Raw genomic sequence first — 54,324 nt, forward strand, 5'->3', positions numbered from 1 at the left:
ACCAGATGAGCGACTTCAAGCATTTTTACCTTGTCCAGCTCAAGAGCATTCAGCAGGGCACTCACCTGCGTATGACGCGCGCCCCGGTAAACTTCGGTCCGCTTCCTGAAGATGAACTTCGGGGACTTTTGAGTCGCTGCGCCGCGATCGAGTAGCACTGCAGTCCAGCAGAAGCGTTCGAGGCTTCACCACTCAGGGAGCGCCAGCGCAAGCGACCAGTGTACGGGCTGCCACCCATTTGTCAGCGGGCGAATGACAGGCGGCATAATCCGGCTGTCGCCAAACAGGAGCAGCCATGAACACAGCCGGACGTCTTCTTTCGATCTATACCCGGCTCATCGGCACCGCACGAGCTAACGATCTGCCAATGATTAAGGTATGGGCTGAAGTCTTTGAGCTTCCGACTGATAGTCCGTCCCTGGACGATGAAGTCGTAACTTGCCTGCAGGCAATGAGAGCGGAAATGGAACTTCTGCAGACAAGCTTGCTCGCGATGGGGGCGCCGGAGGAACTTTTTGAAGTGGCGATGAGGCGTTTTCGTAACACCGCCTCACCCGTGTACTTGAACCAGTCATGGGGCGGTCTCAAGGATGAGGTTTCGAGGTCGGAAAACGCTTTGACCTTTAACTGGGCGAACTGGGCACTTCGTGACGAAGACGAAAACGACCTGGCCGCGGACGAACTGGCGGCTCTGCGAAGCGAACTCGACTCACTGGAGAAGAGTTTGCAGGAAACGGAGATGGCCCCCTACCTGCGCGCCTTCGTGCAACGGCAGGTAGATGCGATACGTGCAGCGCTCCGAGTCTACCGCGTTCGGGGAGTGAAGCCGATCGAACAGGCGTTGCGGACAGTTGCAGGCGCATACGGCCTAGAAAGGTCGCGCCTTGAAGCTGAGCTTGCAAGAGCAGCCGAGCCAGCAAGAACCTTACTCGATCGTACGACCGCCTTGGTCAAAAACGTTGCTGAAGCGGCGGATGCGATCGACAAGATCAGGAATGGCGGCGAGACTGTTTACGCCCTCGCAACAAACGTCGCTCCGTTCCTTCTCACGGCGGCCGCCGCGATGCCATAGCGTCCGTCCTTACCTGTGTGTAAAAATGTGTGTAGCGGACGTGCAGCGTGCGCAAAAAAAACAGTATAATCAGAAAGATAGACGAAGTTATAGCCTATCAGGACATCATGAACATGCCGGTTTGAGGAAGTTCGGCGAAGTCCATGGACATCCAAGGCCGGCCTATGTGCGGAATGCACGCCGAAAACAGCCGGGCACGACGCGAAGATCGTGCCGCGGCCTCGCGGACGTAACAGTCGTCACAGGCTCGTCCTTACTTTTGCGTGGTTCCTTTAAGTTGGGTCTGGACGATTTGGTCCAGTGCGGACGAAGTGCTCTTGGCCGTACAGGTCGCATTCCCACCTGTCGCCTGCTGCGTGAGCACCGCGGCTTCGATCCCGCACACGGTCGCGGCAACGCTCACGGGCGCCTGGACGGTCACGGGAATCTGGCTCACGTCGACGTTGATATTCTTGGCGATGTTGTTCGCCACATTTCGCAACTCGACATTGACCACGCCCGACTGCTGTGCAGAAACGACAGGCGTGAGGCTCAACAGCGCGGCAGAACCGAGCGCGACAAACAGTGCTCTTGCTTTCATTTCGAACTCCTCGTGGTACCGGAAAATCGCCGACATCACGCGCTCCGTAAGCCCGCAAGGCCTGGGAGCGGCTTTATCGACAGCCGCTGAGGAGTCTTCAGCGATGAAACATTTGCATGCAGCGCCGGAGATCCCCTCAGCTCAGGTTCCCAGCCAGCAATTATTTCGCCCGGCCTTAATGCGCAACGGACCGCCGGTTGCCGGTCCGAGCCGATTCAGGCCGAACAGAACATCATGAACATGCCGGTTCAAGTCTTTTCACGGCTGTTCAAAAACATCCCTAAGCGCCTTTGAGCACAGTGACCAGGCTCGGCTTGAGAAGCTTGCGAAAGCCTTTGTCGAATGTCGCCACATGCAGGTGGTGGTAATGCGCGGCTGCGGCAATCCAGGCGTCGGGTATCGCGTTACCCGTCAGGGCATGCCGTGTGCACAAGGCAGTGAAGTGCCTCCATTCGCCTCCCAGCGACACCATGCTGACACCGGGAGCAGCAAGCACGGCATCGAGAAAGGCTTGGGCATCCTGCAGCGGAGTCGGCATCACGAACACCCGTGGGTGGGTCACCAAGCGCAAAAAGCCGGCTGCCACCATCGGGAGGAGGGCGAGCGCGGTGCCGGTTTCGCTGTCGGCGATGGCCTGCTCCAGCCAGGCGAGGGCCGGCGCGTGATGGGGATGGTCTTGTCGTGATGCGGCGACGAGGATGTTTACGTCGGGTGTCACTGCAGCCCATCCTCGTCGTCGAGGGCATCGAGGATGGCCTGGTGACTGCGGGCGTCCTTGATGTTCGGCTGGAGTCCGCCTTGGCCGGCAAACACCGGCAAGCGGACGCGGCTCGGCCCGGTGGGCGGGCGGTCTGCAACGCGTAAGCGGGCGGCCAAGCCTTCCTCGATCAATCGGGTCAGACTGGTGTGCTCGCGCGCCGCCAGTTGCTTGGCCTGCTTGAGGAGGTTGTCGTCAATGTCGAGTGTAGTTCTCATGGCTAAATCTCTAGTGCAGATTTCTGCATAGAGTATCAGTATTCAGTGGCCCAGTTCTATGTCCAGTTCGACGCCGCGTAGTTCAGCTTGCCGCCCACCGGGTCAGCACCCTCCATCCTGCGCGTGCCGCTCGCGTTCCAGCTTGAAGAGGTAGCGCTGCAGGCGCGCCATGACGCTGTTCGACAGGCCGACGAACTGGCAGCCGGCGCGGCGCGCCCGGGCGCCGTTCGGCTGCTTGATGTCGAACAGGTTGCGCACCGTCAGCCGGACCGGCAGGGATTCGCCTTCCGGCAGGACCAAGGCGCAGTGGTTGAAGTCCATTCCGGGTTCGAAGTGCAGCTCTTGCGGGGGCACGAGGATCGCGAGCCCGCCGCCGCTGATGTCGAGTACCCGCACCGAAACCACCTTCTTGCGTCCGTCCGGCTGGTTTTGCGTGATCGTGCAGACCGGTGGCGCCGATCGCGGCGCGGCGAGCCGAAAAAACTCGCGGCGCTGCAGGCGAAGGACGGTCGTCGGCAGGTTCGCACGCAGCGCAGCCTGGCCGTCGTGGCGGACCGCTTCGACCGCGGAGAGCGAAAACTGCACGCGGACGTTGTCGAGCCGGGTCATGCAGATCAGCTCCGGGGCGGCCGCGACGCGCTGGTTGATGCCGGCCTCGGGCGCTGCATCGAGGACGACCGCCGTGCCGTTCCCGTCCAGGGCGAGCATGACTGTGATGAACGACGTGCGCTCGTCGAGATGGCCGGTGATCAGCGCGCGCTTTTCGGTCAGCGCATGGAGCAGCTGGACAATTTCGCGCGGATCGCGCACCGCGAAGCGCGAGAAGGCCTCGGGGTTCAACGGGCGGGGGCGGGTCGCGCTTTCGTTCGGGTCGCTCATGCAGAATGTGTCGAATCGAAAGCGGCTCTTATAGCACGGACGGGAGCCGGCCGGTTTCCCCCGGACGTGCCGCGGTGGTCGCGCGCTGCTCGATACCGTACAGCCACGCCAGCAGCTCGGCGATCGCGACGTAGAGTTCGGGCGGGATGCGCGCGTCGAGGTCGACCTGCATCAGCAGGCCGACGAGCTCGGGCGATTCATGCACGAACACGCCCGCTTCGCGCGCATGTTCGATGATCTCGCGCGCGATCAGGCCGCGCCCCTTGGCGACGACGCGCGGCGCGGCGTCATGGGCGCCATAGGTCAGCGCGACCGCTTCCTGGTGTGACAGGTGCGTTGGCAGCTGCGGCGGCGCGTCCGGCACGTCATCCTTCGCCATCGCGACGCTCCGCGACAAAGCCGGTGAGCGGCAGGTTCGCCGCGGTCAGCGCATTGTCGAGCCGGGCGCGCGCAGCGTCGAGCGCCGCCACCGTGCCGGGATCGTCGGCAAGCAAGCGCAACGCGACCCCGGCCGGCGACACGGTGAGCCGCGCCTCCATGCCGCCGAGCCGCGGCAGCGTCAGGCGCAGCGTGGTGTTCCAGTTTTCCGCGACCCCGTCGCCCTCGCCCTCGCCGTCGCCGCGCGGGTCCTCGATTTCCCATTCGACGTTCTGGCCCGGCCACACCTGGCCATGCCAGACGTAGTTCTGCGTCGCCATCGCGTCGAGCTGCTGGTGCACGACCGGCATCAGCCGCTCGGGTATCGCGGCAGGGCGGGCCGGGTTCGGTAACACGGCGGCGGCTTCCGGGAGGTCCGGCGGTTCTGCACTCCCGGTGGCGGCAGCGGCGGCAATCTCCGGCACATGTCGGCCCTGTGGCTCCTGCCGCAGCGCCGCGGTGTCGATCTTGCCGCCGAGCCACTGCAGCTGGTGCGATTCGTAGAACAGGCCGCTTTGCGCCAAGGCCTGCCGCAACGCCGGGGCGAGCGTCGCGGCGCCGTTCGTCGGCGGCGCGTCGAGCAGCGGCTTGCCGCCAGCGAGCGCGGCTGGCGTGGATTCAGGCTGACCGGTCAGCAGGAAGCCGATCAGCCGCCCGGTCGCGCTGAGCGTCGGGCGGGCGGCGGCGTCGGCGCCAGACTGGGCGGGCGCCGCGTGCGCCAGCTGCGCAAACACCGTTTTCGACGTGTTCTGCGTCGCAACCAGTTCAAGCGTGTCGCCGGATTTCGCCGCATGGTTCAGCGCCAGCGTGTAGTGCTTGCCGGCGACGATCGCCTGGAATGTCCCGTCCGGCAGCGCGCGTTCCAGCGTCGCGGTGAATCGCTGGCCCGGCACGATCTCCGGTAGCCGCGCCTGGATTTCGCGCACTCGCGCCGGCCCGCTGACCGGCGGCTCGCTGTCGAAAAAACTCGCTTCGGTGAGCATGCGCAGCCGGACGGCGAGATCGGACGGAATCATCGGGGTCGCTCCTGGGGCGTGAAACCGTCCGCGGAAAGCGCCGCGGCCTTACGGGCCGAAGGCGCCGTAGGCGCTGCGCACCGCGCGGTCGCGCTGCGCACCGCCGAGCAGCTTGCGTGTGCTGGCGAGCCACGGCTCGACGTGGTGGCGGATCTCCTCGTCGTTGCGCAGCATCGCGGTGATCAGCGCCGCCTTGCGCGCCGCGTCCGCTTCGCTCTGGTCGGCAGCCTGGCGACCGTCCGGTTCGATGCGCATCAGTTCGGCCCGGATGTCCGCCATCTCGTGCTCCAGCGCAACGAGTTGGTCCCAGTCGTTGGCCTGCGCGGCCTCGACCATGCCGGCCGACAGAATGCTCATCGATTCGAACAGCGCAAGCGTGCTCACGATACCGCTCAGGCCGCGACCGTTTCCGGCGCCCGCGCGCCCGCTTCCGCCCCCGGAGCGATGCCTTCCCACGCTTCGCGCAAGGTGTGCAACAGGCCGCTGACTTCGTCGAGCGCGGCGCGGCTGTTGTTCAGGTTCGCGTGGAGCAGGCGCTCGCCCATGTAGTCGTACAGCGCCGCGAGGCGGTCGGCGAGTTCGCCGCCGGCTTTCGCGTCGAGGCTCGCTTTCAGGCCGTTGAGGATGATGTCGATCGCTTTCGACACGGCCTGCCCTTTGGCAGGGATGTCCTTGCCGTCCATCGCCGCGGCGGCAGCGGCGATCGACAGGATCGCGCCGTCGAACAGCATCATGATCAGCTTGTGCGGATCGGCCGTCAGTACGCCGGTTTCGACCCCGACTCTTGCATAGGTGTTGGCGCCGCTTCTGGGTGATGCAAACATCATGTTCTCCCCTATGTGTTCTTTGGCAGGTTGGCGAGTTGTTGCGCAAGGAAATTGCTGGTGGTCGTCATGCTCGCGACCAGGGTATCCAGCGCCGCGAACTGATCGCGATAGCGCTGTTCGACGCTGACCAGGCGCGTATTCATGGCATCGCGGCGGGTGCCGATGTCCTTGATGGTCTGGTTGAAGCTGTTGGTGCGGTCGGCAAGCTGGCCAACCGGGCTGAGTATCTTGCCGGCCAGCACGTCCACCTGCCACGCATACCCCTTGATGCTGCCCGTGCTCGTAAAGAGCTTGCCCAGATCCTTCGCCGGGTCGGCCAGCGCCTTGCCGAACTTGGTTTCGTCGATCGCGAGCGAGCCATCCTTCTGGAAACTGATGCCCACATCCGACAGCATCGTCATGCCTGCCGGCGCGCCCGAGAGCGGGGTGGAAAACAGGCCGCGCAACTGGCTTTGGATCGAGCGCACGGTACTGTCGCCGGCCAGCACCGCGGCTTTTCCCGTGCTCGCGTCGTAGGCGGTGGCGTCCCGGATGGCCTTGTTGGTGTCGTTGTAGGCTTTGACGAAACCCTCGACGGCGGCTTTCACGTTGCTGGTGTCGCGCGTCAGGGTGATTTTCGTCGTCGTGTCGGCCGGCATCGTCTTCGACAGGTTCAGCGTCACGCCCTGGATCGCGTCGGTGATCGTGTTGCTTTGTTTGGTGATCGTGACGTTATCCACCTTGATGACGGCATCCTTGGCCGTGACGTTCTCGTTGAGCTTCGTCGCGCCGGGGGCCGCCGATGAGGGGTCGTAGTTCAGTTGCGCGAGGTCGCCGGTCGCGTCCGCGACGCTGATCTGCATCGCGTTGCGCGCGCCGGAGTCGGTGGAAGTCAGCGACAGGCGAAAACCGTTGGTCGAGCCATCGTTGATGATTGACGCCGAAACGCCGGCATTCGCGGCGTTGATCGCATCGCGTATGCCCGCCAGCGTGTTGTTGCCGGAACCAATGACGATGGTTTTGGCGTCGGGCTTGTCCGGGTTGGCCGTGAAACCGGGCGTCGTCGCCGGAGCCTCGGGCGGGGTGTAGGTGCCGAAGTTGATCGTGATCGTGCCGGTGCCCACGACCGTGTTCGTGCCGGCGTAGCCTTCGGTGCCGCTTCCCGCCGACGCGGACATCATCAGCTTCTGCGACTGGGCAAGGCTTTTGACTTCGACCTCGTAACTTCCGGCAACCGCCGTCGACCCGGCGCTGGCCGACAGCGTCGTCGCGTCGGCAACACTGGCCTTCATCGGCGAAAACTTGTCCGGCGTGCTGAGCGCCTTGGCGGCGGTCTGCAGCGACGCGAGCGAGCTTTTGAGGCTGCCGAACGAAGACAGTTTTGCCTGGTAGCTGGCTTCCTTCTTGTCGAGCAGGGTGATCGGCGCGCGCTCGAACGCCATCAACTGACTCACCAGCGTCTTGACATCCAGACCCGAGCCCACGCCGGGAGATGAGATTGACATGCGCTAACTCCTGGTTGGGTTCGGCAGGACGGTGAAGCCCAGCCTGCTGCGAGCCGGCTCGGCCGCCGACATCAGACCTTGTTCCTGACCAGCAGACCCTGCAGCTTGTCCAGCGCTTTCGATATCTCCATCACTTCCTCGGTCGGAATCTGGCGCAGCACGGTCTGGGTTTCGGTATCGATGAGCTTCACCACGGTGATGCCGGTCTCGTCATCGATCGAAAAACGCAGATCCTGGGCCGCCGGCGAGACGACGTGTTCGATTTTCCTGACCGCCTCGCGCACTTCGTCGAGGGCGGGGAGGGCATCGCTCGGCTGGACCGCTTTGATGCCGGTGAGGAGCGGGGCCTGGGATTCCGCGACGGGCGCGACCGGGCGCGCATTGACCGGTGCCACGGGCGCCGCGGCGGCTGCATTCGCCGCGGCGCCAATCTGCTCTACTGCCATGATCGACTCCGTCTGTGAAAAGGCGCGCGCGGTGCAGGGTCGCACCGCGCCGGAACTTCAGATTATTTCACCAGCGGAATTAACCACGCAGCAGCGACAGCACGCCGTTCGGCAGTCCGTTGGCCTGCGCCAGCATCGCGGTGCCGGCCTGTTGCAGGATCTGCCCACGGGTCAGGTTGGCGGTTTCCGTCGCAAAGTCCGCGTCGCGGATCCGGCTGCGCGATGCGGTCATGTTTTCCGACGTCGTCTGCAGATTGGAGACGACGGCGGAGAAGCGGTTTTGCACCGCACCCATGCTCGACCGCGCCGAGTTCACCGATTTCAGCGCGTTGTCGATCGAAGTCAGCGCCTTGTTCGCGCCTTCGACGGTCGAGATGTCCAGATTGTCGAGCGAATCGCCGCTGCGGCCGGCGCCGTAGGTGCCGACCTTCAGGTTGAGCGCAGTTGTACCCGCCGAGTTCGTCCCTCCTTCGATGGTGAAGGCCTTGGTCGACGACAGGGTAAGAGTACTGGTAGCGATCTTCTCCGAACCTGTAGCTAGTAAAACGTCAGCGTGGAGACCCGTGCTGCCAGTAGTCAGAGTTCCAGTCTGTGACATGATGATGTTTCGCCCATCTGCTGCTGCTAGGGTGACGCCTTTGGTGTCGTCGTTGGTATCGGTGGCGATCACACCCGTTTGTCCACTTTTCGCATTGATTGCATCGACAACAGCTTTCCGGCTTGCTGCGGCATCCGTAGTGGTCGCGATAGTGTCTGTGGTGACCCCATTAATAGTCAATGTGCCGCTAAAAGCAGCAGCAGTCATAGAGGCACCTTCCACCACTGTCGCATTGACGGTGGCTGTCACGCCCGTTTGACTGGAAAGCGCATTGATGGCGGCTGCTTTGGCAATGCCGCTGCTAGCTTTGTTGGCAGAAGATGCAGTATCGGATGCGGCGACTGACGAACCAATCAGCGCGCCGTTAATCGTGAAATCGCCAGCGGCGAAAGTTGTTAATGAGGCGGCTACAGCGGGGGCTGCCGAGGTTGTGGAGGCATAAGCGGTCTGTGCGCTGTAAGTGCCGACTTGCAGACCTGCGTCCTTGATGCCGCCCGTGCCGGCCGCGCCGGTCATGTTCGAGGTGATCGCGATCGCCTTGTCGGAGTTGAGGGTGATCGAGCCGGAATAAGTGGCTTCGCCGGCGAGGCCGGTCGTCGCGGTATCCAGGGTTGCGTCAAAATCAATATCAATGTTGCGGCCATCTGCCGCAATCAGCTTGACGCCACCGTTAGCCGACCCGCTATCCACCGCGGTGACACCGGTTTGTTGCGATGACGCATTGATCGCGGCAACCACCGAGGCCCGGCTGGTGGCGGCATCGCCTGTCGTGGAGATTGAGATGGCGACGCCGTTAATCGTCACGGCGCCACTTTCTGCCGATGCCGTCATTGCAGAGCCGCCGACTTCCGTCGCATTGACGGTGGCGGTGACCCCCGTTTCGGCTGACTTGGCATTGACCGCGGCCGCCTTGGCGATCGAGCTGCGTTCGGCCTCAGCCGTGGATGCCGTGTCGGCCGAAGCGAGCGATGGGCCGATCATGACGCCGTTGAGGGAGAAAGCGCCTTCCTTGAGCGCGGTGGTGCCGGCATTCTGTGCGGTGGTGATCGCGGCGGCGTCGCTGCTGCCGAGCTTGCTGGTGCGGGCGCTGGCGACCGAGAAGGAAATGGTCTCGCCGGCGTTGGCGCCGACCTGAAACTGCTGGTTGTCCAGCGAACCATCGAGCAAAGCACGGCCGTTGAACTTGGTCTGGGTCGCGACGCGGTCGATTTCGGCGAGCAGTTGCTCGGTTTCTTCCTGCATCGAGGCGCGGTCGGCGTCGGTGTTGCTGCCGTTGGCGGACTGGACCGCCAGTTCGCGAATGCGCTGCAGGCTGTCGGAGATCGAGCTCAACGCGCCTTCGACCGTCTGCGACATCGAAATCCCGTCGTTGGAGTTGCGCGTCGCCTGGTTCAGGCCGCTGATCTGCGAGCTCATCCGCTCGGAAATCGCCAGGCCTGCCGCGTCGTCCTTCGCGCTGTTGATGCGCAAGCCGGAAGACAGGCGCTGCAGTGACGTGGTGAGTGATGCCTGCGACTTGGTAAGGTTGTTCTGCGAATTCAGCGACGCGATGTTGGTGTTGATCATCTGGGCCATGATGAGACTCCTAAGAATGGACTTCGGTTATCCCGGCGTCGTGCCCTGATTGCATCAATGTCGGGGCGGTTCGTGTGCCGTTGAAGCCATTAACGGAGGGCCGCTGTGAAACTTTAGGAGATTTGGAGGCGGTTGCGCCTTCCCGGTCGGGGGCGTCCGGGGAGCGTGGATGGGGGTGAAGTGAGGTGTCCTGTCTACCGTGGACGCTCCCGATTCCAGCGGGGGCGGCCTGTCTGCTGAATTGTTCAGCAAACACGGCCGGCGCCAGATAGGGCGGTCATGCATTCAACAGAGTGGTCGACTGACCCTGCGCTGTAAGCAAGGCAACCGCCTTCTTGTCGAAGGAAACAAATATTTCCCCGCCCAGCCAGTTCCCTTCATGGGCAATTACACCGTCGGCGAAGTCGCCGCCGGCCTCGAGGGTTGATAGTCCCGCCTCGGCGGCGGGGCGATTGACCACGAGATTCCTGATGTCGAGCAGCACCCGCACGGCAGTGGCTATGTCGGCCGACGCAAGGTCATAGACCTTGCGAAGCACCCATACGAACTCGCACAGCACAGGTAGCGCCACCGCGATGACATCCGCCTCTTTCAGGACCTTTTCCGCTGCCCGCGCCTGCTTCTCGTCATCTCGAACAACGCTGCGTATCAGCACGTTCGTGTCGACGGTGATCTTCATTCCCGTCCAGCCCAACCGCTCGCCGCCGCCTCGTTCATTTCTTCGATGGTGGCCACTTTCCTGGTCTTGCCCGCGAGCAGCCCGATAAAGCTGTCGATGGTTCCCCCTGGCCGGGCTGCTTTGACCTCGATCCGACCGCCTGGCAGTTCGCTGACCTCGATCTTCTGGCCCGGCTCGACCCCAAGATGTTTCAACAGGTCTTTCCGCAAGGTGACTTGCCCTTTCGCGGTTACGGTCAATGTCGTCATGGCGAATCCTCTTGTTTGTGCGCACTTAATGTAAGGCAAAAAAGCCTTACATTCAAGCAGTCTCGCCTGACTGCTTCTGGCAAGCGCTGCTGACGGCAGCTCAGATGGGTTTCGGCAGCAGCCCAAAACGGGGAACGGGAAGTCGGCGCAGCAACGCGCGCTCGCCCTTGATCAGCCCTTCCGCCAAGCCTTCCAGACGCCCGCGGCGGTCAACGCTGGTGACGTATCCCCATGTTGCGTCCTGAGGCGGATCAGTTCTCGACGAAGACATCGTCGAGCGTGCGCGCATCGAGCACGCGCTCGGCCCACACTTCGAGCTGATCGGTCGTCGCACGGGCAAGGCGCTCGGTGACAGGTTTCGGCAGCGGCCCGAAGCGGCGTGCGAGCAGGCGGCCGAGCAGCGCGCTTCCGCCCTCGGCGCGGCCTTTCTCACGACCTTCCTCACGACCTTCCTCCAGCCCTTCCCGCTTGCCGCGTTCGAGGGCGAGGCGTTCGACGCTGGTGACGTATTTCACTTTGCGTTCTCCTTCAATGGTTTCGATATCGTGCCACAGTTTGGTTTCGAGCTCTTTGGGCAGGCGCATCATCCAGTCGAGCACGGCGAAGAGTTCGAGGATGCGCCGCTTGTTCCAGTCGCGCTCGTAGAGCAGCCGGACGAGGCGGCGCTTGGCCTCGAAGCGGTTTTGCGGGTCGTGGCGCGTGCGGGCGGTGTAGAGGTGGGCGGCGGTGACGAGGGCGAAAGGGTTGGGGTCGGCGAGCAGCGCGTCGGCGCGAGAATCGAAATCGGTGAGCTTGGCGACGGGGAAGTCGAGCGCGTGGCGGCAGCCGAAGAGCTCGAAGCCGTAGTGCGCCGGGCGCCAGTGCGGATCGTCGTCGGCAAGGACCGCGAGGCTCGCGACGGGGCGGTCGTAGCGGTCGAAGATGCGGTAATTGTAGACGAACATGCGCTTTTCGAAACCGCTGTCGCGGCGGCCCTGGATCTCGATGTGGATATAGACCCAATCCTCGCGGCCGTCCTGGCTGTGCACGCGCACCAGCTTGTCGACATGGCGGCGGCCGAGTTCGGCGTCGCGTACGACCTGGCGTAGTTCCTGGTCGAGAAAGTGGTGGCCGCGCGACCAGTCGATGCGGCGGTAGGCGTCGGGGAAGTAGAACGCGATGAATTCTGGAAAGGCGTGTTCGAGGGCGCTTTTCCACGGATTGTCGTAGTCGTCGGCGGGGGCGGCCATCGCAGGGCTCGGGGGAGGGAGCCGGATATGTTAATGGCAAAATCTACGAGCTTGCGGATATCACTGTTTCACGTGACGGCGACCCGTGCCGTGACGAGACCGTTTGTGTCCTGCCACGGCGAGCCCAGCGAGTATTCGATTTGAAGGGGCGACCAATCACGGCTGGCGAGCCCATATCGACGTCCTCAGGGCCGAGGACGGGCACCATGGTCACCGAGTGGTGCTGCCGCGTTGGCAGGTGAGCCGTGACACCAGTCTATAGGCGTACTCGGAAAGTAGCTTTTAAGCTACAATAATATTTATGATCGAAATTCTCCGGTATCAGCGCGCAGACAGCCGCGAGCCGTTCTCCGAGTGGCTCAGTGCCTTGCGCGACAAGGTAGCCCAAGCCCGTATTCGCGTTCGTTTGCGCCAGGTGCAGGCGGGCAACTTTGGCGACTGCGAACCGGTCGGGGAAGGTGTGATCGAGTTGCGCGTGCATGTCGGCGCCGGGTATCGAGTGTACTGCGGCCGGCACGGCAAAGCAGTCGTGCTTCTGCTGTGTGGCGGCGACAAGAGTAGCCAGGCGGCAGACATCAAGCGCGCAAAGGAGCTGTGGTCGGAATGGAAACGGAGGCAAGCATGAGCAAACTCAAAGGCACGGTGTCGCACCACGAGGCGGAAGTCGCAGAACTGCGCGCTGACCGGGAACTGGCAGTGGAATATCTGAAAGCGGCGATGGAATCGCTCGACGATCCCGACGACCGCTCCGCGGGACTGCTTGCGCTGCGGACCGTCGCTGAATCCTATGGCGGTCTGGGCGCGGTGGCAGCGGAAGCCGGCATTAGTCGCGAATCGCTGTATCGCGCGCTCTCACCCAAGGGCAACCCAACGCTCAAGACGCTGGTGGCTGTCCTCAAGACAGTTGGCCTGCGTCTTTCCGTAGAACCGGAAAACCGTGTGCGTGTCTGACGCTGGTCCGCGCCTCGAGCACGCGTTCGGCGTCGCCCACGACCCTGGCGCAGATTCTTACTCTCCCTCACCCCAGCGACGTATCCAGCACCATCATCAGCACAAAACCCAGCATGAGTCCCGTAGTGGCGAAAGCCTCGTGGCCCTGGCGATGCGATTCCGGGATGATCTCGTGGCTGATCACGAACAGCATCGCGCCGGCGGCGGCGGCGAGGCCCCACGGGAGCAGGTCCGCCGACACTCCGATGACCGCTGCGCCGAGCACCGCGAAAAGCGGCTCGACGAGGCCCGAGGCGATGCCGAGCATCGCGGAGAATGCGCGCGTGCAGCCTACCCGGCGCAGCGCAAGCGCGACGACGAGGCCTTCGGGCACGTCCTGGATCGAAATGCCGGTCGCGAGGGCTTGGGCAGCCAGCGCATCCGGCCCGGCAAAAGCGACGCCGATTGCCAGGCCTTCCGGGAGGTTGTGCAGTGAAATGGCCAGCACGAACAACCACGCACGCCGGATGGCATGGACGCGAGGCCCCTCGACGCCTTTGAGGAAATGTTCGTGAGGCGTCAGGCGGTCGATCACGAGCAGGACCAGGCCGCCCAGCAGGACGGCCGAGCCCACCATCAGCCCGGCATCCCAGGCGCTGGCGCCTAGCGCGCGCGCCGCGTGCAGCGCCGGGATCACGAGCGAAAACGCGCACGCGGCGAGCATGACGCCTGCACCGAACCCGAGCATCGCGTCATTGGCGCGCTGGGAAAACTGCTGCGACAGCATGACCGGCAGCGTGCCGAGCGCCGTCGCGCCGGCTGCCATCAGTCCCCCCATTAGGGCGGCGGCAATGGGCGGGTCGTAGGCAGCGAGCTGGGCATGCATGTCGACGATGAGCAGGTACGCGCCGCCCAGAACGATCAGCAGCCCGATGCCGTGACGCAGCGTCATCCGGAGCGGCACTCCGCTTTTCGCAACGTCCAGCACTGCGGGCTGCGGACCGGGGGTGTTCACGGCTTGGACTTCGATCCGCGCCCGGATGACCCGGTTGAGCCCGGCTTGGGAGCAGGGGACGAAGTTTTGGCCGCATCGCCGCCTGGGCCTGACGCCGGGTCCATGCCCAGTTCGGCACCGGTGCAGGGGTCGCTCTGCGGGTCGGAACGCGTCCGGATCGCCAGCTGATCGATCGCGGCTTTTTCAGTTTTCATCAACCCGACTTCGGCCATCCCGGAGCCGCCGTCCACCGCCGGTTGTGCTTCGCGGTAGTCGAAGCCGGGCTCGCTGTTCCACGGGCCTCGCTCGCCGGCTTCGCCATCGGACATGTTGTAGTAAACGCTGGCGAATTCCTTCATGCCGGGTAGCTTGCCGGGCGGGAAGCTCGGCTGCATCGAGTACAGCGCTTTCTCGAACGAGCGCTGGTGCGAGATTTCCCGCGTCATCAGGAAGCCCAGCGCCTCTTTTACGCCCGGGTCGTCGGTGCAGTTGATCAGCCTTTCGTAGATGATCTTTGCGCGCGCTTCGGCGGCGATGTTCGAGCGCAGGTCCGCGGCCGGATCCCCGATCGTGTCGATATAGGCGGCGCTCCACGGCACGCCGCCGGAATTGGTCAAGGGCGGGCCGCCGCCGTAAAGCAGCTGGGTCACATGCGAGTCGTTACCGGCGCCGCTGATGTTCTTGTACAGCTCCGCCTCGGCTTCCATTGCTTCGGAGAGGCGTCCCTTCGCACCTTTGTTCAGCATCGCCACGATCGTTCCGATGACTTCGAGGTGGCTCAGCTCCTCGGTCGCGATGTCGATCAGCATGTCCTTGCGGCCGGGGTCGTCTTCGGCCAGGTACTGCGTGAAATAGCGACACGCTGCGGCAAGTTCGCCTTGCGGGCCGCCGAACTGTTCGAGCATGAGGTTCGCGAGCCCGGAATTGGTTTCCGATACCCGCACCGTGTATTGCAGTCGCTTGTTATGAGTAAACATGCCTGTTCCTTTGAAAATTGGGGGCCGAGGTCCGGCGCCCAAGCTCAGGCAAGGTGCATTCCCTGGCTGCGGCGACCGCGCGAAGCGCGCTACACGGGAGTCGCTCCAGGGATGCAGTTGCGTATCGGAACGCGAACGTCACCGCCTTCACGGCGGAAAATACAGCGGCAAATTCGTCGCTGTGGCGTGCGAGGGGGCCTGCAGACAAACACTGCGTGGGCTGCACGCGCAGAGGTCCAGCAAAGGGCGAGGCGAGGTTCGCCACGCCGTGACGTCCCTGAATTTCCTCATTGCAAACGAAAGACTTACCGCCGCACCGAAAGATTTACATGGGCCGGCAGTTGGGGCGGGAGTGGTCACCCGGTTCCAGCTTCGGAATTGCAGGATCGGCGCGGCAAGATGGTTTCGCTTTGAGATGGGACGGGGGTTTTGATACAAATCAATTGAGAACGATTGGCGTTTCGGTAGAGTGACTGCAACGCTTTGCAACATACGGTCAGCCAGCAGGACGCGAGCCAGCACCGTTTCCAACCGGGTTCCTCCATGCCGACTTTCCGTCCGGGCGTCCTGTACGCCGCGCTCGCCTGCGCTTTTTCTTCCGTTTCTTCCCACGCCGATGAAGCGGCGCACCTCTCCGCAGTGACCGTGACGGCCAAAGGCTACGCTTCGGCGAACGCCGAAACACCGGCGTCGGTGACGGCGCTCGAGCGCGAGCAGTGGCTCGACCGCGGCGCGGACAATGTCGGCGAAGCGTTGCGCGGCCAACCTGGCCTGGCGGTCGCGAGCGACGGCGCGCAGGGGCAGAATCCCGTGATCCGCGGGCTGAAGAAGGAAAGCGTCGTCCTTCTCGTCGACGGGATGCGGCTCAATTCCGCGCAGCCCGCCGGCGCAATCGCATCCTTCATGTCGCTGGGGCTCGCCGAGCGCATCGAAGTCGTGCGCGGATCGGCTTCGGTGCTGTACGGGACCGGCGCGCTCGGCGGTGCGATCAACGTCCTCCTCCCGCAGGCGCGCTTCGAAGCCGGAGTGCAGATGCGCGCGGGCGCCGAGTTCGAAACCGCGAACGAGGGCGTGCGCGGCACCGCAGTGATGAATGCGTCGGAGGGCGATCACGCGCTGATGCTCGGCGCGTCGCTCGCGCGCATCGGCGACTACCGTGCCCCTGACGGCGAAGTCGACCACACCGATTACGACTCGGACAGTTTCATCGCGCAGTACCGCTTTCGCCTCGATGATTCCCAGCAGTTGCGGCTGTCGCTGCAGCAGCACGAGGACCGCGACGTGTCGTACCCGGGTTCGATCAAGCCGCATCCGCATCCGCAGATCCGCAGCTCGATCATCCACTCGCCGTCGCAGACGCGCGAGCTCGTCGAAGTCGGCTACAGCCGGCGCGGGTCGGGTGACGCGCCGGTGAATGTCGACGTTCGCGTGTATCGGCAGGAGATGGAGCGCGAGATCGCCGCGCGCGCGAAAGGGCCGCTCGGGCGCGACTTCTCCGATACCGAAGTCACGTTTGCGACCGACGGACTCGACGCCCGCGCCGACTGGTTGGCCCACCCGGACCATCTGCTGTCTTTCGGCGTCAATGCGTGGCAGATGGAAGCGTCGCCCGAACGTTTCCTCAGCAGCCCGCCGACGTTCGCGAGAGGCCGCAACGATCCTTTCGACGACGGGCGCATCGAGGCGATCGGCGTTTTCGTGCAGGACGACATGCGTTTCGGTCGCCTCAACGTGCTCGCCGGGCTGCGCCGCGACTGGGTCGAAGGCGACGCGGATTCGGTGAACAACGGCGCGATCACGCGCGGCCTCGAGCGCAGCGACAGCGCGACTTCGGGCAGTCTCGGCGCGATCTATGAAGTGTCGAAGCTGCTGCGGCCGTATGCGAACGTTTCGCGCGCGTTTCGCGCCGGCGAGATGCGCGAACGCTTCGAGTCCTCGCCGCGCAGCGACGGCTATTACTACGTCGGCAATCCGCGCATCGAGCCGGAGATCGCCACGCAGTTCGAAATCGGCCTCAAAGGCGCCGACGCCGACCTGAGCTATGCGCTGTCCGCGTATCGCACGCGCATCACCGACTACATCACCGGGCGCAACGTCTCCGGTGCGCCCGGCACGAACCGCTGCCCGCCGGCCAACGCCAGCGCCTGCAAGGAAACGTTCAATCTCGGCCGCGCCACGCTGGTCGGCGTCGAAGCCGAGGCGCGCTGGCAGGCCGTGCGGGGGCAATGGCTGACGGCGGCATGCTCGCGCGTGCGCGGCGAGAACGAGGACCTCGACGAGCCGCTGTTCCAGATGCCGGCCGACGAAATGTCGCTCGGCTGGGAGGGCAGGGTGGCCGCGGCGTGGACCGCTGACGCGACGCTGCGCCTCGTGCGCAAGCAGGACCGCGTCGCGACCGTGTTCGCCGCCGGCACCGAGAACGAGACGTCCGGCTTTGCGACCGCGGACTTCGGCGCGACCTGGCACGGACAGCGCCAGCGCGTGCGCGTCGCGCTCAAGAACGCATTCGACAAGCCGTATCACGAGCACCTCACCGAAGGCGTGTCCGGGATGGAAATCGACGCGCCGGGCCGCAGCCTGATGGTGTCGTGGCAGGGGCAGTTCTGATGGCGATCCGACGCTTTGTCCGCGTCCTCGGCCTGCTCGCCGCGTTGCTGTCGCCGCTTGCCGCGCACGCCGACAAGCTGCCGCGCCTCGTCCTCGGCGGCCCGGGCGCAGTCGTGTCGGCCCCCTTGATCCACATGGTCGAGACCGGAGCGCTCGCGGATCTCGCCGAATCGGTGAGCTTCGTCCAGTGGCGCGATCCGGACCAGTTGCGCGCGATGGCGCTCGATGGCCAGGCGGACGTCCTGGCGATGCCGACCAACGTCGCCGCGAACCTGCACAACCGCGGCGCCCCCGTCACGCTTCTGAACGTGTCGACGTGGGGGGCGCTGTGGATGGTGTCGCGCTCGCCGGACAGGAAAACCCTCGCCGATTTTCGTGGCGAGGAGATCGCGATGCCGTTCCGCGGCGACATGCCGGACATCATCTTCCAGCTCCTCGCCGCGCGTCAGGGCCTCGACGTGCGCAAGGATTTCCGCATCCGCTACGTCGCGACGCCGGTCGACGCGATGCAGCTGCTCGTGATGCGGCGCGTGGATCATGCGCTGCTGGCCGAGCCGGCGGTGTCGATGGCCTTGCGCAAGACGAAGTCCTTCCCGCTCGGCCTCGTCGCGCCGGAACTGCACCGCAGCGTCGATTTCCAGCAGGAATGGGGACGCCTGTACGCGCGCAGCACCCGCATCCCGCAGGCCGGCATTGCCGCGGTCGGTGCGGTGCGCGAGCAGCCCGACATCCTCGCGCGCATCGAGGCGGCCTATGCCGCGTCGCTCGCGTGGTGCCGGACGCATGCCCTCGAATGCGGCCGCATGGTCGCCAAGCACATCGACATCCTCAGCGCCGAAGCGGTGTCCGACGCGATCGGCGTGAGCCAGCTCGACGCGGTGCCGGCAACGCAGGCGCGCGATGCGCTCGCGTTCTTCTTCGAACAGCTCAAGGCGCGCAACCCCGCGCTGATCGGCGGCAAGCTGCCGGGCGACGCGTTCTACGGCGGTAAATGCGCGGATTGCAAGCCGTGAGCGTGCAGTCATGATGCTGCTGCGAGCGTGGCTCGGCGGCTTGCCGGCCTACCTGTGGAGCGGATGGGGCGCGATCGCGAGCCTGCTGCTGCTGCTCGCGGCATGGGAAGGCGGCAGCGCGATCTACGGTTCGCTGATCCTGCCCGATCCGCTGACGACGTTCGCCACGCTCGCCGACCTCGTCACGACTGGAGCCGCGTGGCCGGAGCTTGCCGTCACCGCGCGACGCGCGCTGATCGGGCTCGCGATTGCGGTCGCGATCGGCACTGCGCTGGGGCTCGCCGCCGGCGTGTCGGTGACCGCGTCGATGATGTCGCGCCCGCTCGTCACGGTATTGCTCGGCACGCCGCCGATCGCGTGGCTCGTGCTCGCGATGCTGTGGTTCGGCGCTTCGGACGGCACGCCGGTGTTCACCGTCGTCGTCGCGTGCTTTCCGGTGATCTTCGTCGGCGCGTTGCAGGGCACGCGCACGCTCGACCACCACCTGAAGGACATGGCGCATGCGTTCCGACTGCCGGCGCGGATGAAATTTTTCGACCTCTATCTGCCGCACGTCGTCTCGTATCTTTTCCCGGCGTGGATCACGGCGCTCGGCACCGCGTGGAAAGTCGTCGTGATGGCCGAGCTGCTGTCGTCGAGCGACGGTGTCGGCGCCGCGCTCGCCGTGACCCGTTCGCACCTCGACACCGCCGGCACGCTGGCGTGGATCTGCGCGGTCGTCGGCAGTCTGCTGGCGGTCGAATACCTCGTGCTCGAACCGATCAAGCGGGAAGTCGAGCGCTGGCGGGAGAATTTCGTATGAATCCGCGCCTTGCCGTCGCCGGGCTCGCTCACGCCTACGCGCTGAAAACGGTGCTCGACGACATCGACCTCACGCTCGAAGCGGGGCGGGTGATGGCGCTGGTCGGCCCTTCGGGCTGCGGCAAGACGACGCTGCTGCACCTGTGCGCCGGGCTCGTGCCGGTGCAGCGCGGCCTCCTCGAAAACAGCTTCGCGCGTCCGGCGGTGATGTTCCAGCAACCTCGGCTGTTGCCGTGGAAGACGGCGCGGGACAACATCGCGCTCGGCCTGAAAGCCGCCGGCGTCCCGTCGGCGGAGCGAATCCGCCGCAGCGCGGCGATGGCCCGTGCAGTCGGTCTCGACGACCTCGCGCTGGACCAGTTTCCGCACGCGCTCTCGGGCGGCATGCAGAGCCGGGTTGCGCTGGCCCGCGCGCTGGTGCTCGCGCCCGACCTGCTGCTCATGGACGAGCCTTTCTCGGCGCTCGACATCGGCCTGAAAGGCCAGCTGCACCGCCTGCTTCTCGACCACCAGCGCGAGCACGGGCTCGCGGTGCTGATGATCACTCACGACCTGATGGAAGCGGTCCGGCTCGCCGACACGATTCTCGTCATGGCGCCCGAGCCCGGCCGCATCGTGTACCGCGTCGATCTGCCGACGCCCGCGAGCGCACGTGACGAAGCGCAGACGTATCAGCGGACCGCCGAACTGCTGCAGGTGCCGGCGGTGCGGCAGAGTTTCGGTCTCGGGCCTGTGCCTTCGGCAGGTGGCACAGCGTTTCCCGTGCGCGCCACGGAGCCGGCGGTGCATGTCGCGGATCTGCCCGGCGAACGGCGGGTGTCGACGGTAAAGGCGAAAAGGGCAAGCTCATGTTGACGCTGCGGCGCCTGTGGTCCCTCGATCACCCTGTCTGGCTGTGCGGTTTCCGCTCCTTCTTCCTGTTCGCCGTGCTGTCCGCGCCGCTGCTCGTTCTCGCGTGGGGCGCCTTCATCGCCTGGGGCGTGCCGCTGCCCGCGACTCCCGGCGGAGCCTTCGTCTGGCATGCGCACGAACTGCTGTTCGGCTTCGGACTCGCGGCCGTCGCGGGCTTCGCGCTCACCGCGGTGCCCGAATTCACCCGCAGCCCTGCGGTCGGCCCCCGCGCGGTGCGGCTGCTCGCGGTGTCGTGGCTGGCGGGGCGCGTCGCGTTCTGGTTCTCTGGGGCCGTCGGTGCTCCCGCGCTGCTCGTCTCGGCGCTCGCCCATCTCGGGCTGCTCGCCGGCCTGATTTTTCTGCTCGCTCCGCGCCTGTGGCGCCACCCCGAGCGACGCCACCTGTCTTTTCTCTGGGCGCTGATCGCGCTGACGGTGCTGGTCGCCGGCTTCTACGCCGACGCGCTGAGCGGCGCCTCGCCCGCGCGCTGGCTCCACGCGACGCTCGGCGTGCTGATGATCCTGATCGTCGTCGCGCTGAGCCGCATCTCGATGCGCATCGTCAATGCGTCGATCGACACGTGGCGCGAAAAAGGCGGCACGCTGCGGGATGAATATCGTGCCCGCCCGCCGCGGCGCAATCTCGCGATCGTCTGCATCGGTCTCTACACCGCAGTCGAGTTCGTCGCGCCCGGCGCGCGGCTCGGCGGCTGGCTGGCGCTCGCGGCGTCGGCGGCGCTTTTCAATCTGCTCAACGACTGGCACGTCGGCCGCCCGCTTTTCCGGCGCTGGCCGTTGATGCTGTATCTGGTGTATGCCCTGATGGCGGCCGGCTTCGGCCTGATCGGGTTGGCGCTGGTCGGCGGGGACGGCGCCGTCAGCAGCGGGCGTCACCTATTGACCGTGGGGGCGCTCGGTCTGAGCGTATTCGTCGTCGTCTGCATCGCCGGGCGCACGCATGGCGGTTACCCGCTCGACGAGCGCCGCTGGATTCCGGCCAGCGCCGCGTTGCTCGTCGCCGCCGCCGTCATGCGCGCTGTCGCCGGGGGAGCGGGCAGCGATGGTGCTGCGTGGATGGGCGCCGCAAGCGTCGCGTGGGTATTGGCGTTCGCGCTGTGCTGCGCGTATCTCGCGCCGCTGTTCGTCCGGGCGCGCCCGAACGGCGGCGTCGGCTGCGAAGGGCCGCCGGGTGACTGAAGCCTCCGTTCGGGGACGATAGCAGGCCTCTCCGGCAGGGGCCGGGGAGGCGATTGGTGGCAAAGGCCGCGTGGGGTAAGACCGTGGGTAAATAAGAAAAAGGCCATGTTCATCAAGTCGCTGTTTCGACTGGTGAATATGGCCTTTCAGGTGTCTGGCGGAGAGGGCGGGATTCGAACCCGCGTTGGGATATTATCCCAAACACGCTTTCCAGGCGTGCGACTTAAACCACTCATCCACCTCTCCGTGGAAGGCGCGCATTGTAGCAGAAAGCGATGCGCCCGAAAGCCCCGCTTTTTGCGATTCGCGCCGCTGTCCCGCAGGGGTTCCCCGTCGTTTCGGCGGTCCGCTTTGCGCGTCGCACAAGGCCTCGTTGGCGTCGGGCGACAGTGCTTTCTGCTGACCGGTCGGGGCTCGCATGCATACTTGCTAACGGGTGCGTCGAGTACACCGGGATATCTCGTGCGGGAGCGTTGGTTTAGGATGGCAGCAGGAAATGTCACGTTCGTGCGCTTCCGTTGCCTTACGCGGCGAGAACTCGTCGATCCCGAACCAAGACTGGAGGTATTCATGCACAAGTCCCTCACCGTCATTGCGCTATGTCTGTCCGCGGCCGGCATGGTCGCGCCCGCTCACGCTCAGTCGAGCGGCACGCTGCAGAAGATCAAGGATACGGGCACCATCACCGTGGGGCACCGCGAGTCGTCGGTGCCGTTTTCCTACCTCGATGCCAACCAGAAGCCGGTCGGCTATGCGATGGACCTGTGTGCAAAGGTCGTCGATGCCGTCAAGACCGAACTGAAGATGCCGAACCTGCAGGTCAAATACCAGCCGGTGACGTCGCAGAACCGCATTCCGCTGATGCAGAACGGCACGATCGACCTGGAGTGCGGCTCGACGACGAACAGCGTCGCGCGCCAGCAGCAAGTGGGATTCAGCGTCGCGTACTTCATCACCAGCGTGCGCATGGGCGTGCGCAAGGATTCCGGCATCAACGACATCGGCGATCTCGACGGCAAGCCGGTCGTGACGACGACGGGCACGACGTCGGACCAGCTGATCAAGGAAAACGAGAAAGGCAGGACGATCAACGTGAAGAACATCTACGGCAAGGATCACGCCGACTCGTTCCTGATGGTCGAGAGCGGGCGCGCCGCGGCGTTCGTCATGGATGACATCCTGCTTGCCGGCCTTATCGCAAGTTCGAAGAATCCGTCCGCGTTCGAGATCGTCGGTCCGTCGCTGCGCGACGAGCCGTACGGCGTGATGGTGCGCAAGGACGATGCGCCGTTCAAGGCGATCGTCGACAAGACTCTCGTCGGGCTGATGAAGTCGAGCGAGGCGGAAAAGCTTTACGACAAGTGGTTCATGAAGCCGATTCCGCCGCGCAACGTGAACCTGAACTTCCCGATGAGCCCCGCACTCAAGGCCGCGTTCGAGAACCCGACCGACAAGGGCGTCGAATAAGCCGCCGGACAGCCGGGCGGCGGCGCGCCCGGCTGTTTCCCTTTTCGTTTTCGCCGGGCCTGACCGCCTGCCGTCGCGGCAAATCGGGGAGTTGCGATGGACTACCACTGGGACTGGCTGTTCTTCTTCCGCGAGACCGACGACGGTCTCAAATACTACGACTGGATACTGTCGGGGCTCGGCTGGACGACGCTGGTGTCGCTGGCTTCGCTCGCGGTCGCGCTGGCGCTCGGCTCGGCCCTCGGGGTCATGCGCACGACACCGAAGCGCTGGCTCGTCGCGATCGGCGACGCGTACGTCGACGTGTTCCGCAACATTCCGCTGATCGTCCAGCTTTTCATGTGGTTCTTCGTCGTCCCCGAGCTCGTGCCCGACAGCATCGGGATGTGGATGAAGCAGGACCTGCCGTATGTCGTGATCGCGGTCGTCGGCCTCGGTCTGTATACCGCCGCGCGCATCGCCGAGCAGGTCAAGGCGGGCATCAACTCGCTGTCGCGCGGGCAGCGCGACGCCGGGCTCGCGCTCGGCCTGACCGAATGGCAGACCTACCGCCACGTGCGCCTGCCGATGGCCTACCGCATCGTGTTGCCGGCGATGACTTCGGAGGCGATGAACATCTTCAAGAATTCTGCCGTGACCTACGCCGTCGGCATCCTGGAGCTGTACTTCCAGTACAAGCAGATCATCGAGAAGACCTCGCAGGTGCTCGAGATCACGATCGTCGTGACGCTGGCGTATTTCGCGCTCGCGTTCCTGATGAACCGCCTCCTCGCGTTCGTCGAGCGGCGCACCCGCGTGCCCGGCCTGATCGTCGGCGGCAAGGGGGGGGGCGTGCCGTGAGCGATTTCGACTTTTCGGTCATCATCGAGAACTGGGGTTTTCTCGCCCAGGGACTGCGCTATACCGTGCAGGTGACCCTCACCGCGATGCTCGGCGGCATCCTGATCGGCACGGTGCTGGCGCTGATGCGCCTGTCGTCGATTCCGCCGTTGCAGTGGTTCGCCGCCGGCTACGTGAACATCTTCCGCAGCGTGCCGCTGGTGCAGGTGATCCTCGCGTTCTACCTGATCCTGCCGATGGTGCTGCAGATGATCACCGGGCAACAGATGCCAATCGGGGCGGCGAATTCGGCCTACTTCACCTTCACCGTGTTCGAGGCCGCGTATTATTCCGAGATCATGCGGTCGGGCATCCAGTCCGTGCCGCGCGGGCAGGTCGCGGCGGGCTATGCGATGGGCTTCACGTATGGCCAGACGATGCGGCTGGTGGTGCTGCCGCAGGCTTTTCGCAACATGCTGCCGGTGCTGCTGACGCAGACGATCATCCTGTTCCAGGACGTATCGCTCGTGTATGCAATCGGCGCGACCGATTTCTTCGGTGCGGCCGACAAGATCACGCAGCGCGACCTGCGCCCGGTGGAGATGTACACCACCGTCGCGGTGGTCTATTTCGTCATCTGTTTCGCGCTTTCGCGGCTCGTCAAGCTGCTGCAGTCGCGCATCGCCATCATCCGTTGATCCTCCGGAGTTTCGAACGTGATCGAGATCAGGAACGTCTCAAAGTGGTACGGCAGCTTCCAGGTGCTGACGGACTGCACGACGAACGTGAAGAAGAGCGAAGTGGTCGTCGTCTGCGGTCCGTCGGGCTCAGGCAAATCGACGCTGATCAAGTGCGTGAATGCGCTCGAACCGTTCCAGAAAGGCAGCATCGTCGTCAACGGCGTCGCCGTCGAAAACCCGAAGACCAACCTGCCGAAGCTGCGCGCGCAGGTCGGCATGGTGTTCCAGAACTTCGAGCTGTTCCCGCACATGACGATCACCGAAAACCTGACGATCGCGCAGATCAAGGTGCTCGGCCGCAGTCGCGAACAGGCTGTCGACAAAGGGTTGAAGCTGCTCGACCGCGTCGGCCTGAAGGCGCAGGCGGCGAAGTATCCCGGCCAGCTCTCGGGCGGCCAGCAGCAGCGCGTCGCGATCGCGCGCGCGCTCGCAATGGATCCGATCTGCATGCTGTTCGACGAGCCGACGTCGGCGCTCGACCCGGAAATGATCAACGAGGTGCTCGACGTGATGGTCCAGCTCGCGCAGGAAGGCATGACGATGATGTGCGTCACGCACGAGATGGGCTTCGCACGCAAGGTCGCGCACCGCGTGATCTTCATGGATCGCGGCGCGATCGTCGAGGACGCGCCCAAGGAGGAGTTCTTCGGCCAGCCGCGCTCCGAGCGCGCGCAGAACTTCCTCGCGAAGATCCTGCATCACTGACCGGTCCGCGGCGTGCGGGGCCGTTCACGCGGCCATCGCCAGATCGGTCTTCTCGGGCTCGTCGAGGCGGGTCCGGATGAGGGCGGCGACGAGATCGGACTGCGTCAACATGCCGACCACGTTGCGGTGCTCATCGACCACCGGCACGTGATGCAGACCGCCGTCGGAAAAAAGCTTTGCCAGTTCGAGGATCGGCTGGTCCGGGCGGGCCGTGACGACGTCGCGCGACATCACCTCGCCGATGAACATCGTGCCGACCAGGTCGCGGCGAATGAAGAAATCGTGCAGCGAGACGATGCCGACCAAGAGCCTCCGTTCGCCGGCGACGACCGGGATCGCCTTGATCTTGTGCCTCGCCAGCAGCGCCCAGGTCTCGCCGATCGATGCCTGCGTCCCGACGGTGACGACGTCCTCGGACATGATGTCGCCGCAGCGGACTTCGCCGAAGCGGCGGCGAAAAGCCCGTGCTTCGGCTGCAGCGAGGATTTCGCCGAGATCCTTGCTGCTGATATCGAGCAGTTCGCCGCGCGCGTCGAGCGCTTCGTTCAGGTCCGCGAGGGTGACGCCGACCCGGGCGCTCGGCAACGGGTCCGCCGTGAGATGAGGGTTTGCCTGCTCCTGTGAGCGATGCGGGTAGCGGCGTCCGAGGGCGATGTTGAACGCGAGGGCGAACAGCACGAGGCACAACGAATCCACCGCGACCGGCCAGAACGCGAACTGGTAGCCCAGGTCCGCGACCGACGGGCCGCCGAGCACCGCAGTCAGCGCGACCGCGCCGCCGGGCGGGTGCAGGCACCGCAACTGGAGCATGACGACCAGCGCCAGTCCGACGGCGACCGCCGCGGCGAGTCCGGGAGTGCCGATCAATTTGGCGCAGGTGATGCCGACGAGTGCCGAGATCACGTTTCCGCCGATCACCGACCACGGCTGCGCGAGCGGACTCGACGGCATCGCGAACAGCAGCACTGCCGATGCGCCCATCGGGGCGATGAACCACGGGTTCGTCTCGCCGAGCACCTGTCGGCTGATCCACTCGGTGCATATCAGGCCGAGTAGGGCACCGATGCAGCCGAAGATCCTCTCGCGCCTGCTGACGTGATGCGCGTCGGGAATGAAGGCGTGCAGCCATGAGCGCAGCCGGCCCAGCTGCTTAAAACCGAAAGTCAAGATGTGTCCCCTTTTGTTCCCGCCCGTTCTGGGCTGTTTTTCGGCCGGCTGGCGCGGCTTCGTGCGACCTGCCCGGGAGCACCTGCCCGCCTTGAGTGACTGGTGCGGCATTCATTATAGGGAAGAGCGGCTAAAGATGCATGTTTGTTGACTCTTTAAAGCCAGCGCCTACTATTCCGTGTAACCGTGCGCATTTGCGCTGCATTTCCAACGGCAACGGATGGAGGTTTTCGACGATGGACCAGTCTTTGTACCCGCAGTGGAATACCGAAGCCGCGCGCAAGCGCAAGGAACTCGCGCCCGGCCCTCTTGCTGCGTTCAAGGCGTTCAGCAACGCTGTTTTTGCCGACGGCGCCCTGCCGAAGAAGACGAAGGAGCTGATCGCGGTCGCGGTCGCGCATGTCACCCAGTGTCCATACTGCATCCACGGCCACACCTCGGAGGCGCTCAAGAGCGGCGCGACCGAGGAAGAGATCATGGAGGCGATCTGGGTCGCCGCGGAAATGCGTGCCGGTGCCGCTTATGCACACTCGCTGCTCGCGATCGAAACGATGAAGCAGTCACAGGGTTGAGGGGAGCATCATGCCGAACGCGATCGTCCGGCTGCGGGCGGAACACGGGAACCTCGAAGCGCTCGTGCGGCTGCTCGCGAGCCGGCCGGCTGCGGGAGTCGAGCCGGGGACGGCCGACCTCGAACTGCTGGTCGATGCCCTCTATTACCTGACCAACTTTCCGGATGTGTCCCACCACCCGCTCGAAGATCGCATCGTTGAGCAGTTGCGGAAAAAGGACGCGTTGCCGCCGGGTTTCGGCGACGAGATCGAAGCGCAGCACGCGACGCTCGCACGGCAGGGTGCGGACCTGATGCGTGACCTGGAGTCGGCCGCGCGTGGGGAAACGATGTCGTGGGAGTTGGTCGGAGCGAACGTCCGTCTTTACGCGGAGCGCCTGCGCCACAACATGGCGGTCGAGGAGCTGGTGCTGTTTCCGGCGGCTGTCCGCTTTCTGGACGATGACGACTGGCGGGCAATCGACGGTGCGTCGGAGCGCACGCAGCAGGATCCGTTGTTCCCCGCCCCGGCGCAGGATCGTTTCGTCCAACTCCACCGAGTCATCGTCGCCGAGGCGAACTGCGGTTGCGAAGACGAGTCCACCTAGCCACCAGTGGAGGCGAACATGCGAGCACCGCCCGGAAGCGCCCCGAAGTTCCTGAACTTGTCGCAGATCCGCTTTCCGATCGGCGCGATCGCGTCGATCGGGCACCGCATCTCGGGCGTGCTGCTGCTCGTCGCGCTGCCGCTTCTCGCGCTCGCGCTCGACCGGTCGCTGCGCAGCGAAGCCGAATTCGAAGCGCTGCGCGATCTGGTGTCGGCGCCAGCGCGCGCGCTGCTCCTCGTCGTGGTCGTGTGGGCCGCGTCGCATCACGTGCTCGCGGGGCTGCGCCACCTGCTGATGGATGCCGGCATCGGCAGCCGGCTCGACCAGGCGCGGACAAGCGCGTGGGCCGCGATCATCGCGGCGGCGGTGATTGCGCTCGCCGTTGCCATTAGGTGGCTGTCATGAGGCTGTTCCTCGGGCAAAGGGCGTGGATGCTGCAGCGTGCGACGGCGGTCGTGCTGCTGATCTTTCTCGCGGCGGCCGCGGCGATGCTGCTGGCCGGCCCGCCGCTCAGCTATGAACGCTGGCACGCGCTCGCGACGAGTCCGCACGGCGGGGTGCTGATCGTCGTGCTTTTCGCGGCGCTGGCGCTGCACGGCTGGATCGGCATCCGCGACATCGTGCTCGACTACATTCACTCGCCTGCCGTGCGCCTGCCGCTGCTGGGGCTGATCGCACTGGTCCTGATCGCGATCGTGATCCGCGTCGCGCTGACGATCGCCGCGCATTTCATGACTACCGGATAAACGCTCGCGGCAAGGAGGAAGACATGCGAATCAGCATCTATCGCTTCAACCCCGAAACGGACGCGAAGCCGCGCATGCAGGACTACGACGTCACGCCGGAAGCGGGCGACAAGAAGCTGCTCGATGCGCTGATGCGGCTCAAGACGATCGACGACAGCCTGTCGTTCCGCCGTTCGTGTCGTGAAGGCGTGTGCGGTTCGGACGCGATGAACATCAACGGGCGCAACGGCTTGGCGTGCCTGACGTCGCTGGCGGGGCTGAAGGAGCCGGTGGTGCTGCGCCCGCTGCCCGGTTTTCCGGTGATTCGCGACCTGATCGTCGACATGACGCAGTTCTTCGCCCACTACAACGCGATCAAGCCCTACCTGATCAACGACGAGCTGACGCCCGAGCGCGAGCGCCTGCAGACGCCTGAAGAGCGCGACCGCCTGAACGGCCTCTACGAATGCATCCTGTGCGCTTGCTGTAGCGCGTTCTGTCCGTCGTACTGGTGGAATCCGGACAAGTTCGTCGGCCCGGCGGGGCTGCTGCAGGCTTACCGCTTCATTTCCGACAGCCGCGACACGGCCACCGCCGAGCGCCTCGCCTATCTGGATGACGTATACCGGCTGTACCGCTGCCGCACGATCATGAATTGCACCGAGGTCTGCCCGAAAGGCCTCAGTCCGTCGCACGCGATCGAGCGCATCCGGCTCGCGCTGGTGCGCGAATCGTCCTGAACCGACACTCGGTCGTCGCTGTTTCGCAGGAGCATGATGAGTCACGCACCGTCACTGGTTATTCCGCGGCCGACAGCCGCGCCGGCAGAGGCCCGCGCTGTCGCGGACCGGATGGCTGGACTGGCGCTGTTCTCGACGCTGGGGCCCGGCGATCTCGCACGCCTGGCCCGGGGCGCGCGCCATCGTCGCCTCGCGTCGGGCGAGCCGCTGTGGCTTACCGGCGAGCGCGCCGCGCACTTCGCCGTCATCGAGGCGGGAATCGTGCAGATCCGGCAGACGACGCCGATCGGGGACGGTGTCGTCGTCGGCCTGTTCCGTACAGGCGAAGCGGTCGGGCTCGCCGCGGTGCTCGAACACGGCCTGTTTCCAGCCGACGCGATCGCGATCGGCGGCGCGGTCGACGTCCTGTCGATCCGCGCGGACGTGCTGCAGGAAGCGCTCGAGACTTCGGTGACCGTCGGCCTCGCCGTCAACCGGGCGCTGCTTCAGCATACGGCGGCGTTGCGCGCAAAGATCGACATCGTCAGCGCGGGCTCGGTGCCGCGGCGCCTGGCGGCATTGATGATCTACCTGATCGAGCGCTTTGGCCGTCCCGCCGGCGCGGACGCGGTCGCAGTCGAAGTGAATCTGACGCGCGAGGAAATCAGCCAGCTCGTCAGCGCGCGGGCCGAAACCGTCATCCGCATCCTCAGCCGATGGCAGAAAGCCGGCTGGCTGACGAACCGGCCGGGCGGCATCGAGATCACGCGCGCCGACATGCTGCGGCGGATCCTCGACACCTGACGGATCGTCGACACCTATCAATGCTGCAACCAGAGACCGTTCGAGCTGAGCTTGTCGAAGCCCTGCGACCGACCGCCCTTCGACGAGCTCAGGGCGAACGGGTTGTATTCGGTTGCCGGTTTGATAGCGGCAATCCACTGCGCCGCGCCGGTCAGCGTTCCAGAAACTTCAGCTTGTCCTTCACTGTCGCCCACATCCCCGCGTCGGCCGGCGCCGGCTTGACTTCGACGATCGGCTTCCATTCCTTCGCGAGGGATTCGTTCAGCGCGATGAACTGCCGCTGGTCGTCCGGCACGTCGTCGTCGGCATAAATCGCGTCCACCGGGCATTCAGCAACGCACAGCGTGCAGTCGATGCATTCCTCCGGGTCGATGACGAGGAAATTGGGGCCTTCGCGGAAAGCGTCGGTCGGGCAGACGTCGACGCAGTCGGTGTGTTTGCACTTGATGCAGGCTTCGGTGACCACGTAAGTCATGATTTTTCTCCTCTCGCTGGGGGCCGGCCCGCCGCTTTGCCCGCTTCGGGCCGAAAGATGCCGGGGTTCGGCGCAAGCGCAGAGTAGGGCAGGGCGGCACCGGGCTGAATGACAAAAGTCATTTCGGCGGCGCGCATGCGTGCTTAACATGAAATCGTGCAGTGATCCCGCCCTTGGCAGTAGGGCAGGCGGGATGTCGAGAACGAACCCAACATCGGAGACTGTCATGTGCGCACATATCAAGAAGTGGAAAGCCGAGCACGCGAATTACCGCAAGCTGCTCGATCTCCTCGAAAGCCGGACCGAACTGTTCGCCCGCGGCGAGCAGCCGGATTACGAACTCATGTCGGACGTCGTCTACTACATCACGCAGTTCCCCGACCGCTTCCATCATCCGCGCGAGGACGTCGCGTTCGGGATGCTCCTTGCCCATGATCCGTCCGCGCGGGACGTCGTCGACGAGCTGGCCGGCCAGCACCGGCAGATCGAGGCAAGCGGCGCGACGCTGGCTGCGGACCTGGCTGCCGCGGCTGCCGGAGCGATGATGTCGCGCGCGACGATCATCGACGACGTGTGCCGCTACGTGGCGTTCCTGCGCGAGCACATGGACAAGGAGGAGCGCGAGATATTCCCCCGGCTCGGCGCTGCGTTGCAAAAGAAGGACTGGTTCCTCGTCGATTCGGCAATCCATCTCAGCGCCGATCCGCTCTTCGGCGATGCCGTGCAGGCACGTTTCAGGGGGATCCAGCGGCAGATCGCTGCCCAGGCCGGCTGCGGATGCGCCGATCTCACCGAGAAGGCGTGCTGCCTCGAATGAAACTGCGACTCCGCCCGTCGGCAGGACGGCGGGCGGAGGTCGTAATGGCGCGGCACGAAATGAACAAAATGAACATCGTCTTCGTATAACAACATGCACCATAGTGCGCGTTCTGAATTATACTGCTGAGCAATCACTGGCAGGGGCGGTCTGACCGCCCGCTGCGCCTCCACGGCCGCGGCGACCGGCGAGAAGAAGGAACTCCCGCACTCCCCGCGGGCGTCCGCAATCTTTCGGACAGGAAGAACAGACTTGAAACCGACCGACATCAGCGCGCCCGACTACCTGCACAAGGTCGTCGACTGCCAGTGGGCCTGTCCGGCCCACACCCCCGTCCCCGAATACATTCGCCAGATCGCGGCGGGAGATTTCGCCGCCGCGTACATGCTCAACTGGCGCTCGAACGTGTTCCCCGGCATTCTCGGGCGCGTCTGCGACCGCCCCTGTGAGCCGGCGTGCCGGCGCGGGCGCGTCGACAAGGAACCGGTCGCGATCTGCCGCTTGAAGCGCGTCGCGGCCGATTTCAAGGAAGACATCCACGAACTGCTGCCCAAAGCGCCGACGGTGAAGAACGGCAAGCGCATCGCCTGTGTCGGCGCCGGTCCCGCTTCGCTGACGGTCGCGCGCGATCTGGCGGTGCAGGGCTACAGCGTCACCGTGTTCGACAGCGGCCAGTCGGCCGGCGGCATGATGCGCAGCCAGATCCCGAAGTTCCGCCTGCCCGACAGCGTCATCGACGAAGAGTGCGGCTATGTCGCCGGTCTCGACGTCGAGCTGCGCCAGAATGAATGGATCGGCAGTCTGCGTGAACTCCTTGCCGGCAGCTGGGACGCGGTGTTCGTCGGCACGGGCGCGCCGCGCGGTCGCGACGCGGACCTGCCGGGCCGCAAAGAGGCCGCGGCGAACATCCACGTCGGCATCGACTGGCTCGCCAACGTCGCGTTCGGCCACGTGACGAAGATCGCCCGGCGCGTCATCGTGCTCGGCGGGGGCAACACCGCGATGGACTGCTGCCGTTCGGCGCGGCGCCTCGGCGGCGAGGAAGTGCATGTCGTCGTCAGGAGCGGCTTCGACGAGATGAAAGCCTCGCCGTGGGAGAAGGAAGACGCGCTGCACGAAGGCATCCCGATCCACAACTACCTCGTGCAGAAGGAATTCACGCACGACAACGGGCGCCTGACCGGCGTGCTGTTCGAGAAGGTGCAGGCCGAATACGACGCCGACGGGCGCCGCTCGCTCGTGCCGACCGGTGAGCCCGACGTGCATATGGAATGCGACGAAGTGCTGCTCGCGATCGGCCAGGAAAACGCCTTCACGTGGATCGAGCGCGACATCGGCGTCGAGTTCGACCGCTGGGGCATGCCGGTGCTCGACCGCACGACGCTGCAGTCGACGCTGCCGCGCGTGTTCTTCGGCGGCGATGCGGCGCTCGGACCGAAGAACATCATCACCGCAGTCGCGCAAGGCCACGAAGCGGCGATCTCGATCGATCTCTTTTGCCGCAACGAACCGCTGACCAAGCGCCCCGGGCCGCTCGTCAATCTCGTCAGCCAGAAAATGGGCATCCACGAGTGGAGCTACGACAACCACGTGTCCGAGGAAGCGCGGCGCAAAGTGCCGGTGAAGACGCTCGAGGAGGCGTTGAAGGACATCAAGCTCGAATTCGAACTCGGCTACGACTTGAAGCTCGCATGCGGCGAGACCGAGCGCTGCCTGAACTGCGACGTCGCGACGGTGTTCACGCCGAAGCTGTGCATCGAGTGCGACGCCTGTGTCGACATCTGCCCGACCGAATGCATCACGTTCACGACCGACGGCGAAGAGGACGAGCTGCGCGCACGGCTCAAGGTGCCGGCGAAGAACCTCGAGCAGTCGCTGTATCTCGCCGAAGGGCTCAAGACCGGGCGGGTGATGGTCAAGGACGAGAACGTCTGCCTGCACTGCGGCATGTGCGCCGAGCGCTGCCCGACCGGGGCGTGGGACATGCAGAAATTCACTATCGACGTAGCACAAGCCGGAGCGGAGGCGCCCAGGTCATGAAAAGCGCACAATCGATCGCAAGCATCAACGACTTCGTCATCAAGTTCGCGAACGTCAACGGTTCGGGTTCGGCCTCGGCCAACGAACTGTTCGCGCGCGCGGTCATGCGCATGGGCGTGCCGGTCGCGCCGCGTAACATCTTCCCGTCGAACATCCAGGGGCTGCCGACGTGGTACGAGGTGCGCGTGTCCGAAGCGGGCTGGCTGGGCGCGCGCGGTGGCTGCGACATGATGATCGCGATGAACCCGCAGACCTGGGACCGCGACGTCGCGAGCCTCGATGCCGGCGGTTATCTCTTCTACGACTCGACGAAGCCGATGCCGGCCTCGAAGTTCCGCGACGACATCACCGTGCTCGGCGTGCCGCTGACGGCGATGTGCAACCGCGAATACACCGATCCGCGCCAGCGCCAGCTGTTCAAGAACGTCATGTACGTGGGCGCCCTGATCGCGCTGCTCGACATGGAGTTCGGCGTCGCCGAAGCGCTGATCGTCGATCGCTACCGCGGCAAGGATCCGCTGATCCAGGCCAACGTGCATGCGCTGCGCCTCGGCTACGACTATGTGCGGGCGTACCTGCCGTGTCCGATCGGCCTGACGATCCGGCGCGCGGACGCCGTCGGCGACCGCATCTTCATCGACGGCAACAGCGCGTGCGGCCTGGGCGCCGTGTATGGCGGCGCGACCGTGACCGGCTGGTACCCGATCACGCCGTCGACGTCGGTCATCGAATCCTTCACGAGCTACTGCCGCAAGTACCGCACCGACCCCGACAGCGGGCATGCGCGCTACGCGGCGGTGCAGGCCGAAGACGAGCTCGCGTCGATCGGCATGGTCATCGGCGCGGCGTGGAACGGCGCGCGCGCTTTCACCGCGACCTCCGGCCCCGGCATCTCGCTGATGCAGGAATTCTTCGGTCTCGCGTATTTCGCCGAGATTCCGGCGGTGATCTTCGACGTGCAGCGCGGCAGCCCGTCGACCGGCATGCCGACGAAGACGCAGCAGTCCGATCTCCTGGCCTGCGCGTACGCGTCGCACGGCGACACGCGTCACGTGCTGCTGTTCCCGGAAAACCCTTACGAATGCTTCACGTTCGGCGCGCTCGCCTTCGATCTCGCCGACCGCCTGCAGACGCCGGTGTTCGTGCTGTCCGACCTCGACATGGGCATGAACGAATCGCTGTGCAAGCCGTTCGACTGGGACGACAGCCGCCGCTACGACCGCGGCAAGCTGATGACCTACGAAGAGCTCGAAGCGGGCAAGGACTTCGGCCGCTACCTCGACGTCGACGGCGACGGCATTCCGTATCGCACGATTCCCGGCACGCATCCGACCAAAGGCGCGTACTTCACGCGCGGCACGACGCGCAACGCGTACGCGAAGTACAGCGAGTCGGGCGCCGACTACGTCTACAACATGGAGCGGCTGCGGAGGAAATTCGACACCGCGAAAAACCTCGTGCCGGCACCGGTGCTGCACGCGGCCTCGCAGCCGACGCGCTTCGGTGCGATCCACTACGGCTCGACGAGTCCCGCGATGGCCGAGGCGAGCGCGCTGCTCGAAGCCGACGGCATCCACGTCGACACCTTGCGCGTGTGCGGCTTCCCGTTCTGCGACGAGATCATGCAGTTCATCGCCGATCACGAGCAGGTGTTCGTCGTCGAGCAGAACGAGAGCGGGCAGCTGCGTTCGCTCCTCATCAACGAAGGCGAGATCGATCCGAAGAAGCTCGTGCGCGTGCTGCATTACGACGGCTCGCCGATCACCGCGCGCTTCATCAGCAGCCGAATCGCCGATGCCCTGTCCGACCGCAAAATCAGTCCGATCCGCAAGGTGGCCTCATGACCTATCTCGCCAAACCGAAACTCCTCAGCGCCGACGCGCCGAAGAACGCGCTCGGCTACACGCGCCGCGACTACGAAGGGGCGATCTCGACGCTGTGCGCCGGCTGCGGGCACGACTCGATCAGCGCCTCGATCGTGCAGGCGTGCTTCGACCTCGACATCGAGCCGCACAAAGTCGCCAAGCTCTCGGGCATCGGCTGCTCGTCGAAGACGCCCGACTACTTCCTCGGCAACTCGCACGGCTTCAACTCGGTGCACGGGCGCATGCCCTCGGTGCTCACGGGTGCTGCGCTCGCCAACCGCAATCTGCTGTACCTGGGCGTGTCGGGCGACGGCGACTCGGCGTCGATCGGCATCGGCCAGTTCGCGCACGCGATGCGCCGCGGCGTGAACATGACCTACATCGTCGAGAACAACGGCGTGTATGGCCTGACCAAAGGCCAGTTCTCGGCGACCGCCGACAAAGGCTCGAAGAGCAAGAAAGGCGTCCTCAACAGCGACAGCCCGATCGACCTCGCGGCGCTCGCGCTGCAGCTTGGCGCGACTTACGTCGCGCGCAGCTTCTCCGGCGACAAGGAGCAGCTCGTGCCGCTGATCAAAGGGGCGCTGCGCCACAATGGCCCGGCGCTGATCGACGTGTTGAGCCCGTGCGTGACGTTCAACAACCACAGCGGTTCGACGCGCAGCTACGACTACGTGCGCCAGCACAACGAAGCGGTCAACCGCGTCGAAGTGATCCTGCCGCGCGACCCGATCGAGACGTCGTATCCGCCGGGCAGCCTGCGCCGCATCGTGCAGCACGACGGCTCGATCCTGCACCTGAGGAAGCTCGACGTCGACTACGACCCGTCGGACCGCATCGGCGCGATCAACCACCTGCAGGAGCGCCACGCGCTCGGCGAGATCGTCACCGGTCTCCTGTACGTCGACAGCAGCGCGCAGGACATGCACAGCCACCTCAACACGGTCGAAAAGCCGCTGAACCAGCTCGGTGACGCGTATCTGTGTCCGGGCAGCAAGGCGCTCGAAGCGTTGAACGCGCTGCTCAGGTAAACCCCGGCCCGTAGCGCGCTCCCGGGCGTGCTGCGGGGCCGCAACCTCTATTCATCTATTAGCGCGTTAACCCGGCAACCAGATACCGTTCGGGCTGAGCTTGTCGAAGCCTCGGCAGGGCCTTTCGACAAGCTCAGGGCGAACGGTTGTATTTGATTGCCGCCTTAATAATTCATATCGATCCAGCGCCGGCCGCCAGTCACGAGCTCGTACAGGCGCCAGCCGGTGCGCTCTTCGCCACCCTCTGCGCGGCCGCACAGGCCGTAGCGGAACGGCGCGTCACCGCGCCCCGGAATCTCGAAGCGCAGGTCGCCAAAGCCGGCACAGCGGTTCACCGCGGCGATCTCGGCATGATCGAACACCGGGAACATCGCGAACCAGCGGTAGAAAGCGAACTCGTCGGCCGCCCACACTTCCCGCGCCAGTTCTTCGACGTTGCCGCCGCCGAACTTCGGCCGCGTCTCCCATTGCGCCAGCGCCACCGGCTTGTACGGTGCCGAGAGGCGGCGGATGAAGTTGTCATCCGGCCCGGCCTCGAGCACTTCGCTGCGGCGAGTGTTGAGATGGGCGTAGTGATAGCGCGTGCCGTCGAACAGGATCGCTGTCCAGTTGAACGGTGAGGCCGGGCGCGGCGCCGCATCGACGACCACCGGCTCGATTTCGTGCTCGGCCGCATATGCGCGAGCCGCCTCGATCGCTTCGCCGCGGCCGACCGCTCCGACACCCACCCAGCCTGCGACGAGCACCAGCGCGACTGCGGCGGGCACTTTGCTGCGGCGCCAAACTGCGCTCGCAGCGAGGCCGGCAACGAGCAGTCCGGTCAACACAAGGTCGATGATGAAGGTCGTGCCCAGGCCGAAACGGCGATCCGACAACGGCGCGAAGATCATCGTGCCGAACTGGGTAATGAGGTCGCCGGCGATGTGGATCAGGATCGCCGCGCAGGTGATGCCGTAAAACGTGCGCCAGTCCGGCCGCGCGTGTCGATGACGGCCCGCGACGGCGGCGAACACCCACGCGAGCAGCATTCCCCACAGCGGCAACAGCAACAGCGAATGCGTGACGCCACGGTGGCCGCGCAGATACGCGATGTCCGACAGGTAGCCGAGGACGAAATCGAGATCCGGGAATGCCGCGGCGGCAGCGCCGGCAGCAACCGCCTGCCATACCGGCGGAGCAGGCTTCGCAGCCGGCGTCGATGCGGGAGAAGGGCGTCGCGCGAGCAAGCGCCCGGCCAGTGCGCCGGACAGGGCGTGGGTCAGCGTATCCATACGGATTCGAGAATGCGGAGATGCAACGGTTCATTTTCGCACGGCTCCCGGTCGTCGCTCCGGCCTGCTGCCGATGTATCGATCGGGTTGACCTGCGTCATCGTTCGCCGCACGCGGGCTGTCTTCACCGTCGCTGTCGACTACATTTGAAGTGAACCTCGAGCAATTTTTGACAGTGTGGAGAGAATCATGACGAATCGTTGTCTTGACCTGATCGTGAAGGATCACAGCCCGGTAACGCTCGCGCCTGCCGATACCATGCGGAGCGCGTGCGAGGCGATGCGGGAACGTAGCGTCGGTGCGGTGCTCATCATCGAGGAAGGGCGGCTCACCGGCATTCTGACCGGCCGTGACGTGGTCAGGGCGATCGCGGAAGGCCGCGATCCGGGCACGCCGCTTTCGATGGTGATGACGCCGGACCCGGACACGATCGCCGGCGAATGCACCGCGATCGACGCGCTGCGCATGATGAGCGACGGCGGCTATCGCCATCTGCCGATCGTCGATGACGGCACCGTCGTCGGCGTCGTTTCGCGCGGCGATTTCAAAGGCCTGGAACTGGACCGGCTCGAAGAAGAAACCTGCCTGTGGGAGCGGATCTGCTGAACGAGCGTGCGGCCCGGCGGGGGTGAGTTCGAAGGCGCAGGGCACGGCGCCGATTGCCGGGCCCCCCCGAGGGCCGGCGCGCACTGGGCGCACGTGGATGCTGCGCTTGCGAAGCGGGGAAGGAGCGGGTAAAAAGCCGCACGATCGGCCGATGCGTGTTGTTCCCGTTGTCTTGCCGGCGGCGGGAATGATGGTGGGGCAGGTCGTACGGAACTCTGTCGCCCGATCCTCCCCCTTCGCAAGTTCATGTCAATCTGGAAAGAGCGTCTTCGTCGCCTCGTCGGGCTGGTCCAGCGTCACCCGAGACTCCTCGCTCTGTTCGGATTTGTCTCCGGCATCGCCAGCTTCGTGCTCGTCGACCGCCAGGAGGAGTTCGCGCGCGTCATCCCGCTGCTGATGCTGCTGAGCTGGACGTGGCTGGTGCTGGAGAACGTCCTGAGCCGCAGCCTGGCGCGCCGCTTCGGGCATGAGCTGCCGGCGGGCGTGCTGCGCTATGCAACGCAGATGATCCACCAGGAGAGCCTGTTCTTCGTCGTGCCGTTCTTTTTCGTGACGACCGCGTGGAACAGTGGTCAGGCATTCTTTTCCGCGCTGCTGCTCGTCGCAGCGCTCGTCGCGATCGTCGATCCCGTCTATTACAAATGGCTCGCGCCGCGCCGCTGGACCTACCTCGCGTACCATACGCTGACGCTGTTCGCCGTGCTTCTCACCGCGCTGCCGATCCTCTTTCACTTGACGACTCCCGAAAGCTACAAGCTGGCGATCGCCGTCGCGGTGGTGCTGTCATTGCCCAGCCTGTCGCGCAACGTGCCGTCCGACGGGTGGGGGCGGTGGGCGGCGCTGGGCGCATTGTCGCTGGCACTGGGGGCGACTGGCTGGCTGGCGCGCTCGTGGATACCGCCAGCCACGCTGTGGCTCACCGATGTCGCGGTTACCGTGAGCCTCGACGACCGCACGCCGGCCGAGAGCCTCGGGACCGTGACGGGCGCGCAACTGCAGTCGACGGGGCTCTTCGCCTACACCGCGATCCGCGCCCCGCGCGGGCTGGACGAGCGGGTCTACCATGTGTGGCAGCATGAGGGAATCGAAGTCGATCGTATCGCGCTCGACATCACGGGTGGCCGGGAAGGAGGCTACCGATCCTGGACGCATAAAAGGAATTTTCCCGATAATGCGGTCGGGCGCTGGCAGGTGCAGGTATTGACGGAGGCGGGCCAGATGGTCGGCACGCTGCGGTTCCGGGTCGTGGACTGATTCGGCCCCGGGTTTTTCGCCGCACACAACAAACTTTCAGGGAGATCGGCCATGCAACATGGGAGCAGGCGCAGGAGCAGTTTTCTGATCGGCGTCGCGCTGATCACGACGTTTGCGGCCGGCGCGGCGCTCGCCGACAAGCCGGAATGGGCAGGCGGCGGCAAGCCGGACAAGCAGCAGAACGAGCGGCGCAGCCGCGATGATGTACGCGAGCGGCGCGGCGATGATCGTCCGCGGCGCGCTGACGATCACGAGCGGCGCGGGGACAGCGACTACCGTGAGCGGCGCGGTGAGGACCGGGTTTCCCGCCATCGCGACAGCGATCGGCCGCGCGTGAACATCCGTTTCGGCGACCGGGAACGCGTCGTCGTCCGCGAATATTATTCCGAACGGGTCCGCACCGGCTCCTGCCCGCCCGGTCTGGCGAAAAAAGGCAACGGCTGCATGCCGCCGGGCCAGGCGAAAAAATGGTCGGTTGGCAGACCGCTGCCGCGGGACGTGATCTATTACGATCTCCCGCCGGCGATCGTCGTCGAACTCGGCGTGCCGCCGCGCGGCCACCGTTACGTGCGGGTCGCTGCCGACATCCTGCTGATCGCGGTCGGCACCGGGATGGTCGTCGACGCGATCGAGGATCTGGGCCGGATGTAACGGCTGGCCGGCAATCGACGAAATGCGCAGACAATCCACACACCCCCGGATGGACATGACAAACACCCCGAGCAGAACGAATGATTCCGCGAACCCTGCATGGCACGACGAGACGCGCGTGCTGCACGGCGATGCGCATCTCTCCGACGATGCCGCAATCGTCGCGCCGATCTACTACACCGCAACTTTCAGGGCGGCCGACGCCCACGACTTCGCCGAGCGTGCGAACACGCCGCGCCACCCGGGCTTTTACACGCGCTACGGCAACCCGACGCACCAGCGCGTCGAGGCCATCCTCGCCGAGCTCGAAGGCACTGAGTCCGCGCTGCTGACCGCGTCCGGCATGGGGGCGATCAGCACGACGGTGCTGGCGCTGGTCTCGGCGGGCGACCACGTTATCGCGCAGCAACGCCACTACATGAGCACCGCGAAGCTGTTCGACGAAGTGCTGCCGAAGTTCGGCGTCAGCGTCTCGTTCGTCGAGCAGAGCGATCTCGCGGCGATCGAAGCGGCGATCCGGCCGAACACCCGCCTGATCATGCTGGAAACCCCGGCGAACCCGACGCTGGTGCTGACGGACCTCGAAGCGGTCGCCGCCCTCGCACGCAGCCGTGGCATCCTCACCATCGCGGACAACACTTTCGCTTCGCCGCTGAACCAGAAGCCGCACGCGCTGGGCATCGACATCGTCGTGCACAGCGCGACCAAGTATCTCGGCGGGCACCACGACCTGATGGCCGGCGTCGTGTGCTGCTCGGAAGCGCTCGCCGAGCGCATCTGGCGCATGCACGTCACGCTCGGCGCAGTGCTGTCGCCGATGGATGCGTGGCTGCTGCTGCGCGGCCTGCGCACGTTACCGGTGCGCATCGAGCGGATCAACGCGACGGCGCTAGCGTTTGCCGCCTGGCTCGAAGCGCAGCCGCAGGTCGAGCAGGTGTTCTACCCCGGCCTCGAGAGCCATCCGCAGCACGCGCTGGCGAAAAAGCAGATGAAAGGCTACGGTGCGGTGATCGCGTTCGCCGTCAGGGGCGGATTCGACGCGACCCAGCGGTTTGTTGCCGCGCTCGAACTCGCGACCCACGGCGTGAGCCTCGGCGGCGTCGAGTCGCTGGCCGTGCACACCGCGGCGATGTGGTCCGGCACGATGAACGAGGAGCAGATGAAGGCCGCTGGCATCGCTCCGAACTTCGTCCGCCTGTCGATCGGCCTCGAGCATCTGGAAGACCTCAAGGCCGATTTTAGCCAAGCATTCAATCGGGCGTGAGTCGCGCTTTCTTCATTTTCGCCCGGCTGTACTGACGGGCGGAGGTGCAAAGCCGGTCGGTGCTGATATTGATATTGATTTTTCCGGGACAAATCATGCTTATGCCATCTCTGCAAGTGCTGTTCGCCGCCATCCTCGCCTTGGCTGCTCCGGTAGCGGGAGCGGACGAAGGCAAGGACGAGTCGGGCAAGGGACGCGAGCGTGGCAGCTACTCGTCGGAGCGGGAGTGGAAGAGTGAAAAGCGTCGCGACGACGACAGAGAAAGTTCCTACTTCCACGAACACGGCTACACCCGCCTGAGCATTCCGCCGGGCCACTATCCGCCTCCTGGCGAATGCCGGATCTGGTACCCCGATCGTCCGGCAGGCCAGCAACCGCCACCGGGAAACTGCAGGTCGGTTCCTCCGGGCGCTTGGGCGATCCGACACCCTCATGACCGTCCCGGCTATGTGCACGTTGACGTCTATGAGCCCCGCCGTGGCGGCGCCCTCCTTGTTGTGGGCGAATTCAAAATCGCTTCGGGAGCCTTTGTGCGCATCGTCGTCGAGCCGTGATCCAGCCCTGACATTGCAACTGCGCGCGGCCGCGGTGACGCGTGATCACGGTGCGATCAGGGATCGGCTGGCGCGTCCGGCACGTCCATGTGCTGCCGGGCGCGCTGCTTCGCGGCGACGTAGGCGGCGTGAGGAATGTGGAGCAGGTCGCCGAGCTTGCGCATCAGGTGGTTTTCATGATGGCTGATGTGGCCGTCGGCGAGCGCGACTTGCCACAGCAATTCGACAATCCGCAATTTCTGTTCGGCGCTGAAACCCTTGTTGATCTTCGAGGTGAAATGATGGAAATCGGTCGCTTCGGTGGCGTGCGTTTCGGCCAGTTCGAACAGGCGCTCGAGTTCGTCGTCGGCGAGGGCGAACTTGTCGCGCAAGGCCGCAAGCACAGCGTGGCGTTCCTGCGCGCCGATCTTCGCGTCGCTGCGCATCACCTCGACGAGCAGTACGGCGGTGGCCAGTTGCAGCGTGTGCTGGCTGGCCGGTTCGTCGGCGGAGGGAGGGGAGTCGAACAGCGAGCGGAACAGGTCGTTGAGAGTACGAAGCATTCGGGGGTTCTCCGGGGGCAGCGGCATCGGCGAGTGGTGGATTGCGAGTTGCTGTAGTGACACCGCGTCGAACCGAAGGTGCCGCGGGGTCAGGCGGGGCGCGTGGGGCCAGGCGAATCGCGACGCGAGCAGGGCGCCGTTTTCCGGCACCTCGAAAACATCGAATGGCAGGCTCGCGAAGACGTTCCAACAGGGCGGACAATGAAAAAGAATCTCGAACTCAAACTCGCGGCCGGAATCCTCGTGTTGCTGTCGCTGATCTGGGGTTACAACTGGGTCGTCATGAAGAACGTCATGCGCTATGCCGATCCGTTCGACTTCTCGGCGATCCGCACGCTGTTCGGCGCGCTGGCGCTGTTCGCGGTCCTCGCGCTGCGCGGCCGCTCGCTGCGGCCGGTCGCCCTCGGCCCGACGCTGCTGCTGGGCCTGCTGCAGACGACCGCCTTCACGGCGCTGATCCAGTGGGCGCTCGTCAGCGGCGGTGCCGGCAAGACGGCAGTGCTCGTCTATGCGATGCCGTTCTGGCTGCTGCCGATGGCGTGGGTGTTCCTCGGCGAACGGGTGCGCGGCCTGCAGTGGGTCGCCGTCGCGCTGGCGCTGGTCGGCCTCGTCTTCATCCTCGACCCGTCCAAACCGCAAGGGGATCTCTTCAGCACGATGCTGGCGCTGCTCGGCAGCGTCGCGTGGGCAGCGAGCGCGATCGTGCTCAAGCGACTGCGCGCAAGCACCCCGGTCGACCTGCTGTCGCTGACCGCGTGGCAGATGCTGCTGGGTTCGCTGGTACTGTGCGTCATCGCGTGGTGGCTGCCTTCCGAGCCGTCGCGCCTGACGCCGTATTTCATCGCCGCGCTGGTCTACAACGGCCTGCTGGCGACAGGGCTTGCGTGGCTGATGTGGGTGTTCATCCTCGACCGCATGCCCGCCGGCCTTGCCGGGCTGTCGTCGCTCGCAATCCCGGCGGTCGGCGTGCTGAGCGGCTGGGTCGAACTCGGCGAGCGCCCGAGCGGAGCCGAATCCTTCGGCATGCTGTGCATCGCCGTCGCGCTCGGCCTGATCAGCGCCATCGCGCTGCGCGGCCGGCAGCTGCAGGCCCGCGCCGCTAGCGCAGGTTCTCGGAGCTGAACAGCACCACCTGATCGGCGACGAAACTCACCTGCACGTGCCGCTTCTCGTCGCCCCAAGTGCAGCTTTTCACCGTCATCACGTCGCTGCAGTGGTTCGGCGCGCCGAGCAGCTGCTTGACCTCCTCGTACGTCATCCCGACCCTGATCTTGTCGTAGTTTTCGACAGTGACCTTGCTGCACGCGGTCGCGGCGACGCACAGGGCGGCAAGGCAGAGCAGGCGGGCGAGAGTTTGCATCGGCGAATCTCCGGGGGCGGGAACAGGGTGGTTGCACTGCCGGCGGTGTAACACAGAGTGCAGCCGAGCGTCACGCGTTTTGCATCGGGACTGCGGCGGTGCCGGCTTGCCGAGCTTCGCGGCGATCAGGCGAGCCGCGTCGTCGCCTCCCTTCGGGCGTCGGGTCAGGCTCCGGCACGGGCTCCGGCGAGCGCGTCGATCCAGCGGAGCCCGTCCGTCGTGCCCGCGGCCGGGCGGTATTCGCAACCGATCCAGCCGTCGTAGCCGAGGCGGTCGAGGTGGGCGAACAGCCAGGCGAAATTGATTTCGCCCGTGCCGGGTTCATGGCGTCCCGGAGTGTCGGCAACCTGCATGTGCGCGATCTTCGGCAGAAAGCGCGCGATCGTGTTGCCGAGTTCGCCTTCCATGCGCTGCGCGTGGTAGATGTCGTACTGGATGAACAGGTTGTCCGAGCCGACCGCGTCGATGAGAGCGGCGGCCTGCGCGGTGCGGTTCAGATAGAAGCCGGGGATGTCCCAGGTGTTGATCGGTTCGATCAGCAGGCGGATGCTGGCCTCGGACAGTTTGTCTGCGGCGAAGCGCAGGTTGGCGACGAAAGTCTCATGCAGCGTGTTCGCGTCGACTCCGGCCGGGGCGATGCCGGCGAGGCAGTTGAGCTGCGCGCAGCCGAGCGCCTGCGCGTACTCGATCGCGCATCCGACACCGTCCTGGAACTCGCCGACGCGGTCGGGGTGGCACGCGATGCCGCGCTCGCCGTGCTCCCAGTTCCCCGCGGGCAGGTTGTGCAGCACCTGCACGAGACCGGCGCGGTCGAGCCGCTCGGCGATCGCCTCCTTCGGCAGCGCATACGGGAACTGGAACTCGACGCCGCTGAAGCCGGCCTGCCCAGCGGCGTCGAAGCGGTCGAGGAAATCGAGTTCGTTGAACAGCATCGCGAGGTTCGCGGCAAATCTGGGCATTCGGGTTTTCCTTGTCGTTTCAGCCTGGCTGCGGGCGGCAGCGGGTCAGCGCAGCGGCGATAAAGTGTATTCCCGCACCCGCCTGTTCGCGATCACGGGTTATGATCCGCGCGGTTTCGCAGTTTCCGTCCATTCCTGTCCGCACAAGCGCCACGCACCCAGACGCTGAGCATGAAATTCTCCACGCACCCCGTATGGCTGGTCGGCTTCCGGCCTTTCTTCATCCTCGCCTGCCTGTCCGGCATCGTGTTTCCGCTGGCATGGGCGGCCATCTTCGCCGATCACGCGGCGCTGCCGTCGCATCGCTTTTCCGCGGTGCAATGGCACGCGCACGAGATGTTCTTCGGCTTCGGCTGGGCGGTCATCGGCGGTTTCCTGCTCACGGCCTCGAAAAACTGGGTCCAGATCCGCGGCCATCACGGACCGGCGCTGATGCTGCTCGTGGCGTTATGGCTGGTCGAGCGGATCGGCATGTTTTTCGGCGGAAGCTGGCCGCCCGCGCTGTTCGCGCTGTCCAACGTCGCGTTCCTCGTCGCGATCGTCGCGACGCTGCTGTGGACGCTCGTCCGGCATCGCGCGACCGACAGCTTTCGCCGCGACAACTATTTCTTCCTGCTGATCCTGCCCGCTTTCCTGCTCGCGAAGTACCTGATCCTGAGTCCGGAGCACTTCCGCGCCGGCTGGCTGATGGCGCTCGGGCTGTTCCGCGTCGCGTTCCTCGTGATGATGGAGCGCACGCTGACGCAGTTCATGAAAGGCATTTTCCAGGTCGAACTGTTGCGCCATCCGCTGCTCGACACCGCGATCAAGCTGCTCGCGGTGTCGCTCGCGCTCGCCGGCCTGATGCCGCCGTCGCTCGCGGCGACGCTCTCGTGCGTGCTGGCGCTGCTCCTGGCGATCCGCTTCGTGTTCTGGAAGCCGCAGCTCGGGCTGCGCCGGCTCGAACTCGCAGTCATGTATCTCGGCTATCTCGCGATCATCGCGCAGCTGCTGCTCGCCGCGCTCGACATCTGGGCAGCATCGCCATGGATCGGCGCGCTGGCGCTGCATGTGTTCACGTTCGGCACGATGGGGCTGGTGATCCCGGCAATGCTGGTACGCATCTCGAAAGGCCACACCGGACGCAAAGTGGTGTTCGAGCCGGCCGACAAGCTTGCGCTATGGATCATGCTCGCGGGCTTCGTGCTGCGCATCGTGCTGACGCAGCTCGACCCGGCTCGCTACGTGCTGTGGATCGACCTTTCCGCGTTGTGCTGGGCGGCCTGCTTCGGTCTTCTCGCGTGGCGCTATACGCCTTTCCTGCTGCAGGCGCGGATCGACGGCAAGGAGCACTGAGCGCCGCCTGACCGTTCGACTGTTGCGACCCCGGCGTGCAACGTTACCGGGTTGCTATGGTCGACGGGTTTTCCTTCCAGTCGAGGACTGCTCCATGACTCTGGTACGCGACAAGCTTTTCATCGACGGCCGCTGGATCGCTGCGCAAGGCAGCGGCTTCATCGACGTCATCGACCCGAGCGACGCGTCGGTCTACGCCCGCATCCCTGAAGGCGTGCCGGCGGACGCCGAAGCGGCGATCGCCGCGGCGCGCGCAGCGTTCGGCTCGTGGTCGCGTACGACCCCGGCCGAACGTGCGCAATACCTCGAACGCATCGCCGCGGGCTTCCAGGCGCGCAGTGACGAACTTGCGGAGGCGATTGCGCACGAAGTGGGCATGCCGCTGAAAATGGCATCCCGCATCCAGGTCGGCGGCCCGCTGTGGAGTTGGCAGCACTACGCGACGCTCGCGCGAGAGTTCGAATGGGAAGCGCGCGTCGGCAATTCGCTCGTCGTGCGCGAGCCGGTCGGCGTCGTCGGCGCGATCACGCCGTGGAACTTCCCGCTCAACCAGATCACGCTGAAAGTCGCGCCGGCGCTCGCCGCGGGCTGCACCGTCGTGCTGAAGCCGTCCGAAGTCGCGCCGATCAACGCGTTCATTCTCACCGAGATCATCGAGGCCGCGGGGCTGCCGGCCGGGGTCTTCAACCTTGTCACCGGCTACGGTCCGGTCGTCGGCGAAGTGCTCGCGTCCGACCCGCGAGTCGACATGGTGTCTTTCACCGGCTCGACGCGCGCCGGGCGGCGGGTCGCCGAGCTTGCGGCGGCGACGGTGAAGAAAGTCGCGCTCGAACTCGGCGGCAAGTCCGCGGCGATCGTGCTCGACGACGCGGATCTCGCCGCGGCGGTCAAGGGCACGGTGTCGAACTGCCTGCTGAACTCCGGGCAGACGTGCTCGGCGCATACGCGGATGATCGTGCCGCGGGCGAAAGTCGACGAGGCGGCGACGCTCGCCGCGGCCACGGCGTCGTCGTTCAAGGTCGGCCCGGCGCTCGCCGAAGGCAGCCGCCTCGGGCCGCTGGTGTCACAGGTGCAGCGCGACCGCGTCGTCGGCTACATCCGTCGCGGCCTCGACGAAGGCGCGCGCCTCGCGTGTGGTGGCGTCGACGCGGCGCCTGCGGGCGCCGGTTTCTTCGTCGCGCCGACGGTGCTCGTCGTCGAGGACCCGAAAGCGACGGTCGCGCAGGAGGAGATCTTTGGCCCGGTGCTCGTGATCGTGCCGCACGACGGCGACGAGGATGCGATCGCGCTGGCGAACGATTCGATCTACGGCCTCGCCGGCAGCGTGTGGGCCGGCACCGACGAACATGCGCTCGCGGTCGCGCGCCGCATCCGTACCGGCCAAGTCGATGTCAATGGCGCGCCGTGGAATCCCCTTGCGCCGTTCGGCGGTTACCGGCAGTCGGGACTCGGGCGCGAGAACGGGGTGTACGGGCTCGAGGAATTCCTCGAGTACAAGGCGATCCAGCTGCGGCCGCGTTGAGGCGCGTACTGCGGTTGCGGCTCAGGGCGACTCGAGAATCCGCCTGATCGCGTTCTCGCCGTACGGCTTCGAGACGCGAAGGGGGAGGCCGATGCGGCCGCCCCCGGTCGGGACGACGAGAAGACGGCGCAGGCCGCCGCCTTTCGTCCTTTCGCCGTTACAGCGCGCCGCGGAAAATCGCCTCGATGTCGGCCTGCGTGGCCGGGCGAGGGTTCGTCAGGCCGCAGGCATCCTTCAACGCGTTCGCGGCGAGCGTCGGGATGTCCTCCGCTTTGACGCCGAGCTGCGTCAGCCCGGCCGGGATGCCGACATCGGCAGCGAGGCGGCGGATCGCGGCAAGACAACTCTCTGCCGCCGCGGCGTCGTCGGGCGCATCGACGTCGGCGCCCATCGCGCGCGCGACGTCTGCAAGGCGCGCGGCCGAAAAGCTCGCGTTGAACGCTTCGACGTGCGGCAGCAGCACCGCGTTGCACACGCCGTGCGGCAGGTCATAGAACCCGCCGAGCTGATGTGCCATCGCGTGCACATAGCCGAGCGATGCGTTGTTGAACGCCATGCCGGCGAGGAACTGCGCATAGGCCATCTGCTCGCGCGCGTCGAGGTCATTGCCGTCGGCGACCGCGCAGCGCAGGTTCGCCGCGATCAGCGTTACCGCCTTCAGCGCGCACGCGTCGGTGATTGGCGTCGCCGCGGTCGACACGTAGGCTTCGACCGCGTGCGTCAGCGCGTCCATGCCGGTCGCGGCAGTCAGCGCGGCGGGCTTCGCGACCATCAGCGTCGGGTCGTTGACCGACAGGATCGGCGTGACGTTGCGGTCGACGATCGCCATTTTGATGTGGCGCGCCTCGTCGGTGATGATGCAAAAACGCGTCATCTCGCTCGCGGTGCCGGCGGTCGTGTTGATCGCGACGAGCGGCAGCTGCGGCTTGGCGGAGCGGTCGACACCTTCGTAGTCGCCGATCCGCCCGCCGTTGGTCGCGACGAGCGCGATGCCTTTCGCGCAGTCGTGCGGCGAGCCGCCGCCGAGCGAGATCACGCAGTCGCATTGCTTGTCGCGCAGCAGCGCGAGGCCGGCCTCGACGTTGCCTACCGTCGGGTTCGGCTTCGCGCCGTCGAACACCGTCGCCTGGATGTCCTGCTCCGCGAGGAGGGCCGCGACCTTGTCGGCGACCCCGGCGCGGGCGAGGCCGGCGTCGGTGACGATCAGCGCGTGGCGAAAGCCGTAACTGCGGATCGCGGCCATCGCGTCGGCAAGGCAGCCGGCGCCCATCAGGTTGACCGGGGGGATGAAGAAAGTCGTCGTGCTCATGGTTCGATTTCCTTTGGATGCGGAATGAAAGGGGGCTTTGCGCCCCGTTGTCGTGATTTGAATTGCGCTCAGAAGAAGCCGAGCTTGTCTTCGCTGTAGCTGACGAGCAGGTTCTTCGTCTGCTGGTAGTGATCGAGCATCATCTTGTGCGTCTCGCGGCCCATGCCCGACTGCTTGTAGCCGCCGAACGCTGCGTGCGCCGGGTAGGCGTGGTAGCAGTTCGTCCATACGCGGCCGGCTTCGATGTGGCGGCCCATGTGGAAGGCAGTGTTGATGTTGCGCGTCCATACGCCGGCGCCGAGCCCGAACGGAGTGTCGTTCGCGATCGCGAGCGCCTCGTCGCGGTCCTTGAATGTCGTCACCGACACCACCGGGCCGAAGATCTCCTCCTGGAAGATGCGCATCTTGTTGTGGCCGCGGAAGACTGTCGGCTGGATGTAGAAGCCGCCTTCGAGCTCGCCGTCGAGGTGCGCGCGCTCGCCGCCGGCGAGCAGCTCGGCGCCTTCGTCGCGCCCGATCGCGAGGTAGCTCTGGATCTTGTCCATCTGCTCGCGCGACGCCTGCGCGCCGATCATCGTCGCCGGATCGAGCGGGTTGCCTTGGCGGATCTCGGCGACGCGTGCGAGCGCGCGCTCGATGAAGCGCTCGTAGATCGATTCATGGATCAGCGCGCGGCTCGGGCAGGTGCACACTTCGCCCTGGTTCAGCGCGAACATCACGAAGCCTTCGATCGCCTTGTCGAAGAACGCGTCGTCCTTCGCCGCGACATCGTCGAAGAAGATGTTCGGCGACTTGCCCCCGAGCTCGAGCGTAACCGGGATCAGGTTCTGGCTCGCGTAGCCCATGATGAGCCGGCCGGTGCCGGTCTCGCCGGTGAAGGCGATCTTCGCGATCCGCTTGCTCGACGCGAGCGGTTTGCCGGCCTCGACGCCAAAGCCGTTGACGATGTTGAGCACGCCTGGCGGCAGCAGATCGCCGACGAGCTCGGCGAACACGAGGATCGACAGCGGCGTCTGCTCGGCCGGCTTGAGCACCACGCAGTTGCCCGCGGCGAGCGCCGGCGCGAGCTTCCACGCCGCCATCAGCAGCGGGAAGTTCCACGGGATGATCTGGCCGACGACACCGAGCGGCTCGTGGAAGTGGTACGCAACCGTGGTGTTGTCGATTTCGCCGAGGCTGCCTTCCTGAGCACGCACGCACGCGGCGAAGTAACGGAAGTGATCGATTGCGAGCGGGATGTCGGCCGCGCGCGTCTCGCGGATCGGCTTGCCGTTGTCCCAGGTCTCGACCTGCGCGAGCGTCTCGAGGTTCGCTTCCATGCGGTCGGCGATGCGGTTCAGCACCCCTGCGCGCTCGGCGGCGCTCGTCCGGCCCCACGCGGCCTTGGCTTTGTGCGCGGCGTCGAGCGCGAGCTCGACGTCCTGCTCGTCGGAGCGCGGAATCTCGCAAAGCGGCTTGCCGGTGATCGGGGTGATGTTGTCGAAGTGGCGCCCGGCGAGCGGCGGCAGCCACTGGCCGCCGATGTAGTTGCCGTAGCGGCCTTTCAGGTTCAGGCCGTACCGGGCGGGGTCAAGCTTGTTCATCGTGCTCCTCCTGTATTGGACGCATCGCTGCGGATGCAGAGGACACAGCGCACGGAGCGTGCCAGCTGGCACGCATCATGCAGTGCAGCATGAGACGTTCCTTGCGCAGCGGGGCTTACGGGGCAGCGATATTGCGCCGCAAAAAAGGCGGCCGAAATTCGCCTCTTTTTTGGGCGTCCAGCCGGCGCATAATCGCGCCTACGACTTTCGTGTAGGTGTCGCAGCCCGGGACACCTGTCGCGAGACACCCTGGACGAGGTTCCCCGTGACGCCGCTTTCCCTGACCGAAGCCCGCCGACGCTTTCTCGACGGCGCCGATCTGCCGCCGTGCAGCGTGCCCGAATCGATCCTGCGCTCATGGCGCCGCTGTCAAGGACTCGGGCTCGATGTCGGCCGCTGGCGGCCGCCGTCGCGGCTCACCGAGTCCGAGCTGTCGGCTCTGCGCGACGAGAACGCCGACTGGCTGCAACTCGCGCGGCCGACGATCGACGCGCTGTTCGACAGCGTGCTCGACGACGGCCACGTCCTGATCGTCGCCGACCGTAGCGGCCTGATCCTCGACGAGATGGGCCACCCCGACTTCCTCGACCGCGCCGAACGCGTCGCGCTGACGCCCGGCATGGACTGGCGCGAGGACGTGCGCGGGACGAACGCGATCGGTACCGCGCTCGTGCTCGGCGGTGCGGCGACCGTGCGCGGTGGAGAGCATTTCCTCGAGCGTAACCGGCAGCTGTCGTGCACGGCGCAGGCGATCCACGACCCGCAGGGGCAACTCCTCGGCGTGATCGACGTCTCCGGCCAGCCGCGCCGGCTGCACGACGCGCATCGGCTGCAGGTCGAAGCGGCAGTGCGCCATATCGAGCAGCGGCTGTTCGACCGGCAGGCTGCGCGGCTGCACGAGCTGCGGCTCGCGTCCGAGCCGGCGCTGCTCGGCACGCCGCGCTGCGGTCGGCTGGGCTTCGACGAGGAGGGCGTGCTTCGCGCAGCCAACCGCGGCGCCCTCGCGGCGCTCGGGCTGGACCGGACGGCGCTCGGCCGGAGCCGTTTCGTCGACCTGTGCGGCCAAAGTCTGGAACACTGGCTCAGCCGTCACGGCACTCATGTCGCATCACTGCGCCACGCGGGCGGCGTGCTGTCGGCGCGGCTGCTGCTCGCGCGGCCACCGGGCGAACTCGCAGTCCCGCGGCAGCCGCCGGCGAGAAGCCGCGAAACGTCATCCGCCGGGCGTGCGAACGCGGCGGCCGACAGACTCGACGTCGGTTTGCCGGCGGGCCTGCTCGACACCGCGCGCCGCCTGCTCGACGCCGACATCCCGGTGCTGCTGCTCGGCGAGACTGGCGTCGGCAAGGAGCGCTTCGTGCAGGCGCTGCATGCCGACTGCAGTCGCCGCGGCCGCCCGCTCGTCGCGGTCAACTGCGCGGCGATTCCCGAAGGGCTGATCGAATCGGAGCTGTTCGGTTACGAGGAGGGCGCTTTCACCGGTGCTCGTCGCCAAGGCAGCAAGGGCCGGCTGCGCGAGGCCGACGGCGGCGTGCTGTTTCTCGACGAGATCGGCGACATGCCGGCGAGCCTGCAGGCGCGCTTGCTGCGGGTGTTGCAGGAGCGGGTCGTGCAGCCGCTCGGCGGCGGTGCCGGCCAGCGGGTCGATGTGCGCATCGTCGCGGCGACTCACCGTGACCTCGCGCACGAAGTCGCCGCCGGGCGCTTTCGTGCCGACCTCTACTACCGGCTCGGCCATTACCCGCTGCGGCTGCCGCCGCTGCGCGAGCGCGGCGACGTCGCGCAGATCGCCGGAGCGCTGCTCGCCGATCACGGCGGCGCGCAGCGCGGCATCACGCTGTCGCCGGAGCTGGCCGCGTTCATCCGCCGCTATCCATGGCCGGGCAACCTCAGGCAGCTGGACAACCTGCTGCGCACGCTGCTCGCGCTCGTCGACGACGGCACGCTGCTGACGCCGACCCATCTGCCCGACACGCTGCGCGACGATGCCGCGCCGCAAGCCGCGGGCGACGCGGCACTGCAGGCGGCGCTCGCCCGTCATGGCGGCAACGCCAGCGCGGCCGCGCGCGCGCTCGGCATCAGCCGCAGCACGCTGTACCGTCGCCTCGGCCGGGGCTGAACTTGGCTGGCCAACTGCTGCGAACCCTCCACGAGGACCGGGAAACCGTGTTCGATCCGCCTACCTGCCTGATCCCCGACTTTCTGCGCCCCGCGGGGCTCGCGTTCGTCGACATCGAAACCACCGGCACCACCGCGTCGCACGACTCGATCACCGAAATCGCGATCATCGAAGTCGACGAAGACGGGGTGCGGGAGTGGTCGAGCCTCGTGCGGCCCGACAGCCGCATCCCCGATTACATCGAAAGGATGACGGGCATCTCGAACCACATGGTCGCCGACGCGCCGACTTTCGCCGAACTCGCCGAAACGGTCTTCGACCGGCTGCACGAGCGGGTTTTCGTCGCGCACAACGCGCGCTTCGACCATGGCTTCATCCGCGCGGCGTTCCGGCGACTGGGCGTCGATTTCCGGCCGAAAGTGCTGTGCACGGTGCGGCTGTCGCGCCGCCTCTATCCGCAGGAGCGGCGACACAACCTCGATGCGCTGATCGCGCGGCACGGGCTGGAAGTCGAAGCGCGGCATCGGGCGCTCGGCGATGCACAGGCACTGTGGCAATTCTGGCAGCGCGTGCATCGGCAGTTCGGCGCGGCTCACCTCGAGCCGATGCTGCGCGAACTCCTCGGCCGTCCGGCGCTGCCGCCGCATCTCGGCTTCGACGCGATCGACGCGATCCCCGATGCGCCGGGCGTCTATCTTTTCTACGGCGAAAACGATCTGCCGCTCTACATCGGCAAAAGCAAGCACCTGCGCACGCGTGTGCTGGCGCATTTCGGTGCCGATCACCGCAACAGCCGGGAGATGACGCTTTCGCAGCAGGTGCGGCGCATCGACTGGATCGTCACCGCGGGCGAGATCGGCGCGCTGCTGAAGGAAGCCGAACTGATCAAGTCGCTGCTGCCGACGATGAACCGCAAGCTGCGCCGCAGCCGCGAACTGTGCAGCTGGGAACTCCAGCCGCAAGCCGACGGCGGCTGGCGACCGGAGCTGGTCCATGCGAGTGACCTCGATTTCGGGCGCCAGGAGCACCTCTACGGCCTGTTCCGCACGCGCCGCGCGGCGATCGAGGCCCTGCGCAAGATCGCGGCCGAGCAGCAGCTGTGTCCGCCACTGCTCGGCCTGGAGAAGCCCGCCGGCGGCGGACGCTGTTTCACGCACCAGCTGCACCGCTGCAAGGGCGCCTGCGCCGGGGAGGAGTCGCAGCGGCTGCACGGCGCCCGCCTGATGCTCGCGCTGCACGACCTGCGGCTCGAGCACTGGCCATATCCGGGTCCGGTCGGCATCCGCGAAGGCGACGCGATGCACGTCGTCGACAGCTGGTGTTACCTCGGAACGGCGTCGTCGGAAGTCGAGTTGCACGCGCTCCTCGAGGCGGGGCGGCCGAGTTTCGAACTGGACGCGTACCGCATCCTCGTGAAGGCGATGCGCGGCGCGAAAGTCGTCGATTTGCGGGACCTGGCGGCCGCGTCTCGCGCCTCGGCCTGAGCGGCACACGCCTCGGCGCCAATCGACGGTTTCAACCGGGAACGCGGCTTGCCGGCGAACGGCAGCTCGCGCGTGTCGGCAATTCCAGCTTTCGGTGCGCGCTGCGTCCGGACCGTTGCAGGAGACCCCGATGTCCTTCCGCCGAATGCTTCGCCGCAGCCTCGCCTTGTTCGTCGCAGGCGGCTTCGTCCCGCTGCTCGCGCCGGCCGGCGCTGCCGAACCCTCCCCGGAACCTCCGGGCGAGGAGAAATCTGCGAAAACGACAGTGCTCGAAGCGGGCGCGCGGATGTTGCAGGGCAATTCGCCGCTGGCGCCGATAGATATCCACCTGTCCGGTTTTCATCCCCTCAAGGATGATCCCGAACACCAGATGGAGGCGCATCATTTCTGCCACCAGGTAAACGAGGATTTCGCGCAGTGCGTGCTGTTCGACGGCAACGAAGCGGGCGCGAACCTCAACGGCGTCGAATACATCATCTCGGCGAAGCTGTTCGAGACGCTGCCCGAAGATGAAAAGCCGCTGTGGCATCCGCACAACGGCGAAA

58 protein-coding genes and 1 tRNA gene (2 of these 59 only partly in view) are annotated in these 54,324 nt (G+C 65.8%); 34 read left to right on the forward strand and 25 right to left on the reverse strand.

All coding sequences use genetic code 11. The annotated features are described in order from the left end of the window. On the forward strand, positions 1–155 hold the 3' end of the coding sequence (locus GO608_RS07440; protein WP_169200391.1) for a hypothetical protein. The gene continues 250 nt to the left of window position 1, outside the view; only the last 155 of its 405 coding nucleotides appear in the window; its start codon lies off the left edge, out of view; its stop codon occupies positions 153–155. A gap of 140 nt (positions 156–295) precedes the next feature. Further along, on the forward strand, positions 296–1,072 hold the full coding sequence (locus GO608_RS07445) for a hypothetical protein (RefSeq protein WP_169200392.1): 777 nt from the start codon (positions 296–298) through the stop codon (positions 1,070–1,072). A gap of 253 nt (positions 1,073–1,325) precedes the next feature. On the opposite strand, the gene GO608_RS07450 is transcribed toward GO608_RS07445, so the two are convergent. The 14 genes from GO608_RS07450 to GO608_RS07515 form a co-directional block, all read right to left on the reverse strand. Further along, positions 1,326–1,688, reverse strand: a complete 363-nt coding sequence (locus GO608_RS07450; protein WP_211159618.1) for a hypothetical protein — start codon at positions 1,686–1,688, stop codon at positions 1,326–1,328. A gap of 244 nt (positions 1,689–1,932) precedes the next feature. Next, positions 1,933–2,370: a TA system VapC family ribonuclease toxin gene (locus tag GO608_RS07455; RefSeq protein WP_169200393.1), complete on the reverse strand. Its 438-nt coding sequence runs from the start codon at positions 2,368–2,370 to the stop codon at positions 1,933–1,935. Then, entirely contained in the window at positions 2,367–2,627 is a 261-nt protein-coding gene (locus tag GO608_RS07460; protein ID WP_169200394.1) for a DUF6364 family protein, read from the reverse strand. Before GO608_RS07460 ends, GO608_RS07455 begins: the two co-directional genes overlap by 4 nt. A gap of 102 nt (positions 2,628–2,729) precedes the next feature. Further along, complete coding sequence (locus GO608_RS07465; protein WP_169200395.1) at positions 2,730–3,506, reverse strand: flagellar brake protein; 777 nt, start codon at positions 3,504–3,506, stop codon at positions 2,730–2,732. Between the two features lie 28 nt (positions 3,507–3,534). Beyond that, positions 3,535–3,885 carry an EscU/YscU/HrcU family type III secretion system export apparatus switch protein gene (locus tag GO608_RS07470; RefSeq protein ID WP_169200396.1) on the reverse strand — a complete coding sequence of 117 codons (351 nt, stop codon included), beginning with the start codon at positions 3,883–3,885 and terminating at the stop codon, positions 3,535–3,537. Continuing rightward, a complete protein-coding gene (gene fliK / locus GO608_RS07475; RefSeq protein WP_169200397.1) occupies positions 3,872–4,939 on the reverse strand; it encodes a flagellar hook-length control protein FliK in 1,068 nt (355 codons plus the stop codon). The genes GO608_RS07470 and fliK overlap by 14 nt, the downstream gene beginning before the upstream one ends. Before the next feature lie 48 nt (positions 4,940–4,987). Further along, the gene (locus GO608_RS07480; protein WP_247002937.1) at positions 4,988–5,323 is read right to left on the reverse strand and encodes a flagellar protein FliT; all 336 of its coding nucleotides are present in this window, start codon (positions 5,321–5,323) and stop codon (positions 4,988–4,990) included. An 8-nt stretch (positions 5,324–5,331) separates the two neighbouring features. Next, positions 5,332–5,763, reverse strand: coding sequence for a flagellar export chaperone FliS (fliS, locus tag GO608_RS07485; RefSeq protein WP_169200406.1), 432 nt, complete (start codon positions 5,761–5,763; stop codon positions 5,332–5,334). 11 nt (positions 5,764–5,774) lie between these two features. After that, complete coding sequence (fliD, locus tag GO608_RS07490) at positions 5,775–7,250, reverse strand: flagellar filament capping protein FliD (RefSeq protein WP_169200398.1); 1,476 nt, start codon at positions 7,248–7,250, stop codon at positions 5,775–5,777. Positions 7,251–7,321: 71 nt separating this feature from the next. Continuing rightward, positions 7,322–7,696 (reverse strand): flagellar protein FlaG, encoded by a 375-nt coding sequence (locus GO608_RS07495; protein ID WP_169200399.1) that lies wholly within the window; start codon positions 7,694–7,696, stop codon positions 7,322–7,324. 79 nt (positions 7,697–7,775) lie between these two features. After that, positions 7,776–9,869 (reverse strand): flagellin N-terminal helical domain-containing protein, encoded by a 2,094-nt coding sequence (locus tag GO608_RS07500; RefSeq protein WP_169200400.1) that lies wholly within the window; start codon positions 9,867–9,869, stop codon positions 7,776–7,778. A gap of 277 nt (positions 9,870–10,146) precedes the next feature. Continuing rightward, entirely contained in the window at positions 10,147–10,548 is a 402-nt protein-coding gene (locus tag GO608_RS07505) for a type II toxin-antitoxin system VapC family toxin (protein ID WP_169200401.1), read from the reverse strand. After that, positions 10,545–10,796, reverse strand: a complete 252-nt coding sequence (locus GO608_RS07510) for an AbrB/MazE/SpoVT family DNA-binding domain-containing protein (protein ID WP_169200402.1) — start codon at positions 10,794–10,796, stop codon at positions 10,545–10,547. Before GO608_RS07510 ends, GO608_RS07505 begins: the two co-directional genes overlap by 4 nt. A gap of 251 nt (positions 10,797–11,047) precedes the next feature. After that, positions 11,048–12,025 carry a DUF4351 domain-containing protein gene (locus tag GO608_RS07515; protein ID WP_169200403.1) on the reverse strand — a complete coding sequence of 326 codons (978 nt, stop codon included), beginning with the start codon at positions 12,023–12,025 and terminating at the stop codon, positions 11,048–11,050. A gap of 301 nt (positions 12,026–12,326) precedes the next feature. Here GO608_RS07515 and GO608_RS07520 point away from each other — a divergent pair, with 301 nt between their 5' ends. After that, complete coding sequence (locus tag GO608_RS07520; RefSeq protein ID WP_211159526.1) at positions 12,327–12,650, forward strand: type II toxin-antitoxin system RelE/ParE family toxin; 324 nt, start codon at positions 12,327–12,329, stop codon at positions 12,648–12,650. Beyond that, positions 12,647–12,976 (forward strand): addiction module antidote protein, encoded by a 330-nt coding sequence (locus GO608_RS07525; RefSeq protein WP_169199859.1) that lies wholly within the window; start codon positions 12,647–12,649, stop codon positions 12,974–12,976. The genes GO608_RS07520 and GO608_RS07525 overlap by 4 nt, the downstream gene beginning before the upstream one ends. 67 nt (positions 12,977–13,043) lie before the next feature. Here GO608_RS07525 and GO608_RS07530 read toward each other — a convergent pair whose 3' ends face one another. Then, complete coding sequence (locus tag GO608_RS07530) at positions 13,044–13,970, reverse strand: ZIP family metal transporter (protein ID WP_247002939.1); 927 nt, start codon at positions 13,968–13,970, stop codon at positions 13,044–13,046. After that, entirely contained in the window at positions 13,967–14,926 is a 960-nt protein-coding gene (locus GO608_RS07535; protein WP_169199858.1) for a manganese catalase family protein, read from the reverse strand. Before GO608_RS07535 ends, GO608_RS07530 begins: the two co-directional genes overlap by 4 nt. A 543-nt stretch (positions 14,927–15,469) precedes the next feature. Between GO608_RS07535 and GO608_RS07540 the strand changes: the two genes are divergently transcribed. From GO608_RS07540 to GO608_RS07560, 5 genes are read left to right on the forward strand one after another with little or no spacing between them, the layout of a single operon-like run. Continuing rightward, a complete protein-coding gene (locus tag GO608_RS07540; RefSeq protein WP_169199857.1) occupies positions 15,470–17,533 on the forward strand; it encodes a TonB-dependent receptor in 2,064 nt (687 codons plus the stop codon). Next, on the forward strand, positions 17,533–18,546 hold the full coding sequence (locus tag GO608_RS07545; RefSeq protein WP_169199856.1) for an ABC transporter substrate-binding protein: 1,014 nt from the start codon (positions 17,533–17,535) through the stop codon (positions 18,544–18,546). Before GO608_RS07540 ends, GO608_RS07545 begins: the two co-directional genes overlap by 1 nt. 10 nt (positions 18,547–18,556) lie before the next feature. Further along, positions 18,557–19,348, forward strand: coding sequence for an ABC transporter permease (locus GO608_RS07550; RefSeq protein ID WP_169199855.1), 792 nt, complete (start codon positions 18,557–18,559; stop codon positions 19,346–19,348). After that, a complete protein-coding gene (locus GO608_RS07555; protein ID WP_169199854.1) occupies positions 19,345–20,202 on the forward strand; it encodes an ABC transporter ATP-binding protein in 858 nt (285 codons plus the stop codon). Before GO608_RS07550 ends, GO608_RS07555 begins: the two co-directional genes overlap by 4 nt. Beyond that, entirely contained in the window at positions 20,196–21,434 is a 1,239-nt protein-coding gene (locus tag GO608_RS07560) for an NnrS family protein (protein ID WP_169199853.1), read from the forward strand. Before GO608_RS07555 ends, GO608_RS07560 begins: the two co-directional genes overlap by 7 nt. Positions 21,435–21,589: 155 nt before the next feature. Here the strand turns inward: GO608_RS07560 and GO608_RS07565 are convergent. Further along, positions 21,590–21,680: transfer RNA gene (locus tag GO608_RS07565), tRNA-Ser, on the reverse strand. A gap of 324 nt (positions 21,681–22,004) precedes the next feature. Here GO608_RS07565 and GO608_RS07570 point away from each other — a divergent pair. The 4 genes from GO608_RS07570 to GO608_RS07585 all read left to right on the forward strand — a co-directional run bounded on the left by GO608_RS07570 (position 22,005) and on the right by GO608_RS07585 (position 25,165). Then, entirely contained in the window at positions 22,005–22,901 is an 897-nt protein-coding gene (locus GO608_RS07570; RefSeq protein WP_169199852.1) for a transporter substrate-binding domain-containing protein, read from the forward strand. Between the two features lie 96 nt (positions 22,902–22,997). Beyond that, positions 22,998–23,741 (forward strand): amino acid ABC transporter permease, encoded by a 744-nt coding sequence (locus GO608_RS07575; protein ID WP_169199851.1) that lies wholly within the window; start codon positions 22,998–23,000, stop codon positions 23,739–23,741. Next, the gene (locus tag GO608_RS07580) at positions 23,738–24,418 is read left to right on the forward strand and encodes an amino acid ABC transporter permease (protein ID WP_169199850.1); all 681 of its coding nucleotides are present in this window, start codon (positions 23,738–23,740) and stop codon (positions 24,416–24,418) included. Before GO608_RS07575 ends, GO608_RS07580 begins: the two co-directional genes overlap by 4 nt. Positions 24,419–24,436: 18 nt before the next feature. Further along, positions 24,437–25,165 carry an amino acid ABC transporter ATP-binding protein gene (locus GO608_RS07585; RefSeq protein ID WP_169199849.1) on the forward strand — a complete coding sequence of 243 codons (729 nt, stop codon included), beginning with the start codon at positions 24,437–24,439 and terminating at the stop codon, positions 25,163–25,165. A gap of 24 nt (positions 25,166–25,189) precedes the next feature. Here the strand turns inward: GO608_RS07585 and GO608_RS07590 are convergent, their stop codons facing one another. Beyond that, the gene (locus tag GO608_RS07590) at positions 25,190–26,332 is read right to left on the reverse strand and encodes an HPP family protein (RefSeq protein WP_169199848.1); all 1,143 of its coding nucleotides are present in this window, start codon (positions 26,330–26,332) and stop codon (positions 25,190–25,192) included. Positions 26,333–26,568: 236 nt separating this feature from the next. On the opposite strand from GO608_RS07590, the gene GO608_RS07595 reads away from it, so the two are divergent. The 6 genes from GO608_RS07595 (at position 26,569) to GO608_RS07620 (ending at position 29,738) form a co-directional block, all read left to right on the forward strand. Further along, positions 26,569–26,904: a carboxymuconolactone decarboxylase family protein gene (locus GO608_RS07595; RefSeq protein WP_169199847.1), complete on the forward strand. Its 336-nt coding sequence runs from the start codon at positions 26,569–26,571 to the stop codon at positions 26,902–26,904. A 10-nt stretch (positions 26,905–26,914) separates the two neighbouring features. Beyond that, entirely contained in the window at positions 26,915–27,490 is a 576-nt protein-coding gene (locus GO608_RS07600; RefSeq protein ID WP_169199846.1) for a hemerythrin domain-containing protein, read from the forward strand. Positions 27,491–27,508: 18 nt separating this feature from the next. Then, positions 27,509–27,895, forward strand: coding sequence for a succinate dehydrogenase, cytochrome b556 subunit (gene sdhC / locus GO608_RS07605; RefSeq protein ID WP_169199845.1), 387 nt, complete (start codon positions 27,509–27,511; stop codon positions 27,893–27,895). Next, positions 27,892–28,236, forward strand: coding sequence for a succinate dehydrogenase, hydrophobic membrane anchor protein (gene sdhD / locus GO608_RS07610; protein WP_169199844.1), 345 nt, complete (start codon positions 27,892–27,894; stop codon positions 28,234–28,236). Before sdhC ends, sdhD begins: the two co-directional genes overlap by 4 nt. A gap of 23 nt (positions 28,237–28,259) precedes the next feature. Next, complete coding sequence (locus tag GO608_RS07615) at positions 28,260–28,955, forward strand: succinate dehydrogenase iron-sulfur subunit (RefSeq protein ID WP_169199843.1); 696 nt, start codon at positions 28,260–28,262, stop codon at positions 28,953–28,955. A 111-nt stretch (positions 28,956–29,066) separates the two neighbouring features. After that, positions 29,067–29,738 carry a Crp/Fnr family transcriptional regulator gene (locus GO608_RS07620; protein ID WP_169199842.1) on the forward strand — a complete coding sequence of 224 codons (672 nt, stop codon included), beginning with the start codon at positions 29,067–29,069 and terminating at the stop codon, positions 29,736–29,738. Positions 29,739–29,889: 151 nt separating this feature from the next. Here GO608_RS07620 and fdxA read toward each other — a convergent pair whose 3' ends face one another. Further along, the gene (gene fdxA / locus GO608_RS07625) at positions 29,890–30,213 is read right to left on the reverse strand and encodes a ferredoxin FdxA (RefSeq protein ID WP_169199841.1); all 324 of its coding nucleotides are present in this window, start codon (positions 30,211–30,213) and stop codon (positions 29,890–29,892) included. A gap of 226 nt (positions 30,214–30,439) precedes the next feature. Here fdxA and GO608_RS07630 point away from each other — a divergent pair, with 226 nt between their 5' ends. From GO608_RS07630 to GO608_RS07645, 4 genes are all read left to right on the forward strand, one after another. After that, on the forward strand, positions 30,440–31,030 hold the full coding sequence (locus tag GO608_RS07630) for a hemerythrin domain-containing protein (RefSeq protein WP_169199840.1): 591 nt from the start codon (positions 30,440–30,442) through the stop codon (positions 31,028–31,030). A gap of 252 nt (positions 31,031–31,282) precedes the next feature. Next, positions 31,283–33,070, forward strand: coding sequence for an FAD-dependent oxidoreductase (locus GO608_RS07635; RefSeq protein WP_169199839.1), 1,788 nt, complete (start codon positions 31,283–31,285; stop codon positions 33,068–33,070). Next, on the forward strand, positions 33,067–34,914 hold the full coding sequence (locus tag GO608_RS07640; RefSeq protein WP_169199838.1) for a 2-oxoacid:acceptor oxidoreductase subunit alpha: 1,848 nt from the start codon (positions 33,067–33,069) through the stop codon (positions 34,912–34,914). Before GO608_RS07635 ends, GO608_RS07640 begins: the two co-directional genes overlap by 4 nt. After that, positions 34,911–35,966: a 2-oxoacid:ferredoxin oxidoreductase subunit beta gene (locus GO608_RS07645; protein ID WP_169199837.1), complete on the forward strand. Its 1,056-nt coding sequence runs from the start codon at positions 34,911–34,913 to the stop codon at positions 35,964–35,966. Before GO608_RS07640 ends, GO608_RS07645 begins: the two co-directional genes overlap by 4 nt. A 164-nt stretch (positions 35,967–36,130) precedes the next feature. Here the strand turns inward: GO608_RS07645 and GO608_RS07650 are convergent, their stop codons facing one another. Continuing rightward, positions 36,131–37,237, reverse strand: coding sequence for a metal-dependent hydrolase (locus tag GO608_RS07650; RefSeq protein ID WP_169199836.1), 1,107 nt, complete (start codon positions 37,235–37,237; stop codon positions 36,131–36,133). Positions 37,238–37,426: 189 nt separating this feature from the next. On the opposite strand from GO608_RS07650, the gene GO608_RS07655 reads away from it, so the two are divergent. From GO608_RS07655 to GO608_RS07675, 5 genes are all read left to right on the forward strand, one after another. Next, positions 37,427–37,843 (forward strand): CBS domain-containing protein, encoded by a 417-nt coding sequence (locus GO608_RS07655; protein WP_169199835.1) that lies wholly within the window; start codon positions 37,427–37,429, stop codon positions 37,841–37,843. A gap of 246 nt (positions 37,844–38,089) precedes the next feature. After that, the gene (locus GO608_RS07660; RefSeq protein ID WP_169199834.1) at positions 38,090–39,097 is read left to right on the forward strand and encodes a DUF5924 family protein; all 1,008 of its coding nucleotides are present in this window, start codon (positions 38,090–38,092) and stop codon (positions 39,095–39,097) included. 51 nt (positions 39,098–39,148) lie between these two features. After that, positions 39,149–39,748: an RcnB family protein gene (locus tag GO608_RS07665; protein WP_211159524.1), complete on the forward strand. Its 600-nt coding sequence runs from the start codon at positions 39,149–39,151 to the stop codon at positions 39,746–39,748. 55 nt (positions 39,749–39,803) lie between these two features. Further along, on the forward strand, positions 39,804–41,012 hold the full coding sequence (locus GO608_RS07670) for a trans-sulfuration enzyme family protein (protein WP_169199833.1): 1,209 nt from the start codon (positions 39,804–39,806) through the stop codon (positions 41,010–41,012). 59 nt (positions 41,013–41,071) lie between these two features. After that, positions 41,072–41,566: a hypothetical protein gene (locus tag GO608_RS07675; protein WP_169199816.1), complete on the forward strand. Its 495-nt coding sequence runs from the start codon at positions 41,072–41,074 to the stop codon at positions 41,564–41,566. A gap of 56 nt (positions 41,567–41,622) precedes the next feature. Here GO608_RS07675 and GO608_RS07680 read toward each other — a convergent pair whose 3' ends face one another. Beyond that, complete coding sequence (locus GO608_RS07680; RefSeq protein WP_169199832.1) at positions 41,623–42,108, reverse strand: tellurite resistance TerB family protein; 486 nt, start codon at positions 42,106–42,108, stop codon at positions 41,623–41,625. 201 nt (positions 42,109–42,309) lie between these two features. On the opposite strand from GO608_RS07680, the gene GO608_RS07685 reads away from it, so the two are divergent. Then, positions 42,310–43,230 (forward strand): DMT family transporter, encoded by a 921-nt coding sequence (locus tag GO608_RS07685; RefSeq protein ID WP_169199831.1) that lies wholly within the window; start codon positions 42,310–42,312, stop codon positions 43,228–43,230. Here GO608_RS07685 and GO608_RS07690 read toward each other — a convergent pair. Beyond that, positions 43,208–43,468 (reverse strand): outer membrane protein assembly factor BamE domain-containing protein, encoded by a 261-nt coding sequence (locus GO608_RS07690; protein ID WP_169199830.1) that lies wholly within the window; start codon positions 43,466–43,468, stop codon positions 43,208–43,210. The two genes, GO608_RS07685 and GO608_RS07690, sit on opposite strands and share 23 nt — an antisense overlap. 164 nt (positions 43,469–43,632) lie before the next feature. Then, complete coding sequence (gene hyi, locus GO608_RS07695; protein WP_169199829.1) at positions 43,633–44,427, reverse strand: hydroxypyruvate isomerase; 795 nt, start codon at positions 44,425–44,427, stop codon at positions 43,633–43,635. Between the two features lie 171 nt (positions 44,428–44,598). Here hyi and GO608_RS07700 point away from each other — a divergent pair, with 171 nt between their 5' ends. Beyond that, on the forward strand, positions 44,599–45,762 hold the full coding sequence (locus tag GO608_RS07700) for an NnrS family protein (protein ID WP_169199828.1): 1,164 nt from the start codon (positions 44,599–44,601) through the stop codon (positions 45,760–45,762). 94 nt (positions 45,763–45,856) lie between these two features. Further along, positions 45,857–47,284, forward strand: coding sequence for an aldehyde dehydrogenase family protein (locus GO608_RS07705; RefSeq protein ID WP_169199827.1), 1,428 nt, complete (start codon positions 45,857–45,859; stop codon positions 47,282–47,284). A gap of 157 nt (positions 47,285–47,441) precedes the next feature. On the opposite strand, the gene yiaY is transcribed toward GO608_RS07705, so the two are convergent. Continuing rightward, positions 47,442–48,593 carry an L-threonine dehydrogenase gene (gene yiaY, locus GO608_RS07710; protein ID WP_169199826.1) on the reverse strand — a complete coding sequence of 384 codons (1,152 nt, stop codon included), beginning with the start codon at positions 48,591–48,593 and terminating at the stop codon, positions 47,442–47,444. Positions 48,594–48,661: 68 nt separating this feature from the next. Continuing rightward, positions 48,662–50,176: an aldehyde dehydrogenase gene (adh, locus tag GO608_RS07715; RefSeq protein ID WP_169199825.1), complete on the reverse strand. Its 1,515-nt coding sequence runs from the start codon at positions 50,174–50,176 to the stop codon at positions 48,662–48,664. Between the two features lie 265 nt (positions 50,177–50,441). Here adh and GO608_RS07720 point away from each other — a divergent pair, with 265 nt between their 5' ends. The 3 genes from GO608_RS07720 to GO608_RS07730 form a co-directional block, all read left to right on the forward strand. Beyond that, positions 50,442–52,295, forward strand: a complete 1,854-nt coding sequence (locus tag GO608_RS07720; protein WP_169199824.1) for a sigma-54-dependent Fis family transcriptional regulator — start codon at positions 50,442–50,444, stop codon at positions 52,293–52,295. 47 nt (positions 52,296–52,342) lie between these two features. Next, positions 52,343–53,779: a 3'-5' exonuclease family protein gene (locus tag GO608_RS07725; protein ID WP_425532299.1), complete on the forward strand. Its 1,437-nt coding sequence runs from the start codon at positions 52,343–52,345 to the stop codon at positions 53,777–53,779. A 130-nt stretch (positions 53,780–53,909) separates the two neighbouring features. Then, a protein-coding gene (locus tag GO608_RS07730; protein WP_169199823.1) for an OBAP family protein crosses the window boundary here: on the forward strand, positions 53,910–54,324 show its 5' portion. It continues 389 nt past the right edge of the window; the window shows 415 of its 804 coding nt (coding positions 1–415); it begins with the start codon at positions 53,910–53,912; the stop codon falls past the right edge of the window.

The sequence above is a fragment of the Aromatoleum buckelii genome (assembly GCF_012910785.2).
GTDB classification, from domain to species: Bacteria; Pseudomonadota; Gammaproteobacteria; order Burkholderiales; family Rhodocyclaceae; genus Aromatoleum; species Aromatoleum buckelii.

What these genes read in the sequence shown, in the direction of transcription:
- GO608_RS07445 (WP_169200392.1), top strand. Translation starts at nt 296, where the DNA reads ATGAACACAGCCGGACGTCTTCTTTCGATCTATACCCGGCTCATCGGC.
- GO608_RS07450 (WP_211159618.1), bottom strand. Translation starts at nt 1,688, where the DNA reads ATGTCGGCGATTTTCCGGTACCACGAGGAGTTCGAAATGAAAGCAAGA.
- GO608_RS07460 (WP_169200394.1), bottom strand. Translation starts at nt 2,627, where the DNA reads ATGAGAACTACACTCGACATTGACGACAACCTCCTCAAGCAGGCCAAG.
- GO608_RS07465 (WP_169200395.1), bottom strand. Translation starts at nt 3,506, where the DNA reads ATGAGCGACCCGAACGAAAGCGCGACCCGCCCCCGCCCGTTGAACCCC.
- GO608_RS07470 (WP_169200396.1), bottom strand. Translation starts at nt 3,885, where the DNA reads ATGGCGAAGGATGACGTGCCGGACGCGCCGCCGCAGCTGCCAACGCAC.
- fliK (WP_169200397.1), bottom strand. Translation starts at nt 4,939, where the DNA reads ATGATTCCGTCCGATCTCGCCGTCCGGCTGCGCATGCTCACCGAAGCG.
- fliS (WP_169200406.1), bottom strand. Translation starts at nt 5,763, where the DNA reads ATGTTTGCATCACCCAGAAGCGGCGCCAACACCTATGCAAGAGTCGGG.
- fliD (WP_169200398.1), bottom strand. Translation starts at nt 7,250, where the DNA reads ATGTCAATCTCATCTCCCGGCGTGGGCTCGGGTCTGGATGTCAAGACG.
- GO608_RS07495 (WP_169200399.1), bottom strand. Translation starts at nt 7,696, where the DNA reads ATGGCAGTAGAGCAGATTGGCGCCGCGGCGAATGCAGCCGCCGCGGCG.
- GO608_RS07500 (WP_169200400.1), bottom strand. Translation starts at nt 9,869, where the DNA reads ATGGCCCAGATGATCAACACCAACATCGCGTCGCTGAATTCGCAGAAC.
- GO608_RS07505 (WP_169200401.1), bottom strand. Translation starts at nt 10,548, where the DNA reads ATGAAGATCACCGTCGACACGAACGTGCTGATACGCAGCGTTGTTCGA.
- GO608_RS07510 (WP_169200402.1), bottom strand. Translation starts at nt 10,796, where the DNA reads ATGACGACATTGACCGTAACCGCGAAAGGGCAAGTCACCTTGCGGAAA.
- GO608_RS07515 (WP_169200403.1), bottom strand. Translation starts at nt 12,025, where the DNA reads ATGGCCGCCCCCGCCGACGACTACGACAATCCGTGGAAAAGCGCCCTC.
- GO608_RS07520 (WP_211159526.1), top strand. Translation starts at nt 12,327, where the DNA reads ATGATCGAAATTCTCCGGTATCAGCGCGCAGACAGCCGCGAGCCGTTC.
- GO608_RS07525 (WP_169199859.1), top strand. Translation starts at nt 12,647, where the DNA reads ATGAGCAAACTCAAAGGCACGGTGTCGCACCACGAGGCGGAAGTCGCA.
- GO608_RS07535 (WP_169199858.1), bottom strand. Translation starts at nt 14,926, where the DNA reads ATGTTTACTCATAACAAGCGACTGCAATACACGGTGCGGGTATCGGAA.
- GO608_RS07540 (WP_169199857.1), top strand. Translation starts at nt 15,470, where the DNA reads ATGCCGACTTTCCGTCCGGGCGTCCTGTACGCCGCGCTCGCCTGCGCT.
- GO608_RS07545 (WP_169199856.1), top strand. Translation starts at nt 17,533, where the DNA reads ATGGCGATCCGACGCTTTGTCCGCGTCCTCGGCCTGCTCGCCGCGTTG.
- GO608_RS07550 (WP_169199855.1), top strand. Translation starts at nt 18,557, where the DNA reads ATGATGCTGCTGCGAGCGTGGCTCGGCGGCTTGCCGGCCTACCTGTGG.
- GO608_RS07555 (WP_169199854.1), top strand. Translation starts at nt 19,345, where the DNA reads ATGAATCCGCGCCTTGCCGTCGCCGGGCTCGCTCACGCCTACGCGCTG.
- GO608_RS07560 (WP_169199853.1), top strand. Translation starts at nt 20,196, where the DNA reads ATGTTGACGCTGCGGCGCCTGTGGTCCCTCGATCACCCTGTCTGGCTG.
- GO608_RS07570 (WP_169199852.1), top strand. Translation starts at nt 22,005, where the DNA reads ATGCACAAGTCCCTCACCGTCATTGCGCTATGTCTGTCCGCGGCCGGC.
- GO608_RS07575 (WP_169199851.1), top strand. Translation starts at nt 22,998, where the DNA reads ATGGACTACCACTGGGACTGGCTGTTCTTCTTCCGCGAGACCGACGAC.
- GO608_RS07595 (WP_169199847.1), top strand. Translation starts at nt 26,569, where the DNA reads ATGGACCAGTCTTTGTACCCGCAGTGGAATACCGAAGCCGCGCGCAAG.
- GO608_RS07600 (WP_169199846.1), top strand. Translation starts at nt 26,915, where the DNA reads ATGCCGAACGCGATCGTCCGGCTGCGGGCGGAACACGGGAACCTCGAA.
- sdhC (WP_169199845.1), top strand. Translation starts at nt 27,509, where the DNA reads ATGCGAGCACCGCCCGGAAGCGCCCCGAAGTTCCTGAACTTGTCGCAG.
- sdhD (WP_169199844.1), top strand. Translation starts at nt 27,892, where the DNA reads ATGAGGCTGTTCCTCGGGCAAAGGGCGTGGATGCTGCAGCGTGCGACG.
- GO608_RS07615 (WP_169199843.1), top strand. Translation starts at nt 28,260, where the DNA reads ATGCGAATCAGCATCTATCGCTTCAACCCCGAAACGGACGCGAAGCCG.
- GO608_RS07620 (WP_169199842.1), top strand. Translation starts at nt 29,067, where the DNA reads ATGGCTGGACTGGCGCTGTTCTCGACGCTGGGGCCCGGCGATCTCGCA.
- fdxA (WP_169199841.1), bottom strand. Translation starts at nt 30,213, where the DNA reads ATGACTTACGTGGTCACCGAAGCCTGCATCAAGTGCAAACACACCGAC.
- GO608_RS07630 (WP_169199840.1), top strand. Translation starts at nt 30,440, where the DNA reads ATGTGCGCACATATCAAGAAGTGGAAAGCCGAGCACGCGAATTACCGC.
- GO608_RS07640 (WP_169199838.1), top strand. Translation starts at nt 33,067, where the DNA reads ATGAAAAGCGCACAATCGATCGCAAGCATCAACGACTTCGTCATCAAG.
- GO608_RS07645 (WP_169199837.1), top strand. Translation starts at nt 34,911, where the DNA reads ATGACCTATCTCGCCAAACCGAAACTCCTCAGCGCCGACGCGCCGAAG.
- GO608_RS07650 (WP_169199836.1), bottom strand. Translation starts at nt 37,237, where the DNA reads ATGGATACGCTGACCCACGCCCTGTCCGGCGCACTGGCCGGGCGCTTG.
- GO608_RS07655 (WP_169199835.1), top strand. Translation starts at nt 37,427, where the DNA reads ATGACGAATCGTTGTCTTGACCTGATCGTGAAGGATCACAGCCCGGTA.
- GO608_RS07660 (WP_169199834.1), top strand. Translation starts at nt 38,090, where the DNA reads ATGTCAATCTGGAAAGAGCGTCTTCGTCGCCTCGTCGGGCTGGTCCAG.
- GO608_RS07665 (WP_211159524.1), top strand. Translation starts at nt 39,149, where the DNA reads ATGCAACATGGGAGCAGGCGCAGGAGCAGTTTTCTGATCGGCGTCGCG.
- GO608_RS07670 (WP_169199833.1), top strand. Translation starts at nt 39,804, where the DNA reads ATGACAAACACCCCGAGCAGAACGAATGATTCCGCGAACCCTGCATGG.
- GO608_RS07680 (WP_169199832.1), bottom strand. Translation starts at nt 42,108, where the DNA reads ATGCTTCGTACTCTCAACGACCTGTTCCGCTCGCTGTTCGACTCCCCT.
- GO608_RS07685 (WP_169199831.1), top strand. Translation starts at nt 42,310, where the DNA reads ATGAAAAAGAATCTCGAACTCAAACTCGCGGCCGGAATCCTCGTGTTG.
- GO608_RS07690 (WP_169199830.1), bottom strand. Translation starts at nt 43,468, where the DNA reads ATGCAAACTCTCGCCCGCCTGCTCTGCCTTGCCGCCCTGTGCGTCGCC.
- hyi (WP_169199829.1), bottom strand. Translation starts at nt 44,427, where the DNA reads ATGCCCAGATTTGCCGCGAACCTCGCGATGCTGTTCAACGAACTCGAT.
- GO608_RS07700 (WP_169199828.1), top strand. Translation starts at nt 44,599, where the DNA reads ATGAAATTCTCCACGCACCCCGTATGGCTGGTCGGCTTCCGGCCTTTC.
- GO608_RS07705 (WP_169199827.1), top strand. Translation starts at nt 45,857, where the DNA reads ATGACTCTGGTACGCGACAAGCTTTTCATCGACGGCCGCTGGATCGCT.
- yiaY (WP_169199826.1), bottom strand. Translation starts at nt 48,593, where the DNA reads ATGAGCACGACGACTTTCTTCATCCCCCCGGTCAACCTGATGGGCGCC.
- adh (WP_169199825.1), bottom strand. Translation starts at nt 50,176, where the DNA reads ATGAACAAGCTTGACCCCGCCCGGTACGGCCTGAACCTGAAAGGCCGC.